Annotated in this window: 55 protein-coding genes and 2 pseudogenes (2 of these 57 running past the window's edge); 23 read left to right on the forward strand and 34 right to left on the reverse strand. The window is 42.8% G+C overall.

Annotated elements, in window-relative coordinates; all coding sequences use genetic code 11:
• The 4 genes in view from VTAP4600_RS20935 to VTAP4600_RS20950 are tightly spaced (at most 4 nt apart) and all read left to right on the forward strand, a layout consistent with a single transcriptional unit that may run on beyond the window.
• On the forward strand, window positions 1-254 hold the 3' portion of the coding sequence (locus VTAP4600_RS20935; RefSeq protein ID WP_102524696.1) for a PTS sugar transporter subunit IIB. It extends 70 nt beyond the left edge of the window; 254 of the gene's 324 nt are visible here — the last part of the coding sequence; the start codon falls outside the window, past its left edge; its stop codon occupies window positions 252-254.
• A 4-nt stretch (window positions 255-258) separates the two neighbouring features.
• Window positions 259-1,605: a PTS sugar transporter subunit IIC gene (locus tag VTAP4600_RS20940; protein WP_102524697.1), complete on the forward strand. Its 1,347-nt coding sequence runs from the start codon at window positions 259-261 to the stop codon at window positions 1,603-1,605.
• Window positions 1,589-1,951: a PTS lactose/cellobiose transporter subunit IIA gene (locus tag VTAP4600_RS20945; RefSeq protein ID WP_102524698.1), complete on the forward strand. Its 363-nt coding sequence runs from the start codon at window positions 1,589-1,591 to the stop codon at window positions 1,949-1,951. Before VTAP4600_RS20940 ends, VTAP4600_RS20945 begins: the two co-directional genes overlap by 17 nt.
• Window positions 1,932-2,813: a DUF7916 family protein gene (locus VTAP4600_RS20950; protein ID WP_102524699.1), complete on the forward strand. Its 882-nt coding sequence runs from the start codon at window positions 1,932-1,934 to the stop codon at window positions 2,811-2,813. Before VTAP4600_RS20945 ends, VTAP4600_RS20950 begins: the two co-directional genes overlap by 20 nt.
• 104 nt (window positions 2,814-2,917) lie before the next feature.
• Here VTAP4600_RS20950 and VTAP4600_RS20955 read toward each other — a convergent pair whose 3' ends face one another.
• Both VTAP4600_RS20955 and VTAP4600_RS20960 read right to left on the reverse strand, forming a co-directional pair.
• Window positions 2,918-3,385, reverse strand: a complete 468-nt coding sequence (locus VTAP4600_RS20955) for a GNAT family N-acetyltransferase (RefSeq protein ID WP_102524700.1) — start codon at window positions 3,383-3,385, stop codon at window positions 2,918-2,920.
• A gap of 45 nt (window positions 3,386-3,430) precedes the next feature.
• On the reverse strand, window positions 3,431-3,904 hold the full coding sequence (locus tag VTAP4600_RS20960; RefSeq protein WP_102524701.1) for a peptide-methionine (S)-S-oxide reductase: 474 nt from the start codon (window positions 3,902-3,904) through the stop codon (window positions 3,431-3,433).
• 216 nt (window positions 3,905-4,120) lie between these two features.
• Here VTAP4600_RS20960 and VTAP4600_RS20965 point away from each other — a divergent pair, with 216 nt between their 5' ends.
• Window positions 4,121-5,080: a transposase gene (locus VTAP4600_RS20965; protein WP_172443195.1), complete on the forward strand. Its 960-nt coding sequence runs from the start codon at window positions 4,121-4,123 to the stop codon at window positions 5,078-5,080.
• Window positions 5,081-5,349: 269 nt separating this feature from the next.
• Here VTAP4600_RS20965 and VTAP4600_RS20970 read toward each other — a convergent pair whose 3' ends face one another.
• A complete protein-coding gene (locus tag VTAP4600_RS20970; protein WP_102524702.1) occupies window positions 5,350-5,727 on the reverse strand; it encodes a DUF2061 domain-containing protein in 378 nt (125 codons plus the stop codon).
• Between the two features lie 231 nt (window positions 5,728-5,958).
• On the opposite strand from VTAP4600_RS20970, the gene VTAP4600_RS20975 reads away from it, so the two are divergent.
• Window positions 5,959-6,255, forward strand: a complete 297-nt coding sequence (locus VTAP4600_RS20975) for a hypothetical protein (protein ID WP_102524703.1) — start codon at window positions 5,959-5,961, stop codon at window positions 6,253-6,255.
• Window positions 6,256-6,380: 125 nt separating this feature from the next.
• Here VTAP4600_RS20975 and VTAP4600_RS20980 read toward each other — a convergent pair whose 3' ends face one another.
• The 4 genes from VTAP4600_RS20980 to VTAP4600_RS20995 form a co-directional block, all read right to left on the reverse strand.
• Entirely contained in the window at window positions 6,381-6,893 is a 513-nt protein-coding gene (locus VTAP4600_RS20980) for a peptidylprolyl isomerase (RefSeq protein WP_102524704.1), read from the reverse strand.
• A gap of 147 nt (window positions 6,894-7,040) precedes the next feature.
• Window positions 7,041-7,460: an MAPEG family protein gene (locus VTAP4600_RS20985; protein ID WP_102524705.1), complete on the reverse strand. Its 420-nt coding sequence runs from the start codon at window positions 7,458-7,460 to the stop codon at window positions 7,041-7,043.
• 93 nt (window positions 7,461-7,553) lie between these two features.
• The gene (locus tag VTAP4600_RS20990; protein ID WP_102524706.1) at window positions 7,554-8,273 is read right to left on the reverse strand and encodes a hypothetical protein; all 720 of its coding nucleotides are present in this window, start codon (window positions 8,271-8,273) and stop codon (window positions 7,554-7,556) included.
• Between the two features lie 78 nt (window positions 8,274-8,351).
• Window positions 8,352-8,555, reverse strand: coding sequence for a hypothetical protein (locus tag VTAP4600_RS20995; RefSeq protein WP_102524707.1), 204 nt, complete (start codon window positions 8,553-8,555; stop codon window positions 8,352-8,354).
• A gap of 210 nt (window positions 8,556-8,765) precedes the next feature.
• Here VTAP4600_RS20995 and VTAP4600_RS21000 point away from each other — a divergent pair, with 210 nt between their 5' ends.
• The 3 genes and pseudogenes from VTAP4600_RS21000 (at window position 8,766) to ppnP (ending at window position 10,973) form a co-directional block, all read left to right on the forward strand.
• Window positions 8,766-9,272, forward strand: coding sequence for a GNAT family N-acetyltransferase (locus tag VTAP4600_RS21000; RefSeq protein WP_102524708.1), 507 nt, complete (start codon window positions 8,766-8,768; stop codon window positions 9,270-9,272).
• Window positions 9,273-9,327: 55 nt separating this feature from the next.
• Window positions 9,328-10,569 (forward strand): DEAD/DEAH box helicase, encoded by a 1,242-nt coding sequence (locus tag VTAP4600_RS21005; protein WP_102525477.1) that lies wholly within the window; start codon window positions 9,328-9,330, stop codon window positions 10,567-10,569.
• A gap of 123 nt (window positions 10,570-10,692) precedes the next feature.
• Window positions 10,693-10,973 (forward strand): annotated as a pseudogene (ppnP, locus tag VTAP4600_RS21010) (pyrimidine/purine nucleoside phosphorylase).
• Window positions 10,974-11,064: 91 nt separating this feature from the next.
• Here the strand turns inward: ppnP and VTAP4600_RS21015 are convergent.
• Window positions 11,065-11,931: a pirin family protein gene (locus VTAP4600_RS21015; RefSeq protein WP_102524709.1), complete on the reverse strand. Its 867-nt coding sequence runs from the start codon at window positions 11,929-11,931 to the stop codon at window positions 11,065-11,067.
• Window positions 11,932-12,143: 212 nt separating this feature from the next.
• Window positions 12,144-13,316 (reverse strand): GGDEF domain-containing protein, encoded by a 1,173-nt coding sequence (locus VTAP4600_RS21020; protein ID WP_102524710.1) that lies wholly within the window; start codon window positions 13,314-13,316, stop codon window positions 12,144-12,146.
• Window positions 13,317-13,572: 256 nt separating this feature from the next.
• Between VTAP4600_RS21020 and VTAP4600_RS21025 the strand changes: the two genes are divergently transcribed.
• Window positions 13,573-15,933, forward strand: coding sequence for a Lon protease family protein (locus VTAP4600_RS21025; RefSeq protein ID WP_102524711.1), 2,361 nt, complete (start codon window positions 13,573-13,575; stop codon window positions 15,931-15,933).
• A gap of 94 nt (window positions 15,934-16,027) precedes the next feature.
• On the opposite strand, the gene VTAP4600_RS21030 is transcribed toward VTAP4600_RS21025, so the two are convergent.
• The 11 genes from VTAP4600_RS21030 to VTAP4600_RS21080 form a co-directional block, all read right to left on the reverse strand.
• Entirely contained in the window at window positions 16,028-17,476 is a 1,449-nt protein-coding gene (locus VTAP4600_RS21030) for a YfcC family protein (protein ID WP_102524712.1), read from the reverse strand.
• A gap of 601 nt (window positions 17,477-18,077) precedes the next feature.
• A complete protein-coding gene (locus VTAP4600_RS21035; protein ID WP_102524713.1) occupies window positions 18,078-18,572 on the reverse strand; it encodes an arginine repressor in 495 nt (164 codons plus the stop codon).
• 301 nt (window positions 18,573-18,873) lie between these two features.
• A complete protein-coding gene (gene pyrI, locus VTAP4600_RS21040) occupies window positions 18,874-19,338 on the reverse strand; it encodes an aspartate carbamoyltransferase regulatory subunit (protein WP_102524714.1) in 465 nt (154 codons plus the stop codon).
• 16 nt (window positions 19,339-19,354) lie between these two features.
• Window positions 19,355-20,284: an aspartate carbamoyltransferase gene (gene pyrB / locus VTAP4600_RS21045; protein WP_102524715.1), complete on the reverse strand. Its 930-nt coding sequence runs from the start codon at window positions 20,282-20,284 to the stop codon at window positions 19,355-19,357.
• 412 nt (window positions 20,285-20,696) lie between these two features.
• On the reverse strand, window positions 20,697-21,707 hold the full coding sequence (locus VTAP4600_RS21050) for an ornithine carbamoyltransferase (RefSeq protein WP_102524716.1): 1,011 nt from the start codon (window positions 21,705-21,707) through the stop codon (window positions 20,697-20,699).
• A gap of 113 nt (window positions 21,708-21,820) precedes the next feature.
• Window positions 21,821-22,732: a carbamate kinase gene (gene arcC / locus VTAP4600_RS21055; protein ID WP_102524717.1), complete on the reverse strand. Its 912-nt coding sequence runs from the start codon at window positions 22,730-22,732 to the stop codon at window positions 21,821-21,823.
• 70 nt (window positions 22,733-22,802) lie between these two features.
• Window positions 22,803-24,026, reverse strand: coding sequence for an arginine deiminase (gene arcA / locus VTAP4600_RS21060; protein ID WP_102524718.1), 1,224 nt, complete (start codon window positions 24,024-24,026; stop codon window positions 22,803-22,805).
• Between the two features lie 676 nt (window positions 24,027-24,702).
• Window positions 24,703-25,551: a DUF6279 family lipoprotein gene (locus VTAP4600_RS21065; protein WP_102524719.1), complete on the reverse strand. Its 849-nt coding sequence runs from the start codon at window positions 25,549-25,551 to the stop codon at window positions 24,703-24,705.
• A 486-nt stretch (window positions 25,552-26,037) separates the two neighbouring features.
• On the reverse strand, window positions 26,038-27,174 hold the full coding sequence (locus VTAP4600_RS21070) for a M20 family metallopeptidase (RefSeq protein ID WP_102524720.1): 1,137 nt from the start codon (window positions 27,172-27,174) through the stop codon (window positions 26,038-26,040).
• Window positions 27,175-27,184: 10 nt separating this feature from the next.
• Window positions 27,185-27,652 carry a YjiG family protein gene (locus VTAP4600_RS21075; protein ID WP_102524721.1) on the reverse strand — a complete coding sequence of 156 codons (468 nt, stop codon included), beginning with the start codon at window positions 27,650-27,652 and terminating at the stop codon, window positions 27,185-27,187.
• Entirely contained in the window at window positions 27,652-28,386 is a 735-nt protein-coding gene (locus VTAP4600_RS21080; RefSeq protein WP_102524722.1) for a nucleoside recognition domain-containing protein, read from the reverse strand. The genes VTAP4600_RS21075 and VTAP4600_RS21080 overlap by 1 nt, the downstream gene beginning before the upstream one ends.
• 307 nt (window positions 28,387-28,693) lie before the next feature.
• Between VTAP4600_RS21080 and VTAP4600_RS21085 the strand changes: the two genes are divergently transcribed.
• Window positions 28,694-28,990 (forward strand): ArsR/SmtB family transcription factor, encoded by a 297-nt coding sequence (locus VTAP4600_RS21085; RefSeq protein ID WP_269459959.1) that lies wholly within the window; start codon window positions 28,694-28,696, stop codon window positions 28,988-28,990.
• Between the two features lie 89 nt (window positions 28,991-29,079).
• Here VTAP4600_RS21085 and VTAP4600_RS21090 read toward each other — a convergent pair whose 3' ends face one another.
• On the reverse strand, window positions 29,080-30,597 hold the full coding sequence (locus VTAP4600_RS21090; protein ID WP_102524724.1) for an HD domain-containing phosphohydrolase: 1,518 nt from the start codon (window positions 30,595-30,597) through the stop codon (window positions 29,080-29,082).
• Window positions 30,598-30,882: 285 nt separating this feature from the next.
• Between VTAP4600_RS21090 and VTAP4600_RS21095 the strand changes: the two genes are divergently transcribed.
• Window positions 30,883-32,883, forward strand: a complete 2,001-nt coding sequence (locus VTAP4600_RS21095; protein ID WP_102524725.1) for a sensor histidine kinase — start codon at window positions 30,883-30,885, stop codon at window positions 32,881-32,883.
• 87 nt (window positions 32,884-32,970) lie between these two features.
• On the opposite strand, the gene glpD is transcribed toward VTAP4600_RS21095, so the two are convergent.
• From glpD to VTAP4600_RS21110, 3 genes are all read right to left on the reverse strand, one after another.
• Window positions 32,971-34,470: a glycerol-3-phosphate dehydrogenase gene (gene glpD, locus VTAP4600_RS21100; protein ID WP_102524726.1), complete on the reverse strand. Its 1,500-nt coding sequence runs from the start codon at window positions 34,468-34,470 to the stop codon at window positions 32,971-32,973.
• A 143-nt stretch (window positions 34,471-34,613) separates the two neighbouring features.
• Complete coding sequence (locus tag VTAP4600_RS21105) at window positions 34,614-35,033, reverse strand: GNAT family N-acetyltransferase (RefSeq protein WP_102524727.1); 420 nt, start codon at window positions 35,031-35,033, stop codon at window positions 34,614-34,616.
• Between the two features lie 169 nt (window positions 35,034-35,202).
• Window positions 35,203-36,573 carry a YjiH family protein gene (locus VTAP4600_RS21110; protein ID WP_102524728.1) on the reverse strand — a complete coding sequence of 457 codons (1,371 nt, stop codon included), beginning with the start codon at window positions 36,571-36,573 and terminating at the stop codon, window positions 35,203-35,205.
• 346 nt (window positions 36,574-36,919) lie between these two features.
• Here VTAP4600_RS21110 and VTAP4600_RS21115 point away from each other — a divergent pair, with 346 nt between their 5' ends.
• Window positions 36,920-38,875, forward strand: a complete 1,956-nt coding sequence (locus VTAP4600_RS21115) for an alkyl/aryl-sulfatase (protein WP_102524729.1) — start codon at window positions 36,920-36,922, stop codon at window positions 38,873-38,875.
• 8 nt (window positions 38,876-38,883) lie between these two features.
• Window positions 38,884-39,345: a hypothetical protein gene (locus tag VTAP4600_RS21120; protein ID WP_102524730.1), complete on the forward strand. Its 462-nt coding sequence runs from the start codon at window positions 38,884-38,886 to the stop codon at window positions 39,343-39,345.
• Window positions 39,346-39,393: 48 nt separating this feature from the next.
• On the opposite strand, the gene VTAP4600_RS21125 is transcribed toward VTAP4600_RS21120, so the two are convergent.
• Entirely contained in the window at window positions 39,394-40,071 is a 678-nt protein-coding gene (locus VTAP4600_RS21125; RefSeq protein ID WP_102524731.1) for a YoaK family protein, read from the reverse strand.
• 686 nt (window positions 40,072-40,757) lie between these two features.
• Between VTAP4600_RS21125 and VTAP4600_RS21130 the strand changes: the two genes are divergently transcribed.
• Window positions 40,758-41,108, forward strand: a complete 351-nt coding sequence (locus tag VTAP4600_RS21130; protein WP_102524732.1) for a hypothetical protein — start codon at window positions 40,758-40,760, stop codon at window positions 41,106-41,108.
• Window positions 41,109-41,270: 162 nt separating this feature from the next.
• On the opposite strand, the gene VTAP4600_RS21135 is transcribed toward VTAP4600_RS21130, so the two are convergent.
• Complete coding sequence (locus VTAP4600_RS21135; protein WP_102524733.1) at window positions 41,271-42,137, reverse strand: patatin-like phospholipase family protein; 867 nt, start codon at window positions 42,135-42,137, stop codon at window positions 41,271-41,273.
• Window positions 42,138-42,399: 262 nt separating this feature from the next.
• Here VTAP4600_RS21135 and VTAP4600_RS26025 point away from each other — a divergent pair, with 262 nt between their 5' ends.
• On the forward strand, window positions 42,400-42,543 hold the full coding sequence (locus tag VTAP4600_RS26025) for a hypothetical protein (protein WP_172443196.1): 144 nt from the start codon (window positions 42,400-42,402) through the stop codon (window positions 42,541-42,543).
• Window positions 42,544-42,639: 96 nt separating this feature from the next.
• On the opposite strand, the gene VTAP4600_RS21140 is transcribed toward VTAP4600_RS26025, so the two are convergent.
• A complete protein-coding gene (locus tag VTAP4600_RS21140; protein WP_102524734.1) occupies window positions 42,640-43,257 on the reverse strand; it encodes a glutaredoxin domain-containing protein in 618 nt (205 codons plus the stop codon).
• 43 nt (window positions 43,258-43,300) lie between these two features.
• Window positions 43,301-44,197: a DMT family transporter gene (locus VTAP4600_RS21145; protein WP_102524735.1), complete on the reverse strand. Its 897-nt coding sequence runs from the start codon at window positions 44,195-44,197 to the stop codon at window positions 43,301-43,303.
• A gap of 341 nt (window positions 44,198-44,538) precedes the next feature.
• Here VTAP4600_RS21145 and yfcC point away from each other — a divergent pair, with 341 nt between their 5' ends.
• The 3 genes and pseudogenes from yfcC (at window position 44,539) to cspE (ending at window position 47,766) form a co-directional block, all read left to right on the forward strand.
• A complete protein-coding gene (gene yfcC, locus VTAP4600_RS21150) occupies window positions 44,539-46,014 on the forward strand; it encodes a putative basic amino acid antiporter YfcC (protein WP_231897999.1) in 1,476 nt (491 codons plus the stop codon).
• A 163-nt stretch (window positions 46,015-46,177) separates the two neighbouring features.
• Window positions 46,178-47,186: pseudogene (locus VTAP4600_RS21155) on the forward strand (succinylglutamate desuccinylase/aspartoacylase family protein).
• 370 nt (window positions 47,187-47,556) lie between these two features.
• On the forward strand, window positions 47,557-47,766 hold the full coding sequence (gene cspE / locus VTAP4600_RS21160; protein WP_102524737.1) for a transcription antiterminator/RNA stability regulator CspE: 210 nt from the start codon (window positions 47,557-47,559) through the stop codon (window positions 47,764-47,766).
• A 154-nt stretch (window positions 47,767-47,920) separates the two neighbouring features.
• On the opposite strand, the gene VTAP4600_RS21165 is transcribed toward cspE, so the two are convergent.
• Both VTAP4600_RS21165 and VTAP4600_RS21170 read right to left on the reverse strand, forming a co-directional pair.
• On the reverse strand, window positions 47,921-48,664 hold the full coding sequence (locus VTAP4600_RS21165) for a flagellar brake protein (RefSeq protein ID WP_102524738.1): 744 nt from the start codon (window positions 48,662-48,664) through the stop codon (window positions 47,921-47,923).
• A 287-nt stretch (window positions 48,665-48,951) separates the two neighbouring features.
• Window positions 48,952-49,686, reverse strand: coding sequence for a PilZ domain-containing protein (locus tag VTAP4600_RS21170; RefSeq protein WP_102524739.1), 735 nt, complete (start codon window positions 49,684-49,686; stop codon window positions 48,952-48,954).
• A gap of 189 nt (window positions 49,687-49,875) precedes the next feature.
• Between VTAP4600_RS21170 and VTAP4600_RS21175 the strand changes: the two genes are divergently transcribed.
• Entirely contained in the window at window positions 49,876-50,835 is a 960-nt protein-coding gene (locus VTAP4600_RS21175; protein WP_102524740.1) for a phosphotransferase, read from the forward strand.
• Between the two features lie 39 nt (window positions 50,836-50,874).
• Here the strand turns inward: VTAP4600_RS21175 and VTAP4600_RS21180 are convergent, their stop codons facing one another.
• From VTAP4600_RS21180 to VTAP4600_RS21195, 4 genes are all read right to left on the reverse strand, one after another.
• Window positions 50,875-51,897 carry a methyl-accepting chemotaxis protein gene (locus tag VTAP4600_RS21180; RefSeq protein WP_172443197.1) on the reverse strand — a complete coding sequence of 341 codons (1,023 nt, stop codon included), beginning with the start codon at window positions 51,895-51,897 and terminating at the stop codon, window positions 50,875-50,877.
• A gap of 23 nt (window positions 51,898-51,920) precedes the next feature.
• Entirely contained in the window at window positions 51,921-52,493 is a 573-nt protein-coding gene (locus VTAP4600_RS21185) for an MCP four helix bundle domain-containing protein (RefSeq protein WP_172443198.1), read from the reverse strand.
• A 320-nt stretch (window positions 52,494-52,813) separates the two neighbouring features.
• Window positions 52,814-53,791 (reverse strand): endonuclease/exonuclease/phosphatase family protein, encoded by a 978-nt coding sequence (locus VTAP4600_RS21190; RefSeq protein WP_102524743.1) that lies wholly within the window; start codon window positions 53,789-53,791, stop codon window positions 52,814-52,816.
• Between the two features lie 143 nt (window positions 53,792-53,934).
• A complete protein-coding gene (locus tag VTAP4600_RS21195; protein WP_102524744.1) occupies window positions 53,935-54,834 on the reverse strand; it encodes an ROK family protein in 900 nt (299 codons plus the stop codon).
• Window positions 54,835-55,013: 179 nt separating this feature from the next.
• On the opposite strand from VTAP4600_RS21195, the gene VTAP4600_RS21200 reads away from it, so the two are divergent.
• From VTAP4600_RS21200 to VTAP4600_RS21210, 3 genes are all read left to right on the forward strand, one after another.
• Window positions 55,014-55,370, forward strand: a complete 357-nt coding sequence (locus tag VTAP4600_RS21200) for a YibL family ribosome-associated protein (protein WP_102524745.1) — start codon at window positions 55,014-55,016, stop codon at window positions 55,368-55,370.
• 232 nt (window positions 55,371-55,602) lie between these two features.
• Entirely contained in the window at window positions 55,603-56,520 is a 918-nt protein-coding gene (locus tag VTAP4600_RS21205) for a cation efflux transmembrane domain-containing protein (protein WP_102524746.1), read from the forward strand.
• Between the two features lie 365 nt (window positions 56,521-56,885).
• Window positions 56,886-57,671 carry the 5' portion of an ABC transporter substrate-binding protein gene (locus VTAP4600_RS21210; protein WP_102524747.1) on the forward strand. 204 nt of this gene lie beyond the right edge of the window, so the window shows 786 of its 990 coding nt (coding positions 1-786); the start codon lies at window positions 56,886-56,888; its stop codon lies off the right edge, out of view.

Below are 57,671 nucleotides of genomic sequence, written 5' to 3' on the forward strand. Positions count from 1 at the left end.
CGAAGGAAAAAGGAGTGAGTTGTGAAATTTCAGCTCATTCAATTGCTGAATTTGATGAGTGCATTCAGTGGAGCGATGTCTGCTTAGTGGCGCCACAGGTTAAATTCAAATATGAAGAATTCAAGAAAACCGCAACACAATTAGGTAAAGGGTGCGGGCTGATCAACATGATGGATTACGGGCTATTAAAAGGTGACGCAGTCTTGGCGCAAGCAATGGAATTGTACCCAGCACAGACAACAGTGGAGAGTTAGTACAATGGCTATTTTTGATAAGGTATTAAGTTTTGTAGAAAATGTCGTGGCTCCCGTTGCAGGTAAAATCTCGGCGCAGAAACATGTCAATGCGATTAAAGATGGATTTGTATCAACGATGCCATTTTTGATTGTTGGTTCTATGCTGCTAGTGCTGGCGTTCCCACCTTCTGAAGGCAATTTCTTTTTCGACGGCTGGCATGGGTTGATTGCAGCAATCGGCCACGACAATATTATGACCCCATTCCAACTGAGCATGGGTATATTCGCCTTGTACGCGTCGTTCGGTATTGGTTTTAGTTTGGCTGAAGCGTACAAACTGCGCCCGATGAACACCGGGATGCTGTCGATGTTTGCATTTTTACTTGCAGCGGCACCCATGGTGAACGTCGATATCGGAGGCGTATTACCCGGTGCATTCCTAGGGGGTACGGGAGCGTTTACTGCGATTATTTGTGGTTTATTTGTCCCAGAAATGCAGCGTTTACTCATTAAATACAACATTCGAATCAAAATGCCAGCCGCTGTACCACCAAAAATTTCGGCTTCTTTCGACTTGTTAATTCCTATCGTGGTCATTTCCATCATTGTGATGTCTATGAACGTGTATCTTGAGCAATATGGGATGAAAATTCCGTCGGCTATCATGCAGTTGTTCCAGCCACTTGTTCTTGCTTCTGACAGTTTCATTGCGTGTTTGATTGCGGTTCTCTTGGTTCAAATGCTTTGGTTTAGTGGTATTCACGGTGGTTCAGTTGTGGGCGGTATTATTGGTCCAATGCTATTGATCAACCTTGGTCTTAACCAAGATGCGTTAGCTGCAGGCGAGCCGCTTCCGGCTATCTTTATTAACCCAGTGATGGACTTCTTCATCTTCGTTGGTGGGGCGGGTGGTACGTGGGGCTTAGTTGTCTTAATGATACGTTCTAAAGCCACTCAACTTAGAACCATTGGTAAAATGTCGATTGTTCCTGGTACGTTTAATATCAACGAGCCTGTGATTTTCGGTACGCCAATTGTCATGAACCCTATCTACTTCATTCCATGGATGCTCGCTCCAACCTTGAATACCGCTATTGTGTGGATGGCATTCAAAACAGGCTTCCTCGCTAAGATCATCGCGATTCCACCTTGGACGATGCCAGCGCCAATTGGTGCCATCATCGCGACCAACTCAGGCACAGCAGCACTGGTTGTTTTAAGCAGCATCATTGTGAGTTCCATTGTTTTCTATCCTTTCCTTAAAGTACATGAAAGGCAGCTACTAGCTGAGGAGAAAGCGATGGAAGAGAAAGCACCAAGCACGACTACCACGGTTAACGGAGGCGACTTAGATGCAGTTCGAAATTAACAGCGAATCAGACATATCTGAAGAATTCTTGATGACGTTACTGTGTCAGGTTGGTGAGGCTCGTTCTGCTTTTATGGAAGCAATGCGAGTAGCAAGAAAAGGCAAATTCACCGAAGCGGAGGCTCTGCTTAAATCAGGAGATGCTGCGCTGGTTCAAGTACATAAATCGCAAACCTCATTGATCGGGTTTGATGAAGGGGCAGGTAAGGTCACCATGACGTTAATCCTGACTCATATTCAAGATCATATTATGACAACGATGTTGTGTCGTGAGTTAGCAGAAGAAATTGTTGCTATTCATTATCAGTTGCAAAGGAGCAAGGCCCATGAAGAAGCGCATATTTGATTACACGTCGGAAGACGTTCGCGTTGCGTCACGAGAGCAAATAGTAACGAGCATTCGTAACTCTGAAGGCCGTACCATTATGGTCGAAAATGTGGTGTCAATTACACCACCAATCGACCTTGTTTCTGGTCCTGAAATTGCGGCCGCTTTCGGTGCAGATATGATCACACTCAATTGCTTGGATGTAATGAATCCACAAATCAAAGTGTTGTCAGAAATTTCCGACGAATACCTGTCTATTGAAGAGGTTAAAAAGTTAACAGGCCGATTAATCGGATGCAACTTAGAGCCAATTCCAACGGGTGTTGGCAACGTGGATATCGGCAGAACCGTAACTAAAGAAACGGTTGAAAAGGCGGTAGAACTTGGGCTTGATTACGTCATGCTAACAGGAAATCCGGGTAACTGTGTAACCCAAGAGACGATTCTTGATGCCATTGGCTTAGTTCGAAGCGTGTCAAAAGACATCATCGTAGTCGCCGGGAAAATGCATGCCGGTGGCGTCGGTAACGACTATAACCTGAGTATTGTTCCTGGATTTGCTGAAGCGGGCGCAGACATCATGATGTTCCCGGCACCGTATACCACTCCGGGTGTGTGTGCCGATACCGCGAAAGAAATGATGTCGGCAGTGCACGCGAGTGGCATGCTGGGCATGCTAGCGATTGGTACATCTCAAGAAGGGGCGACGGAGTCTTACATTGAACAAGTGGCAATGGCGTCTAAAGCCGCCGGGGCCGATATTGTGCATATCGGTGATGGCGGTTACAGCGGCATCGCGCCACCAGAAAACATCATGCGATTAGGGGTGACCCTACGTGGCCGTCGTCACCAATTCAAACGTATGATCAACCGTAGATAATGTAAAGCCTGCTCAATAAGATCAAGCCAGCCCATTCCCCCTATGGCTGGCTTTTCTGCATGTGTCACCTTTCATGCCTCTAATGATAGGACGCTTAGGGGCTGTTAAATCGTCCACTGCAATTCAATTTCGCCGTCAAGCCTACGCCCTGTGGGCTGGAAGCCATGGGACAGGTAAAACTCCAGAGCGTTGCCTTTTTCAGTATCCATGGTTGTTAAGGTGACGCCGTTTAGGCCCAACAATTGCGCCATTTCTTTACAAAAGTTAAGTGCTTGAATACCAAAGCTTCCACCTTGATGGTGTTGATCGATCATCAGTCGCCATACGTAGAGGCAATTCGGTTGAAAGTGATCCGTGTCTTGTTGAGTTGTGCGCGGATCGAGAAGAGTGACCAGTCCAACGGCTGTTTGCTGGTGGTAGATACCGAATGTTAGGCTCTCACTATGGATAAGCGTTTGAACTAGCCACTTTTCGTTGTTTGTAATCAAGTGTTGCTGTGAATCCTTGACTCGTAATGACATCAGTTCATCAACAGAGCTAGGGTTTGCTTTAATAAAAGACAGGCGGGTCATGTTAGTAATTCCTTTACGTTAGTAGCAGTGGTAGTTATCTAATGGTTATTGCTTGTATTTATGTAGGACACTTTGCGGAATATGGCAGTAATCATCTGGGCAGCGGGTTAGCCTGTCTTGGTGCTCGTCGTCGCTTGGTACATAGTTGGATAACGGAAGCACTTCGACCATGATCTTTTCGGCATCATCCCTGCCTTGAATAAAACGGTTGGCAATAGCCAAATGGTTTTCATGCTCGCTATAGACACCTGTGCGGTACTTAGTGCCGACATCGTCCCCTTGTTTGTTTTTACTGTATGGGTCGATAATCTCAAATAAGAACTCAAGCAGTTGCTCTACAGATACCAGTGCAGGATCAAAACGGGTACGCACACACTCTGTGTATCCATCGTATTGGCACTGCGTCGTTTGCTCGGTGCCATTCGCACGGCCTGCTTCTGTAGAGCTAACCCCCGGAAGATGACGTAGATACTCTTGCACCCCCCAAAGACACCCGCCAGCCAAGTAGATTTCTTGCATTATTTTCCAAATGATTAAACGTGTTAATACACGAATATTATCAGTTACCAAGTATATTGGTAGTGCAACGTCCCTCAACTCCCTCTACTCGGGACACACACCAAATAGTATGACCAAACGACTGACGTTACGTTAGCAAAACCTCAATTCCAGCCATCCCACTTTTCCTGCTGATCACAACTGCTATCTTATACAAAACATTCATTGGATACCTTTATGGCCACGGCAAGAAAACAGCTCATCTCCGTCGATGCGACTCCTTATTATCACTGTGTCTCAAGATGCGTGAGGCAAAGCTTCTTATGCGGTGAAGACAGGTCAACGAATAAAAGTTACGAGCACCGTCGAGACTGGATTGAGCATAAAATTCAATCTCTCACTCGTACTTATTGTGTCGATGTTTGCGCTTATGCGGTGATGAGTAACCATTATCATTTGGTGCTGCACATCAATCGCGATAAGGCCCTAGAGTTATCTGCGTCCGAGGTGGTTGAGCGTTGGAGTCATGAACATAAATTGCCCGTATTGATTCAGCGTTGGTTGAGTCAGGAGCTAAAGACACAAGCTGAGGAAGATAAGTGCATGGAAATCATTGAAGTTTGGCGAGAGAGGTTGTGGTCATTAAGTTGGTTCATGAAAGAGTTGAACTACGATATAGCCTGCCGCGCCAATCAGGAAGATGAGTGTACGGGGCATTTTTGGGAAAGCCGATTTAAAAGCCAGGCATTGCTTGATGAAAAAGCGCTAGCCGCTGCGATGGCATACGTCGATCTAAACCCCGTACGTGCTGGCGTGGCTCCATGCCCGGAAAAATCAGATTTTACCTCCATACAAGCCAGACTAAAGGCACTTGATGATAATCAGGAAACAGCCACTTGTTTGCATCCATTCATCGGTAATTCAGCCCAAAATCAGAGTGCTGGAATACCTTTTCGATTAATCGACTACATCGAATTAGTAGAATGGACCGCAAGGCAATTTCGAGTGGATAAGGCATCAATGGCAGACGATTTCCCACCGATTCTAGAACGACTTAACTTCAATCAACAGAGTTGGTTAGATGTGTGTACGACTCTTGAAAGAAAACGATCCACCGCAATTGGGTCGCCCATTGGCCTTGAGCAAGCAAAAAAAGCCTTAGGTAAATCCAGAATTCACTATTACCCGCTTGAATAGGCAAATGACGCTTGAGTTACTCATTTAAAACATAACGCCAGCGACAAGTTGGCCATCTGCGTTTGTTCTGAGCCTAATTCTATGTTGAATTTTAGGTAAAATAACGTATTCAGCCTTCTTTTTCTGTCCAAACCATACCTAATTGAACCATCGATGATGAATTACAGACGGCTATAGCATGAACTTCATGTTTAGGTGTGTGTCCAGTGTCTTTGTATCTTTTATGCGTTTTTCAAGGCGTTAGGTGTATGTCCGAAGTTCTAAAGTTTTTATGCGGCTATTGGGGGGTGGGTTTGGCGTAGCCACACTTTCTCGTGGTAGAAGTAAGCGATGGAGTTGATGGTTGGTTCTATGGTTGCCATTAAGCCGCCGATGAATGCGTCACCGGTTAATGTGTACGTTACGCTAAAGGCGACACCAAAATGAATGACGGCGAAGCTAGCGGTTTTTAGTTGGGTCATGGATTCGCGACGCTTTAAGAAGCCGACTTTTTGCCAGACTTTTTCATGCAAGTAGAACGCACCGGTATTGACGGAAGGCTCAATCATGGCGATTAAGCTACCCAAAAGGAAGTCGTCCGTTAAGGTAAATGCGACCAAGGTTGCAATGGTGAAGTGGATTGCTGCAAAAGTGGCTGTCTTGATCATCGTATTATCCTAACGCGGTTCATCTGGGTGATGTGGTTATTATCGATAATTATTCTTATTTGTGAAAATGGGTTAATGCTATTTCATTGATAGGTATTGGCTATCAAAATAGAGGCGCTTTACTGAAGGTTTGTTGGTGTGAGTTTGAACTCTTTCGCAATTTTCGTCACTGCGGCAGTGAGCGACGTAATGAAACGTATAGAATAACCGCTTACCGTGACTGGAGGGGTAATGAAAAAGATACACTTTGTTGATAACAAACCGTATTATTTTGACTTGAGTACGTCTTCATTGATCGGTGGCGCGATAGCGTTAGTCGCTTTTCTGGTCTCTTTTTCAAATGATCATGTCTACCTAACATATGCCACCATAGTGTTCGGGTTAGTATTTCAACATTTGTCTCCCAAAAAACCGAAAAAAAGCCACTTAGCAACCGACGGCGACGAAATCTACCTACACGGAATTCCTGCGGCGTTAAGAAAAAAACGCCGATATTTAGTCAGCCTTGTATCCGTATTACGTCCTTAACCGCCAATAATGGATACTATCGCATTCGAGTCTACAAAAATTGGGTGACCGAGGATGACTGGCAACTCATGCTGAAGGAATGTAGCTAGAGCATTCGTTGCTAGTTAGCAGGTTTTGGCTAAAGGCTACTTCATTGTTACTTTTTCAATGATTACATCAGAGACCGGCATGTCTTCATGCCCAAATCGGGTGCAGGTTGCAATCTTCCCAATCTGATTAACTACATCCATTCCCAGCGTAACTTTACCAAACACCGCATAACCCCAACCGTAGTTTGTTTTGCCCGTGTGATCGAGGAAATCATTATCAGCAAGGTTAATGAAAAATTGCGCTGTAGCAGAGTGAGGCGCGTCGGTTCTCGCCATTGCTAAAGAGCCCACCACGTTTTTTAAACCGTTGAAGGCTTCATTAGAAACTGGAGCACGGCATTTCTTTTCTGCCATATTCATCGCAAAGCCATCGTCCCGAATTTCATAGCCACCACCTTGGATCATAAAGCCATCTATGATGCGGTGAAACAAAGTGTTGTTGTAAAAGCCATCATTGCAATAACGTACAAAGTTGGCGCAAGTTTCAGGCGCACTTTTATGGTCAAGTTCGATCTCAATGTCGCCATGATTAGTCGTGATAGTGATCATAATGGGTAATGGTTCTTAGATTGATGCGTTAATGAGTGGAGTATAAAGAATTAGGAATAAGATGCCATTGGAAATAAAAAAGCCGCAAGCTTAGGGGAGCGTGCGGCAAAGAAGTTCTCTCTTTTAGATCTAGCTTAATCGAGGTAACTAACTCATCATCGCAGTGGCAACGAATCCGACCAGAACGAGGTTGGCAATGTATGCAATCATATAAAAATAGCTACGAGGGCTTGGGTTGGTTTCCGTTGCTATTAGGTAATACAGCACCATATGAGCAAGCCTTGCAACAGCGTATACCCAAACGATAGCGGCTAACCATGTCGCGTCTGCCCCAACATAAATGGCTAATGCGGTAGGAACCAGCATCTGAATGATGTTTTCAAGTGAGTTCTGGTGAGTACGATGGCTGCGGAACACGAATGAATCGTGGCCTAGTTTGTCATCTAACACGCCTGGTATCATGTTGGTTTGTTTTCGATGAGCGAGTGTTGCGATAAACCCTTGCACGATGATCATCGTGATAATAAACCAAACACCCCATAGTGTCGCGTCGTACTCTGCAAACATGTCACTTTACCTTGTTAACTATTAAGTTGTGCGCAAACTATAATTCAAGCCAGATTATATTGCAAATATATTGCGCACAATTTAAATGATTGCCTATTTAGTGATTAGCGAGTAATCAGCCATTTCCATTCGTGTCATGGAATGAACATCGTCGAATGGAGCCGCATGAATGGTGTAAAAATAGAAATCAGGACCGATCTCCTTGCCCAGCATTTTAGTGAAATAGGCGACTTGGTCATGATGGGCGTCATCATTTCTTGGTAGTTTGTCTGCGGTAGTACCCTGTGAGCAACACCAAGAGTGAACGCCTAAAATGCCGTTACCTTTCACTTGCCTGTTAACGCCCGCGGCGAATAAGTCGACGCCTCCAGAGTACGCGTAACCGTTATTGGGTATTGTTGTATTCAAACCTGAATTTCGTAGCAAGTTGCCAGTGTGCATATTGATCTCATCGTTGAGCGAACCGTTCACTGCTTTGATCACTATGGTGTCGACATTCGGGTTGCGCTCTACCAGGTTTGATAGTTGAACATAGGTATTCGTCCCTAACTCACTGGTTAGAATTGCCCTGTTTTCTTCAATACTAAATTGACTCGTACCTCCGGAAATGAGCGCCTCATTGATACTCATTTCAAAGTCGGTTTCAGTGCCTTTTTGATTCACTAGCTTGCCATGGTAAACAATATTTTCTTGCTCGGTGATGGAAACATTACTCGACTTCCAAATCGTTGTTGAACTGAGCATCGCTTGTTTGAAATCGCGCTCAGATTCAAAACTTTCGGCATGGTTGAAGCGTCCCTCATAAATCGTCACATTGGTGCCAGGCTCGGGATCTTCAAAGCTAAATGGAATCGTTACTAAGCCATTAGCATAGCTAACAACCAGCTGTTGTTAGCCGATTGTTTGGATTGTAAGGGGAAAGCGCTCACCTTGAATTCGTATCCAGAGTTGCTGTTTTTGCTCTTTGAAGTCAGCAATGTACTGTGCTAGCTGATCACTTGGAACTGCATTTAGCTCAAGTGGTTGAACGGAGCTCCAAGAGAAAGAGGAAGCCATGAGTAATGAGGTGAGGCAAAGTAGATTAAAAGGTTTCATTGAAGGCACTCAGTTTATTATGGGCGTGCATTATCGTAAGTCAGTCAAGGTGTTTGATCTATCGTGCAAGTGTCGTTTTAATGTCGTGATATTGTCATATCCTTAAACTTTATAATGACATTTTGATACAATTTATTGAATGAAAATTGACATAGCGCTATGTAGGAGTAGCTATACTAAATAAGTTGAATATAAAATAAGAAGCGCAAAATGATTGAAACAGCTCGCTTGATGTTACGTCCGACAAATCCGGATGATTTGGAGCTCTATTGTGCACTGCTGACCGATGATGAAGTAACCCAGTTCCTACCATTTGGCCAACCTTATCGAGACGAAGTGATCCGAAAGGAACTGATGAATCGCATTGCTCATTGGCAACAGTACGAGTTTGGCACGTTCACTATTATCCGAAAATCTGATGGTAAAAAGTTAGGTTACGTTGGAGTAGAAGAAACCAACTCTCCGACTTGTTTTGATATTCGGTTTGCAGTAGTGCCTCAAGAACAAGACAAAGGCGTTGCCTTTGAAGCGGCGTTTGCGTGTTTAGACTTTACATTTAAGCAAGGTCGTATGGAACGTATCTATGGAGTAGCGATACCGCAAAACAATCGCTCAGTCCATCTACTTGAGAAGTTGAACATGCATCCTCATTTAGGCATCGATTTTTATAGTGATGACAGTTTCAGTTATTTTTCTGCTACAAACCCACATTTATAAGGAAATTGGGTATAGAATCTAGCGCTTGATGTTTATTAATGCCAAAGCGAACTTGATGACTTTTTCCGATTTTAACCTGTCCTCTGCCATAACTGACGCTATTTCTACGCAGTTTCAAACCCCGACTGAAATCCAGAAGTTGGCTATTCCCGCAGCTACAGCAGGCAAAGATTTACTCGCTTTAGCACAAACGGGCAGTGGTAAAACGTTAGCGTTTGGGCTGCCAACGTTACAATGTGTTGATAGCTCTAGTGAGAAAATACAGTCAGTCATTGTGGTGCCCACTCGTGAACTTGCAATCCAAGTCAGCGCTAATTTACACGCTATTGCAGTAACCATTGGTGTTCGGATAGTGACACTATGTGGTGGTGTGGACCAAACCGTGCAATTGAATGAGTTAAATAAAGCGCCGCACATCGTGATAGCCACTCCCGGTAGATTATTGGATTTTCTTAACCAAGACGTCGTGATACTAAACGATGTTAAGCAGTTGGTGTTAGATGAAGCCGATCGTCTATTAGATATGGGGTTTTGGCCTGATTTACAGAAAATACTGCGCTTTTTTCTAAGCCAATATCAAACAATGTGTTTTTCTGCCACCATGCCAGACAACTTAAAAACGGTGCTTTCGGCAATCCTAAATGATCCGATCAGGATAGAAGCTCAGGCTGTTAATACGGTGGTAGAAACCATTAATGAACATTTGTATTTGGTCAATAAAGGCAGCAAAGCACAAGCGTTAATTGCTCAGATAAAAGCGAATGACTGGCAACAGATTTTGGTGTTTATTAGTGCGCGTGATAATGCCGACGCATTAGCGAAGAAAGTGGCTAAAGCGGGTATAACCGTGGCAGCATTACATGGCGATAAAGACCAAAGTACACGTGAGCAAACGTTAGAACAGTTTAAAACGAACCAAGTTCAAGTGTTAATAGCAACAGACATTCTAGCGCGAGGCATTCATATTGATGCGCTTCCAGTTGTCGTTAATTTTGACTTACCTCTTAGTGCACCAGTCTATGTTCATAGAGTTGGAAGAACCGCTCGTGCTGGCCAAAGTGGTATCGCTATTTCATTGGTATGCCATGGTGAAGCAAATGCACTGAAGGCAATAAGAGAGCTGACAGGCCGATCACTGACTTTGAATGAGCTTGAAGGCTTTCCTGTAACCGATAAACCGGCATTAGAAAGTGACGATACGAGCATGCCAAAGCGTGCTAAACGGGATAAGCAAGCAAACCGTCGCAGTGCTAAAAAGCGCAGTAGTAGCCAGTTTAAGAAGAAAACGACCAGGTAGGGCGTTGTCGAGATATTTGTTCGATATTCTGACCAAGAATTGCGTAGAGATTCCAATACAAGTTTGCAAGTAATCAAAATAAAAGGTAAAAATGGAAAACAACATAAACACAAGGATGAAGTTTTGATTACAGAAAATACGTACTTTGAAGGAAGCGTAAAGTCGCTGGCTTTCACGCAAGCAGAAGATAACAAAAGCGTTGGCGTTATGGCCGTTGGAGAATACACTTTTGGTACAGAAGCCGCTGAAAAATGACGGTTATTACAGGCGACCTAACCATTCGTTTGGCGGGCAGCGATCAATGGGTAACGTACACATCAGGTGAGGCGTTTAACGTAGTAAGTAATTCGTCATTTGATGTCAAGGTAGAGCAGCCGACTGCTTACCTATGTGAATACCTATAAGTAGCGCAGGCGTCTATTAGATTCGATATGTATAAATACCGCCATATCTCTGTTGGCGGTATTTTTATAGGAGCGGTATCTCGATGGAAAATCAGTAGGTATCAAATAAGCCCGACTGATAGTCCAAAATAGTTTGTTCAATTTCTTGCTGGGTATTCATGACAAATGGCCCGTAGTGGACAATAGGCTCATCTATTGGTTGGCCGACAAAAATCAGTACCCCAGCCTCTTCGTGTGCCAATAAGCTAATAAGCATAGCGTGATCAAGCAAAGCTAATTGGCCTTGTTTTAGGTCAACATTGCCTACCCTTACTTTTCCCTTGTATACGTAAACAAACGCATTGTATTCCTCGATTGTTGATACGCTTATTGTATCGTGAGCGCTCGCAACCCAATCGGAAACAGAAAGCGGTACGCCTGTTGTTTGCAGTGGACCGCCAAGCATATCTGGTTTCTGAGCGGTACTTGACGTAACCGATAGGTCTCCCGCAATTACGCGCAATAGACCCTGATTTTCTTTATTCCATTGTGTTATCACATCGGCTTGAAAATCGTGGTATTGAGCTGGCTGCATTTTGTTCTTAGCTGGCTGATTGATCCAAATTTGGAACCCGTGCAGTCCACCTTCTTCCATCATTGGCATTTCGCTATGAATTACCCCGCGTCCTGCTGCCATCCATTGTGCGCCACCACTTTTAAGTTGACCTACGTTACCCATATGGTCGCGGTGCTGGAAATGACCTTGGCGCATATAGGTGAGAGTTTCTATACCACGGTGTGGGTGAGGTGGAAAGCCGCCAATGTAGTCCTTGCTGTCATCGGACTTTAGCTCGTCGATCATTAAAAACGGAGAGTAGCGAGCATCATTGAAACCCGTGACGCGTTGAATACGAACGCCGTCACCGTCAGAAGTAGGGTGAGAGGCGATAACTTTTTGAACTTGTCTGCTTGAATTCATGGTGCACTCCGAACGAATGTTATTGGAGCCAGTATAAGCAATACATAATAAAGAGAGATCGGGAAAACTAGAGGCAGTTGTTCTAATAAATTGAATGACATTGATATTTTGGGGGCATAAGGCATAAGGCATAAGGCATAAGGCATAAGGCATAAGGCATAAGGCATAGAGCGGTAGGGGCGGAGAAGGTGGGGCTAACAAAAGAACGACGGCTATTTGCGCTTTCTAAATGGAGTCACGTTGTGTTGGTTAGACGTTTCTAGAGACGTTGAACTGATTTTCGCGTCGGGGTGTGAGTTATGGTAATACTCATAGTTATTTTTACCTGCACATTTGGCGCTGTACATCGCCTTATCAGCGCAGCGTAGTAGTTCTGATAAATCATCGGCATCTTGCTTGTATATGGATACACCGATACTTAATGAAATATGATTCACCTCTTCGCCTACCTTGTACCCGTCTTTAAACAGCGACAAAATCCGGCTCATGATGTTATCTAGGGCAACCGTATTGGGTACGTCATATAAAAATATAACGAACTCATCGCCTGCATATCGAGCGATAGAAAACTCGTCCCTGTTGTCTTTTCTGTTTTTGGTTCGAAGCTGATTTGCCAACCTTTTTCCGAAGCTTTGTAACAACTTGTCGCCGGTGGAATGCCCATAAATATCATTGATTTGTTTAAAATTATCAATGAACACCACTGCGGTGATATTGCGATTGTCGTTTAAGTCTACCAACTTCCTTGTACACCAGCGTTCAAAACTCCAGCGATTAGCAAGGCCTGTTAAGTTATCGCGATAGGCCAAATCTTCAATGCCTTCTTGGTAAAGCGCTAACACATAGCGATGCGTTTTTGCGTGTTGATAAGAGAAGAAATGACAGATGACTAAAAATGCGCCTAAGCTTGCGAGGAAACGAGTATTCGAAAATTCGCTATAGTCGGCATAAAGGTAAGGGAAATTGGGCATGTTCAGTACGACAGTGCAAAACAGCATAAAACAAGCGGTGATGCCCATGCCCGTTCTTTGATTGCTGACAAAAATGATGGTGGCGAGAATGGGATAAATCCAATGTAATGATGTAGAGGTAGTGCCACCTGTAAGAATGAGTACGACAGCATGCGTAAACAAGACAATGCACAATACGTGCGAGGCAATGCCATATTTACTTATGGCTAAGAAGGCAATGAGATTCCCCGTCACGATGGTTGCACATGAGAAATGAATCAATGCTTGGGCGGAGTCTCCAGTACGTAAGTTGATGGTGCCAAATAGAATCAATAACACAAACACGATCACTGAGAGAGCGATCATGGTTCGCTTTTTACGCAAGAGTCGCACATCTGCCATTTCACCAAGCCGCCGTCCAGCCAAAGGTTGCATTCAACCTCCTTATTAGATTTTTATATGCGCTAAGTGTAGTACAAGATTCAGCTAACGCTAATTTAGGGCAAACCCTTCATTTCGAGTAGTAAAAGTCGATAATCGTATGAATGTTAACCACTTGGTTACGATTAAAGGGTAAGTCACTTAAAATTAAATCATTTCTAGCTACACTGAAGATATGGTGTTGCACTAAAACGGGTAATTACTCCTTTTTAGGATGCAGAAAGAAGAATGAACTGACAAGGAGGTGGCTATGACAATTCAATCATTATCATCAAACGAATTGTACAACACGGCTGAACTCGCGAACTTACCATGTAAATCGACGAAAGATCTGCCCCCGATAGACGAAATTGTAGGGCAAGAACGTGCACAAAAAGCCGTTGAATTTGCGATGTCTATTAAAGAGAAAGGCTATAACATTTATGCGATAGGGCGTAATGGACTAGGCAAGCGCACGATGATATTGCGTTACCTAAATCGTCACAGTCAATCAACGGAAGCACTGTATGATTGGTGCTATGTTGCAAACTTTGAAGAAATCCGCACCCCTAAAATACTGAAATTGCCAGCAGGGCTGGGCGGAAAGTTCGCTAAAGATATTGAAAAGCTAATGACCAAGCTGGTCAAAGCGATGCCGTTAGCATTTGATAATGAGCTGTATTTTGCACGAGCTGATAAGCTAAAGAATCAATTGGCTCAAAAGCAGCAAGTCGAACTCGATAGAATTAGCAAGGATGCCAAAGAGAAAGGGGTGAACCTCACCATAACCAATCAGGGTGATTATCAATTTGTCGCAATGGACGGTGAAGAGCTTCATACTGAAGAAAGCTTTGAGGCTCTTTCTCGCAAAGAACAAGAGGATTTTGATAAAACCATTGATGAATTGGAAGTTGATCTTCGGACAATGGTGCGTAAATTAACGGAGTGGGAAGAAGGCTTTTCTGAAAAAATCCAAAAGCTTAATAACGAGGTGACCTTAGATGTCATTGCTCACTTTATCAAAGCTCTGAAAAAGGATTATTCGGATTATCCAGAGGTGAAGAAACACCTGAGTGATATGCAAAAAGACATTGTTGAAAATGTCGAGATCTTCCTCGAAGAGGGAGGAGAACAGGCTGAAATTTCTTCCGCATCACTCGAGAACAAGCTTCCGCGTCGCTATAAAATTAATGTGTTGGTCAATCAAAAATCTGAAAGCCTTCCTATCATCGTGGAAGAAAATCCAAATTATCATTCTTTGTTTGGATACACCGAAACCGCGACCTTTAAAGGCACAGTGTTTACCGATTTCTCTTTAATTCGTCCGGGCAGTTTGCATAAAGCCAATGGCGGCGTGTTACTGATGGACGCAATTAAAGTGCTAGAGCAGCCTTACGTATGGGATGGGTTAAAAAGAGCCTTACGGGCGCGCCAACTAAGTTTAACATCACTTGAAAAAGAACTGACGCTAACCGGAGCTGTATCGCTTGATCCAGAGCCGATCCCTCTCGATGTGAAAATCATCCTATTTGGTGATTATCGTACCTACCAATTGTTGCAACACTACGATGCTGAATTTGCAGAACTTTTTAGAGTGACTGCGGATTTTGAAGATGAAATGCCAAGAACGGAAGAAGCTGAGCTTCATTATGCACGCTTTATTTCTAGCATTGTTCACGATAACGGCATGTTGCATTGTGATAAAAAAGCCATTGCTCGAATTATTGAGCATAGCTCCAGGCAAGCAGGGGATCGCAATAAGCTCTCTTTGCATTCCGCGCACATAGCTAATTTACTACGAGAATCAAACTATGTAGCGAAAGCTGCCAACTCAAATTTGATTCGAGTTGGGCATGTTGATCAAGCGTTGGCGAGCCAAATGATGCGAGTCGGGCGGTTAAAAGACAGCGTGATGGAAAGCTTTACCAATGGCACGACATTAATTAAAACCGAGGGTGCAGCAATCGGTCAGATTAATGCCTTGTCGGTATTGAGTACCTCTGATCTCATGTTTGGAGCCCCTAACCGAATTACGGCAACCACGGCCTATGGTGAGGGAGAAGTCATCGATATCGAGCGCAACGTTGATTTAGGCGGCAGCATTCACTCTAAAGGTGTGTTGATTTTATCCGCTTATTTGGCATCTGTGTTTGGTAAAACAGCGAAGGTTCCGCTATCGACTCATATTACTTTTGAACAATCTTACGGTGGTGTTGATGGCGACAGTGCCAGTATGGCTGAAGTGTGTGCCATTGTATCGGCTTACTCAAAACAAGCTAACCGCCAAGACATCGCGATAACGGGGTCAATGAATCAATTTGGTGAGTCACAACCCATCGGCGGCGTGAACGAGAAAATTGAAGGATTTTTTGATGTGTGCTGCATTAAAGGCAGGAACAACAATCAAGGCGTGATCATTCCTAGATCCAATGCCCATAATTTGATGCTAAGACAAGACATCGTGCAGGCGGTTGAGAAAGGTGAGTTCAATATTTGGGCCATAGAACACGTCACAGAAGCCATTGAGATATTTACTGGTAAATGTGCGGGTGAAATGGGTGAAGAAGGGACGTATCCAATAGACAGCATTTACGGAATTGCACAGGCAAAATTGAATGCGCTGAGAAAATAGAACCGCTAGTTTGATACTTGAATAGAGCCATACTAGAAAGTCGTACTAATCGGCTTTGTGTATGGCTCTTATTTTAGTGTGTCGCTTAAAGTCCTTAGATGATGGCGGCAACGCTTAAGATGGCGACGCAAAATAAGGTCAAAATACCTAACAGAGGTGCAACCCATTTTACATAGCGAATATAGGGAACACGAGCAATCGCCAAACCTCCCATCACGACCGCGGAAGTAGGTGTCACTAAGTTGACTAAGCCAGAAGCCGATTGATATGCGGTAACAACTAAGTCACGCCCCACACCTGCAAAATCAGCTAATGGCGCCATGATCGGCATTGTTAGTACAGCAAGGCCCGAAGTGGAGGGAACCAAAAAGGAAAGCAGTACCTCAAGGAAGAACATGACATTGATGAAGACAACCGAAGATAGACCCGTGATGATTTGCTCTGCAGAGAAAAGAATCGTATCGGTGATCATTCCTCGATCCATTACGACGACAATACCTCGAGCGATACCCACGATTAAAGCAACGCCTAATAGATCGCGAGCCCCATCAATGAAACTACTTGTGAACTCCTCTTCGTTCATTTTAGCGACCAAACCAATGACGATGGTTGAGGCTAAGAACATGGCAGAAATTTCAGCCATCCACCAACCTGCAATAGAGACACCGTAAATCATGAAAACAAAGGATGCACCGAAAATGGTTAAGATCAGTTTTCTAGTGGTAGTAAACTCAATCGCTTCACCATTTTGATTGCCAAGGAAATGCGCTTTATCAGCGTCGCTTTGATCATAGACGACGGAAGTGGATGGGTCGCTGCGAACCATGCGGGCATAACGCATGACATAGGCAACACAAATTAACCAACCAATAACTAAAATAGCAACGCGAAGTACGATACCGTCTGTAAAAGGGATCCCTGCCGCATTGGCCGCAATAACCGTAGCAAATGGGTTAATGATCGATCCGAGAGTACCGATGCCAGCTCCGAGTAGCACTGTTGCTGCAGCCGTTAACGGATCGAAACGCGCGGCCATCATGACTGGTACTAATAACGTATAGAATGGTAAGGATTCTTCGGCCATACCATACACGGTGCCCCCAGTTGCAAATAGAGCCATGAGAATAGGGATCATAAGCTCCTCTCGCCCTTTTAACCGGGCGGTTACACGCTCTATTCCTGCATCGATGGCCCCCGTTTTTGTGACTAAACCAAGAAATCCACCAATGATCAAAATGAAAAGAGAAACATCAATAGCGGCAGCTTGGTAGGAGTTGTGATCGTAAAAACCGTCAATTGGCGCGAGTAAAATATCGAACACTCCTTGAGGGTTACCTTCAACGGATTTGTAAGTACCTGAAATAGGTACTTCCCGACCTAGGTTTTGGTTCATTTCTCGGTCATATTGACCGGCTGGCACTATCCAAGTCATTAGAGCAACTAGTGCGATTAATACAAATAAAATTGTATAAGCCGATGGAAATTTAAAGTTGGCAAAAAAGCCGCTTTTCTTTTCATGGGTTGGTGCAGTTTCGGTTGTCATGGCTATCTCCTTACTTTTACTTATCTATGAGAAATAAAAGTGAATCAGCGACTATGGATTGTATAAATAGCTTATAAATAGGCTATAAATCTGATTGTTTAGATTAATTGGAACTGTGGAACAGTTCGGTTGATATACTTTATAAGTAAGAGGGAAGAGTAACTTTGGCGGCCTTCACAAAAATATAGCACTGTTTTTACCAAGATTTATTTACTTAAAAGATCCTTGGTTATTTTTGTGTTTTAAGAGGATTAATATTCGATGTTTATTTTTTTTGGTTAGGCTGAACGCTTTTTGTATAGGTTTCTATATATTTAAAAGGAATTTTATTCATCTTATTTGATGAGTGATGTAAATTGTTTATTAGATGATTTATTGATTAAGGTCAATATAGATGTGTGATTTGGAACTCTCTTGTTAAATCGAGTTTTAATTTATTTGTATAGATAAGTTTTTATTTATTTTGAATAAAAATCCGAGTACAAACTGTACTCGGATTTAATGAGTTTAATTTAATGAATTTAAATAGCTATTTTTATTATATTTATCATAAATACAAGGTCAATAGATAGATTGACCTCCTATTTGTATACATGATTATTTATGGATAGGGCACGCCTAAGCGAGCTCTAACTATACGTTCGCAACTGTCAATGTTGTTAACGTCCTTTGGTATGATAAGAACCGTATCGTTACCGCCAACCGTACCTAAAATTTCAGTATGAGGGTCAATATCTACTAAGCGAGCGATGAGTTGAGCGCTTCCTGGGTGAGTTTTTATTATAACGAGATCTCGATTGTGGGTAACAAATTCTATTTGAGATGAAATTGAAGACGTGACGCGCACAGGAGCGGTTTCTACTGTTACACAGTATACTTTTTTACCACAGGCATTCTGTACTTTGACAACCCCAAGCTGGGAGAGTAATCGAGAGACGGTTGATTGGCTGATGCCTTTAAAACCGATATCTATTAACGCTTCACGCAACTCGTTTTGAGTACCGAAGCTTTGTTGCTGTAGCAGTTGTTTACAAGCGATAGTAAGCGTTTTGTCTTCACTGTAGTCGATAGTGGCAAGCTTTTGAGTTTCGCTCATGGGATCCCTCAATAATGTGACGTAGTAACTAATTAAATCGTCCTTGTAGCCTTAGCACTGTACTCCTTGTCGGTGCTTTATAATTATGACCGTTCGCTTCTATGGCGACGTTGTCAATTTATTCAGGGGCAGCTTAACACCAAAAATACGGGTGCTCTGTGAAGTGCTTCCCAAATAAAAAACCACTTGATGTACTTTTTATATTGCTAATATTATGAATTTAAAGGATATTTATCCAGAAATTAGAATAAATATCCATAAGTTAGGTGAGTAAGTCTGCTGCAGACTAGCGAGGGTATCGTTAGCGAACTTCTGACATGATTTCGCGTGAGAATACTTTTTCACAGTAGTGGCATTTTAGGTGTATCTTTTCTTGTTTTTTCTGAACACGAAAGCTACTTTCTACGGGTTCGCCGTGCGAGATACAGTTGCTATTTGGGCATTCAAAAACACTTTCAATACTATTTGGTAACGTTAGATTGAGTTTACTTACAACCTTGTAATCTTCTATTTGATTAACGGTAGCCATCGGTGCGTACAAAGCTAACTGGCTGGCTTGTTTTCCTGTTAAGTATACATTTTCAATCTTAATAAGGTCTTTAGCACCAAGGGCTGATGACGGTAGGTTTAGCCCGATGGTGATGGGTTCGCTACTCTTGTGCATACTAAATAGCTTTAGAACTTTGATGCCAAGATTTGCTGGAATATGGTCGATAACGCTGCCGTTTCGGATCGCTTCTACTTGCAGTTTTGTCTTTTTCACGATGTTGTCCTTCTTGCTATTAAATAGTGTCGTTTAGAACTAATGCTAATAAGGCTTCACGAGCGTAAACGCCATTTTTTGCTTGTTCGAAGTAGTATGCGTGTTTTGTTTTATCTACATCCGTGGTGATTTCATCAACGCGGGGAAGTGGGTGAAGAACTTTTAGATTTTCACGTGCGCCTTGTAAAGAATCGGCGGTTAGGACAAAGGCTGATTTGATATGCGCATATTCAGACTCATCGAATCGTTCTTTCTGTACGCGCGTCATGTATAAGATGTCAAGTTCAGGTATCACCTCGTCAATGTTGCTGTGCATACTGAACTTAATGTCAGACTTCTCTAATTCCTCACAAATGTAATCAGGCATCAAGAGCGCTTCTGGTGCGATAAAGAAAAAGTGCACATTGTCGAATTTTGCCAATGCTTGGGTTAATGAATGAACAGTACGCCCATACTTTAGATCCCCTACGAATGCCACATTGAGGTTATCGAGTGTGCCCTGAGTTTCGTGAATAGAAAAAAGGTCGAGCAGGGTTTGAGTTGGGTGCTGGTTTGCTCCGTCGCCTCCGTTAATGATAGGGACACCGTTAGAAAACTCAGAAGCTAAACGTGCTGCGCCTTCTTGCGGGTGGCGCATGACAAATGCATCGACATAAGATGAGATCACTTGGACTGAATCTGCAAGTATTTCGCCTTTTTTTGCCAGTGATGTGTTACCCCCATTGTCGAAGCCGATCACGGTTCCACCTAAACGTTGAACTGCTGTTTCAAAGGATAGGCGAGTCCGTGTTGAAGGCTCAAAAAAACAACTTGCAACCACTTTGTTTTTTAAAAGCTCAGGGTTGGGGTCTGCCTTTAATTTAGTGGCCTTATCGACGACTAACTCAAGCTCCTCTCTACTGAGTTCAGGAATGGATATAATGTGTTTACTAAATAATGAATGTGCCATAACAGGGTTACCTAGTCATAATTACAGAAAAAAAAGTCCCCTAAAATAGGAGGCTTACAATAGAATGAATAAAAAGAAACAGATAGCAGCCCTATTTCAGGGTGCGTTTTAAAACAACAGTATGTCGTTAAATACTGAGACATTTTATACTCCAAAGATAAATTGCAGAGGATTATACGGACAGAAATATAGCTTGCAAGCGTTAGAAAAAAGTATCCAGGAATTGGATTTTTATGCCAATAAGACCTGTTTTTTCTTATTCATGTTAGCCGTTATAAAATATGCTCTAAAGGTACTTTAAGTGCTATTTGGTATTTAAATGTGTGGATAAAAATGCGAGCTATATTCAGGGGAAACGGCTGCATGGTTGTGTCTTCCCCTGTTCATTTATAGGTTGGTAACGGGACGGTTATCAATCGCCCAGAGTTGCCACCATGACGGCTTTGATTGTATGCATGCGGTTTTCAGCTTCATCGAAGACGATAGAATGTTTAGATTCAATCACTTCATCTGTTACTTCTACCCCATTTTTTAGCTGCGGATACTCTGCCGCTAATTGCTTGCCAATTGTCGTGTCTTCACCGTGGAATGCCGGTAAGCAGTGCATGAATTTAACGTGTGGGTTACCGGTTGCTTTTAGCATCTCCATGTTGACTTGGTATGGCATCATTAGGTTAATTCGTTCAGCCCATGCTTCTTTTGCTTCGCCCATAGATACCCAGACATCAGTGTATAAAAAATCGCACCCTTGAATGCCTTCTTGCACGTCATCAGTTACTGTAATTTTAGCCCCTGTTTCCTCCGCTATTTCACGACACTGCGCGACTAATGTTTCTTCGGGCCAAAAGGCTTTTGGGGCAACTAGACGAATATCAACGCCCATTTTCGCGGCGCCCACCATTAGTGAGTTACCCATGTTGTTTCGAGCGTCTCCTAGATACGCAAACTTTATTTCGTGAAGTTGTTTTCCCCTGCCATGCTCCATCATGGTGAGGAAGTCCGCTAGGATCTGAGTCGGGTGGAATTCATCGGTTAGCCCGTTCCATACAGGAACGCCGGCATAGGCGCCGAGCTCTTCTACAATACTTTGACCGAAACCTCGGTATTCAATGCCGTCATACATGCGACCGAGAACACGAGCTGTATCTTTCATTGACTCTTTGTGGCCGATTTGTGAGCCTGTTGGGCCGAGATAAGAAACTCGAGCTCCTTGATCAAATGCGGCAACCTCAAAAGCACAACGAGTGCGAGTCGACGTTTTCTCGAAAATTAACGCTATGTTTTTATTCTTTAATCGAGGTTGCTCGTAACCATTATATTTTGCTTTTTTAAGGTCGGCGGATAACTCCAACATGTGCTGGATTTCACATGGAGAAAAATCTAATAATTTTAGGAAATTGCGATTACGTAAATTGAAAGCCATGATATTTTCCTCGGTTGTTTGCGCCTGTTTAATTTTTCGAATCGACAAAAGCGCAATAAATTGAATGTAATTGTCTATTTAGATTTCGTCATATCTGATAAGTGACTGGCGATTTAATCTCTAATTATGTTTGTACCAGCAACACCTTGTAGGATACGCACACCATCTTCCAAGGAGCCAATGCCCACCAGTTTTCCGCCTTGTTTAATAAATTCACAGGATGCTTGAATTTTGGGCCCCATTGAACCGGCTTCAAATTCATATTTGGATAGCTCGCTTGGGCTTGTGCAGCGTAGAGCATTCTGTGTTGGCTTGCCCCAGTCTAAATAAACAGCGTCGGCATCCGTTAAAATAAGCAATGCTTCGGCGTTTATTTGCTTTGCTAGGAAGGCTGCAGACATATCTTTGTCGATAACAGCCTCAACACCCACTAACTTGCCACTCTCTCGTTTTACTGGGATACCACCACCGCCAGTACAAATCACCAAATGACTTTCATCGATTAGTTTAGTGATGGCATCATTTTCTATGATTCCTGTCGGTTGTGGGCTAGGAACAACGCGGCGAAAATGTTGGCCATCGGGTTTCATTGTCCATTGATATTTTTCGGCCATTTCGCGAGCTTCAGCTTCGTCATATATTGGCCCAATAGGCTTAGTGGGATCTGCAAATGCGGGATCACTAGGGTCAACGGTCATCTGAGTGAGCATGCAAGTGACATTGGTATCAGGCATTTGATTCTTAAACTCTTGCATTAACATATACCCGATCATGCCTTGCGTCTCACTGCCTAAGACATCAAGCGGATAGGGGGATACTTTTTTGTATTCTAAACCTTGTAAAGCGAGTAAGCCGACTTGTGGGCCATTTCCATGCACCAAAACGACGTTATACTCTTGAGCGATTTGGGATATTGTATTGACAGCTATTTCGATATTATGGCGCTGAACCGATGCCTCTAGAGGCTCTCCACGACGAAGTAGAGCATTTCCGCCCAAGGCGACAACTACTGTTTGTTTGGTCATTGTTTTAATCTCTTAGCAAGAGTAGGAGGGGTCTCTTAAATAGGAACACTCCCACCCATATTCATTGAAGTTAAATTCCATCGCGTTCAATAGGACAGCTCATGCAACGAGCACCGCCGCGCCCGCGCCCCAGCTCATCTCCAGGTATTGGTAGAACGGTGATACCGGCTTTGTCGTATTTTTCATTGGTGTATGTGTTGCCTTCGTAACCAACGACTACGCCAGGCTTAACGGTAAGCACGTTGTTTGCGTCGTTCCATTGCTCTCGTTCAGCATTAAAATTGTCGCCGCCTGTCGTGATTAGGTTTAGCTTATCTACCCCTAGTGCTTTTTCTATGGCTGTAACGAAATAGCCTTCTTCTTTTACGTTAACGGCACCATATTGATTGCCTGTAAGGCTCCAGCACTTTACGTCCTGTCGAATGACTTCAGGGTAGACAGAGAAAGTATCTTCACTCATGTGGGTCATGACGGTATCTAAGTGCATGCAAGAACGGTGTTTAGGTAGCTCGATCGCAATAACTTGTTTAGCTTGCCCACTTTTAAATAGACCTGATGCCAAATGTTCTACTCCTTGTGCTGTTGTTCGTTCTGACAGTCCAATGAGCACGGCACCTTTACCTAGGACCAAAACGTCACCACCCTCGATGGTTGAATGGTCGTAATTTGTTTGTTCTTGGTCGCCAAAGTACTTAACAAAATCTTGGCCTGAGAACGTTGGGTGCCAACGATAAATCGCACGTAGATGGTTTGTTTCACGTTGGCGAGCTGTTTTGGCCATTGGGTTGATGGAAACACCACCGTATACCCAGCAAGACGTATCTCGAGTAAATAGATGGTTAGGTAAGGGATTAATAATGAAGTCCGTTGGTGCGTGAAGTCTTTGCATCATAGACGAAGATGTCATCGGCATTTCAGCGTAAGACAAACCACCGGTTAAGATTTTTGATAACTCTAGATTTGGCAGGTCTCCTAGATAACAACGAACGTCATTAGCAAAAGTTTTACCTAAGCGGTAATCAGAAACTTGGCGGTTCAACAGCCAGTCTTTTGCTTCGGGAACGTGCAAGGTATCTGCTAAGAGATCGGTAAGCAGCAATACTTCTACGCCTTGGTCTCTTAAGGTTTTGGTGAAAAAGTCGTGTTCTTCACCTGCTCGCTCTACTGCTAATACATCATCGAACAAGAGGTCATGGCAGTTAGAAGGCGTCAAGTGTGTGAAAGCGCGTCTAGGACGATGCACAAGAACTCGACGCAGTTGTCCAATTTCGGAACCTACATATAACGTACTCATTGTTGTATCTCTCTATATTTATTTAGTCACTATTCAGTGGCTAATTAATTTTTAGGTATGTGATAATGAATTCAATATTAACGTCCTTATTTCTGAAGTTGATAGTACGCTCGTTTATATAATATTCTAAGAGATGGCTCACAAATTAATTTCAATCATTCCCTACCCTTAATTTACGATATTTAACAATATCTATTCAATACGTGTTTTTTTCTGCTTGTTATAAGTAGTTATCAATGTGGGAAGTTTATGCATATGATGTTGGATAAATGTCAGTAATTAGACTGGGTTAGGGAAAGGTATGCACCTAATTATCATGAATAGGTCTTTGGTAAGTGTTAAAGTATGCACTGGTTTTTTCTATTTAATTAGTTTTTTGGTCAGAGAAGGCCTTGTTGTAACAAAAGATTTAGTAATAAGTAATACATTGGTCACATGTTCACGGAGAGCATGTGTCATTAAAATTGTACTGTGTTGGGACTATAAATGTATGTCTAAAGCTTAATAACTAATAAATACAGGCGTTACCTTTCTGATTAATCGTACGGTCTTGGGATTAATATACAGAAACGATAATATAATTATGCATCTATTTTTATTCGGTTATTGTTATCGATTTAAAGAGAAAGAACGCTCCTCTCTTTGTAGAGTCAGTGTCGGACTAGAATGCTTGCGTTCAATTATCTACTTGTGACAAATCAACCGCAATTTCACGCCACTCTTGTAATTCCGCCAGTAAGTGTTGGTACTGCTTATCGGTCAGCCCTTGAGATAGATCAGCAATGAACTGAAAAGTTAAAGGACGGTTACGTTCCATTTTCTGATTTAGGCTGGAGGTATAAAACGACTCAGGATCATTGAGTAAGCGATCGTAGGTTGCTTGAAAGTAGCTGCTGTCTTCTCGTTTGGCAAACAGGGTTTCAAATTCTACAAACATCTTTTGGTTTTGAGCAATTCTGTCTTGTGCTGTGATTTCTACCGACTGAGACCAATCAACTATCTGCGCTTTTTGCTTGTCGGTCATGTCTCCCACCCAGCGTTCGAATGCATCTTCCATTCGTTCTTGATAGATCTCGCGGATCTCAGACTCTTCTGATGTGGTGTATTTTTCTTCGTATTCTCGATGTTTTTCGGCCACATTATCTAATAGCTCAGTGACTTGTTTGTCACTGAGTTGCATCAGTAAGGCGTATAAAGATGGGCCAGCTTGCTTGCCAATACCACGGGAGAATGAACGCATTCTGTCTGACTGCTGCTTAACCCATTTTGCATCGATGTCTTCCAGTGGCTTAGCGCTGAGTTCATCAATATAAGCGATGTATTTGGGTAGCTCGTATTCTTTGTGCCAACTTGCCAGTTGTTTGATACTGAATTCAACCAATCGTTCTTGTTCGTCATTCAAAGAGACGTACTCATCAATGTAAGTCATGACAAACCAATCAATATTACGATAAAGAAACTTGGTGGTGCAGCCTAAAATAACGAAAGACAACAGTAAGACAACGTAATTTCGTAATGACTTCATTTAGGTTCTCACGGTTAGACAAGCGAATTGTACCCTTTATTCAGGTTAGCAGAAAATCTATTGCTAGTCTTATCAATGAAGCAGTGAAACTGGTTTTATAGTGCAACGAATTGCAAAATGGGAATTGCATATTGCAAAGAAATTGGATTGAACGGCATTTTTTGGTCATTAAAGCGGCTAAAAGCATCAGAAAAAGTTGGCACACTATCTGCAATAATATAAGTGACCCTTTTTAAAGCCGAGGGTCACCTAGCCAACTGACGTTGTTAGTGAACCTTATATTGTTCACCAAAATATTTAACCACCCGCGATTTGCGTGTGGTTTTTTTTGCCTATTTATTAGTAAATACCACGCTACTTAGGCGTGTGGGGTAGGAGAGTAACCTTCAGCATTACTATTGGGGAAGAGATAAAAAATCCCAGCGTAATCGCTGGGATTGTATGACTATTTGTTCTAATTGACGGGTAAACGATGCCGAATAAACGTTACTTGGCCAGTTTGTTAATCACTGACATTAGTAACTTAATGCGCGGTTCAATCGAGGCCAATAGTAGATATTCAGCATCGCTGTGAAAACCTGCGCCGATAGGGCCAAGACCATCAAGAGTTGGTACACCTAATATAGCGGTGTTGTTTGCATCGGAGCCACCGCCGGCTTCTTTCCAATTGATGTCGATGTTCAGTTCGTCTGCTGACGCTTCAACCATCGCCATCAGTGCTTTTGTTGCATCAGATGGCACCATTGACGGCTTGTAAGCTTCACGTTCAACTTCAATGGCTACATCGTCTACAAATGGCGACGTGGTCATTTGAGTAAGTTGGGTATCGATTTGATCGTATGCTTGGTTATCCCAAAAACGAACGTCGACAATCGCTTCGGCCTGTTCCGGTACGATGTTCGCGCCATTACCACCGGTGACTATACCAACATTAAGGGTGGTGCCCGTTTCAAAGTTGGTCATCTGGTTGATTGCAAGTACCCAATTAGCTAGCTCAGTAACGGCACTGCGCCCATTTTCAGGTTCATTACCTGCATGAGCAGCGCGGCCATTGAAGGTAATCTTGTAACGGGCCATACCTTTACGAGCTTTCACCAATCCACCATCTGCGCGAGCCGCTTCTGCAACTAAAACAGTGTTGGCATTCTTAGCAACGGATTGGATCCAATCGACCGAGTACAGAGAGCCAGTTTCTTCATCTGGGTTCATGCAAATACAGATCGATAGCTTATCTAATACTGCCGAGTCGAGGTTACGCATTGCATAGACAATATTGAGCAAGCCCGATTTCATATCAGATACGCCAGGGCCGTAGGCTTTTTCGTTATCGACCGTCATTGGGCGATTAGCGGCTGTGCCTTTAGGAAAGACAGTATCCATGTGGCCAATGAGCATAATATCAATATGGTCGCTGTCCGGCTTATTGCGGATCTCTAGGCCAACACCGGCCTTAGCACAGTCGACTTTCTTAACCTCCCAGCCTGCTAAATGATGAAATTTGCTAGCAAACTGGTTGGCAATAAACTCAATGCCATCGAGAGTATAAGTACCGCAATCCACATTGATCAGCGGGCGAAGTTCTTCTAGGTAGTCGTCTAATTTAAATTCTAGATCTAGGTTCATAGTGGCTCCCTTATAATAAAATGTTCATTACGAACATCGCACCAAACGCATTGATGATGGATATGGCGATCATGACCGGTATGTAGCGACCTTCGGTACCAACGGGGCCGAGGATACGGCCTAGATATTGAATTTGAGAACCCATAAGGTAAATCGCAGGCGCAAGAATCGCAATATGATCACCGTTTAAAATACCTTGGTCGAAGAGTGTGATGACCACACCTACGGCGCCGCCCATCGACATCCATGCTCCGATCAGTACAGCAGCAGCTTCACCCGGAAGGCCAAAAACAGCCATAATCGGTGAAAAAACAACACCCATCAGCCCAAGTGCACCAGTAATCTGTAATGCTTTAATGATGACAAACGCCATAAGTACGTTCGGAACCGTAGATGTGGTCGCAATCGTCCAGCCTTTTTTAGCGCCTTCTACGAAGATATCAGTAACCATTGGCTTTTTCGCTTTCACTTCGCTCATTATGCTACTTCCTCGTTTAATTTTTTATTATCTTTGGTCTCGTCGTCAGATTTTCCTTCGGTTACATTTAAGTAAACGCGAAACAAGTTAGCGCCAACAAACTTGAAGACAAACATAACAACGACAGCGAGGCCAATTGACGAAGTGACCGCGTTACTACCGTCGGCATACGTTAGAGTGAATAGGACCGCGCCAGAAGAGAAGAAGTTAACGATGGTTGCACCAGCAGTAAACTGGAACATGGTAAACACGTCGGCTTCGCGCTTGGTCAGTTGACCTTCATCTTTTAATTGGCGAGTCATAGCAGCACCAGCATCGGTACTTTGTAATGACGCAATCAATGCCAAGCTAGAGTTGCCAGGAATGCCTATCAGAGGTTTAAGCATTGGGGTTAGTAACTTACGAGCCGCATCAAGCGCCCCATAATGCTCTAGAACATTGATCATACCTAACGCAAACATCACAGTCGGGATTAAGGTTAAGGCAAATAAGAAGCCATCACGCGCACCGTTACCGCCTTGGCCACGCATGGTTGTGGTTAAGGCTTGAACGCCGTCGGCGGTTTCATTAACACCGTAGGCTACTTGTCCAAATGAACCATTTAACGTCGTAAAATCAAATACACCGTACCATTCGTTTGATTGTAATAAACCGGAAAAAAATACCACGGCGAAAGCCAGGGCAATGTAACTGCCGAACGTGACCTTGTTATCTGTCGTTGTCTTGGAAGACATAGCAACCCCTTTGAATAAAAGTAAAAGAAGGATAGTGATTTACGAATAAATAGTGGACTGATATGCATCAATTTTATATGACTCAGGTCAAGTAGGGTTTCGTATTGCAATTAGCTTTCAATTTAGATGATATGGCTATGTTAAGTGGTATTGGTGCTTAATGTTAGAGGGATGTTTTTGGTTGTCGGTCAATATTCTACCTGTGAATAACCACGATTTTGTGATGGTAAATTTGACACGATTCAGAGAGAGGGCTAGTTTTTACTGTATGAATTTAAATGATAAAACACCGCTCAGTGATATATTCATGGCATTGAGTGACGAAACGCGGCGATCGATGGTGGCTCAAATGTCTCAAGGCGCAGTTGCGGTAAAAGACCTGGTGCTACCGCATCCGATTTCTAAATCTGCGGTGACGAAACATCTCAAGATTTTGGAGCGAGCCGGGTTGCTAAAGCGAGAGGTGATTGGGCGCACTCATATGTGTTCGCTCAACGTCGAGCCTATTAACCAAATCAACCAATGGCTGGCTATGGCTCAACCGGTTTGGGATGATACGGAAGAAGCGCTTCAGTTCTATATGGACGTCCAGTTAACGGAATAGGTAATGGCTAGATGTGAGTCGCTAATGCAAACAATAAAAAAGCACCTTTATTCGGTGCTTTTTGTTTTTTGAAGTTTGTAATCGGTTGTTTAATCTGGGAACGAGCTTCTTATTCCTTGCAGTTCATCAAAATGCTTCAAAAACAAATCGGTTAAATTAGGATCGAATTGTTTACCAGACTCTTCTACAAATAGATCGTAGACATCTTTTGCAGGCCAAGGTTCTTTGTAACAACGGCGTGAAGACAAGGCATCGAATACATCGGCAATAGCGGTGATCCGTGCTTCAATCGGAATGCTTTCTCCTGAAAGTTTGTTAGGGTAGCCAGATCCATCCCATTTTTCGTGGTGGAAAGCAGCAATATTGGCAGCAATATTCAGTATCTCTAAGTTAGAGCCCCGAAGGATCTCTGCACCAACGCTAGCGTGAGACATCATGACTTGCCATTCTTCAGAATCCAGTTTTCCTGGTTTGTTTAAAATGGCGTCTGGGATGGCGATTTTGCCAATATCATGCAGCGGTGATGCTAATTTTATCTTGTGAGATAGCTCATCAGACAGTCCATATTTTTGCGCTAAAAATAAGGAAAGTTCAGCTACACGTTTTACATGACTGCCCGATTCTTTTGATCGTGTTTCTACCACTTCCCCTAATCGGTAAGCGATCTCTTTTTGTGTGTCTCTGACCTCGTTGAGTAAAATGACTTTCTCGTACGCAATCGTAATGTTTCTGATGAACAAATCTAAAATCTCAATGTTCTCTTCAAGACTATGATGAGGACAATGAACAATGAGTAAACCGACACTTTTGTTTACTTTTACCGGGATCAAGAACTCTTCGTCTTTGACTTGAATATAACGTTCTTGGGTATTGGCCACGTCTTCAACTGAACAAGAAATAAACTCATTCAAATCTTTTCCGATCAGCGCTTCTCCGCCTTCAGATGACGCCACAACTTGCCATTTCCCCTTGACTTCTTGGGCCGCAAAATTGAAGGCGTGTACTTCGCCTAGATCGAGTAGCGCGCTTAACTGAGAAAGAATGCCATCTAACCAATGAGTGCCATCACCTTCAACCAAGATCGAAGCTGATGAATTGATAATGGTGTTCAAGCCCTTCTTAGTATTTTCAATCACCATGATATCGCGATAAGAACGAAGAGCCGCACACAAGGTGGTATTCAGTTTGGTGGCAGTGAGCTCGGTTTTATTCTTGTAGTCATTAATTTCATATTTTTTAATGACTTCAGCTTCAGGGGCATCGCCAGGCTGCCCCGTTCTTAAAATGATACGAGCGGTACGGTTACCATATTCAACTCTTAGCCAATCCACGAAATCTAGACCTGCATGATTAGATTCCATGACAACATCTAAAAAGACAACTGAGATATCTTTATTATTGCGGAAGACTTCTTTTGCTTCTTCTGCCGAATAAGCATTTAGAAAATTAAGAGTTTTACCCAAATAGTCAAAATCGCTCAAGACGAATTGAGTGACTTTGTGTATGTCGATATCGTCATCGACGATCAATATGTTCCACTGCTCGCGGTCTTCCTTAACGATTTCATCTTCATGATCTGAAAAAAGAAACTGGTCATCATTTCCCATTACATACCTCTTAAGCAACGGTGTTTCATTGGTATTTTATAAAAGTAATTTAAGTGCAACTTAGCGCCATTTTCACTTCTTATGTAATGATTGTAGTAAAGATTATTCGTCAACAGGATAAATCTGAATAAAATTTTGAGTGAAAGCACAATTATCAATTCAGTCTGCGTATTAGGTGGCTCACAAAAATAACAATTGGCAAGAAAATCTGAATGATAGGTCTATACTAATTTTAGGAAGATTAGCTCAAAGCAGACGGCTCGCGCTATCGTTAAAGGGTTGCAAATGGAAAAACACTTAGATAAAGATGTTCAGGATAACCTCCCTCACGGAGACGCGATTAAGCGTGGCAATAGTATCGGTTTAAGATTGTTTTTTTACACTTTACTATGTGGCTCAATGTTGGCGATTGCCATTGCAAGTATTCAGCTTTATTGGGACTTTAAACGTGAAGAAGGTTTGCTTGCTGCTTCTTTAGAAAGAATTGATACGAGCCTGACTTCGTCTGTTGCCAATAGCTTGTGGAACTTAGATGAAGAACAATTGCAAATTCAAGTCAATGGTATTAAAAATCTCGCGAGCGTAGAGTACGTTGGCGTGTACTCTTACCATAATGGATCGCTACATGTCACCGTTGAAAATGGCCAATCAAGCCGAGACAACGAGCTGAGCAAAAGTGCAGAGCTTTACCACAGTGATGAAAAAATAGGGGCCTTGGTGATTGAAATATCTTATAAGGCGATCTACAACCGGCTAACCGAAAAAGCGACGGTTATTTTGTTGACGCAATTGTTCATCAATTTGATGGTTTCGTTTTGTGTGCTCTTTATCGTTTTTCACGTCATGATTAAACACATTAATCTAATTTCGAAATTCTTCCAGATGCGCAGCGTTGAAGGCAATGGAGTTAATGAGCAGTTAAACCTAGCCCGTAACGTACGCCACGATGAAATCGACTTACTGGTTTCTTCTATTAATAAGTTACATGAAGACATCGACTATCAGCTAGAAAAACGCAAGAAAATGAATGTTCAGTTAGAATTTGAGCGTGACTTTACCGGCGTAATTATCGCTTCATCCCCTTCGCTAATTTGCTCTTTAAACGAAGACTTTGTTATTCAGTTGGCGAACACTGAAGTACAGAATCTGCTATCGATGAATGAAGAGGATCTACTTGGAAAAAACTGGTTCGATTTTTTTGTGAATGAAGACGTGTCAGAAGATAGCCGACGTGATCTGTTGGAAAATATCCCGACTTATGAAATGGTTTTAACCATGAATGATCCCAATGGCGAGGAGCGCTATTTACAATGGCGTTTGGTGCAAAATAGGGAACTGCAACGTGTTATTTGCTTCGGTGTCGATGTAACGGAGTTGACGAATACCGAAAATGCGCTGATTTCTCTGAACCAAAAATTGGAACAAAAAGTACAGGAGCGCACACATTCTTTGGAAGAAACGAACAGTGAACTGTCTTTAACCTTAAGTCAGCTTGAAGATACTCAAGAGTCTTTGATTGAGGCTGAAAAAATGGCGTCATTGGGCGGGTTAGTCGGTGGCGTTGCTCATGAAATTAACACCCCACTTGGCATCAGTGTTACCGCTACTAGCTTTATTGAAGAAAAAGTGAAAGTGTTGAAGGTTGGCTTTGAAACCGGCAATCTTTCGAAAACTCAGTTTTCAGGAGCGCTGTCTTCGCTTGCTGAGTCGACGGAAATCTTGACTGCAAACCTATCCCGAGCAGAGCAATTGGTCTCTAGCTTTAAACAAGTCGCAGTTGATCAAAGTAGTCAGTCTATTTATCGTTTTAATGTAAAAGATAACTTAGATAAAGTGTTGCTTTCTTTGTCCCACGAACTCAAGGTATCTCAAGTACAAACTCATATTAGCTGCCCAGACGATATCAACGTAGACAGCTACCCAAGTGGCTACATCCAGATCTACACCAACCTGATTACTAATAGTATCCGTCATGGCTTCGACGAGTGGGATGGTGATAGAGACATTTTCTTTGATATTTATGCAGAAGGTGATCATCTTGTGATCCATTACCGCGATAGTGGTAAAGGCATTGATGCCGCCGTTGTTAAGAACATCTTCGAACCCTTTACAACCACTAAGCGTGGGCGTGGCGGTAGTGGGTTAGGTGCAAATATTGTTTACAATTTAGTGTCTCAATTATTGCAAGGAAAGATAGAGTGTTTGTCTGGGGTAGATGCGGGAGCTCAATTTAGAATTACGGTTCCTTTGGTCCTTGATATTGATGCTTCCATTGAGATTGGTTAACGGCAATTATTGTTGTTACGTACTGAAAATAAAAGCCACCTCATCACATGGGTGGCTTTTATTTCGTTGGGCGTTCGTTGTTAATAACTAGGCTCGTAGTGCCTGTGAGTCATTGTTTATGTATTGATAAAGCCCTTCGGTTTGTTCCGCATTAAAGGTAAGGCCAAGCTTGGTTCTGCGCCATAAAATATCTTCCACACTTATCGCCCATTCATGCTCAACCAAATAGTCGACTTCTGCTTGATAGAGGCCATGGCCGAAATGCAGGCCTAATTCATTTTCCGTTGTAAGGCCGTCAAGCATCTGATGAGTTCGAGTACCGTAATTGCGAACCCAGCGCTTTATGAGTTTAATATCAATGGTGGGAGCATAACGCGCTATTTTTGCTTCCAGATGATCTCTGGATGGAAAGTCCCCCCCGGGCAGTAATGCATTTTCTGTCCAATCGCCTGACATATCAGGAAAGAATGGTTGAAGTCGCTTCATTGCTGCTTGACCGAGTTTTCGATAGGTCGTTAGCTTACCACCGAATACAGAAAGTAAAGGCGCATTCGGGTTGCTGCCATCTACTTCTATGGTGTAATCACGAGTGACCGCTTGAGCGTCGGAAGACTCATCTTCCATTAGTGGGCGAACTCCTGACCATGTATTGATAACATCACTTGGGCTAATGGGTGATTTAAAATGTTGATTGACGATATCACACAAGTATTCGACTTCATCATCACTGATGGCCACTTTGCTCGGATCGCCTTCGTAATCGACGTCCGTCGTGCCAATCATGGAATAATCTTGTTGGTATGGGATGACAAATACAATACGTTTATCTTCATTTTGAAGAATATAAGCGTGATCATCTTTGTACAGTTTTGGCACCACTATGTGGCTACCTTTTACTAGCCGAATTGAGCGAGGCGCCGGTTTGTCTAACTGCTCCGAGAATAATGATTCAACCCATGGCCCCGCCGCATTAACCAATGCTTTACTTTGAATCTGGTAACTCGATTTGTCGTCTTGAACTGTAACCGTCCAACCATCGTCACCTGCCGTTGCTTGAGTGCAGCGTGTTCGAGTGAGTATGGTTGCCCCTTTCTGTTTGGCGAGTAGAGCATTACAAACAACCAAACGAGCATCATCTACTGCACAATCTGAATATTCGAAACCCGTTACCATATCGGATTTTAGGGGATCATTAGCCGTAAAACGAATCCCTTTACTGGCCGGAAGTGAAACTCGCTTACCGAGGTTGTCGTATAAGAATAACCCTGCGCGGATCATCCAAGCTGGGCGTAAGTGGGGGCGGTGAGGTAAACGAAAACGTAAAGGTGCGACCAAGTGCGGTGCATTTTTGAGTAAAGTTTCTCGTTCTGCCAACGCCTCACCTACAAGACGAAACTCATAATGTTCGAGATAACGTAATCCACCGTGAATCAGTTTACTAGAGGCCGAAGAGGTTGCTGATGCTAAATCGGACATTTCAACCAAGGCAACGTTAAGCCCGCGACCAGCCGCATCAGACGCGATAGCGACACCATTGATACCACCGCCGACAACCAATAAGTCAAAATGTTGTTTTTGTTGAGTCATTATCGTTCCTTTACTTTCGTTATACGTATAATTATGTTCGAATTCGAGCATTGTATAATGAATTTAGAACATGATCGAGCGAAAAGCACACGGAAAATGTTCATTTTGTGTGTGCCTTATGCTTTTCTTTACTAAATAAGAGGTTAAACGAGGGTTTTCTTGTAGAAGATTTTATCGGTACCGGTTTTAGGGAAGTCGACGTAGCGGCCAACTTCGGTAAACCCTTGCTTGAGGTAAAACTGGGGAGCCTGAAAATTATAGGTATCTAGAAAGATATGCTGGGCTTCGTGTTTCCGGGCTTCTTTTTCAGCAAGGGAGAGGATCTTGGCACCCAATCCTTTTCCTCTAATAGAAGAAGAGAGCCACAGCCGCTGTATATGTAAGGAATTGTAGTGTAAGCGGCCGGTTAATCCGCCTTCGACCTGACCGTTAGAGTCTCTAAGAAATAGTGCAATTGGTCGTTCACTTAAGTCGGGGAAGAAGTCTTTATTGAATTCGCTTAAGCCTTTATAAAGTATCTCAATGTCTTTTTTTTCTGGATGGTGCGTGACTTCAATGATCATGATGAGGTCCGTTTCAACTGCTCAATTTGTTGAGTATAAGTTATACAAAATAGGAGTGAAGGAAAAACGGTGACCAACTTATCAAATACAAAAAAAAGCACCTCTACGATAGAGGTGCTTAATGTACAAGAGCGTTAAATAATCAGCGAGACTCTTTAGGTTCTCTATTCTAGAAAATCAGGTGAGCAACACCTGCAATAACAGGAAGTGTGATTATGGTACGTAGAATAAAGATGAAGAACAGCTCAAAAATGTTTACAGGGATCTTACTGCCCAATAGTAGAGCACCAATTTCAGACATGTAAATCAGTTGAGTTACCGACATGGCGGCAATGACAAAACGAGTCAGGTCACTTTCGATAGAAGCTGCAAGGATAGATGGGATAAACATATCCGCAAAGCCAACCACGATGGTTTCAGATGCTTGAACCGCTTCAGGGATCTGTAGCAATTCTAGGAACGGAATAAACGGCTTACCAAGAATGGTAAATACTGAGGTGTATTCTGCGATCACTAGCGCGATTGTACCTAAAGCCATAACAACAGGTAGAACCCCAAACACCATATCTACCGCGTTTTTAATGCCCTCAGTGGCAACCGTTTTTGGTGACTTAACTTGATTCGCTTTGTTTACTGCAAGCTCTAGACCCCAAGAGAAGCTATTGTGACCAGTCGGAATCGCGTTTGCGCCTTTTTCAGGTTTGCTGCCGTCGATGTATAGGTCTTTCTTACGGCTTAATGGTGGAAGGCGAGGAATAATGATTGCCGCGACAATGCCCGCTAAACAGATAGCACCATAAAAAGGTAAGAACAGGTGCTCTAACTCGACTTGAGCGAGTACAACTAAACTGAATGTAATAGATACTGCTGAGAACGTGGTACCAACAACGGCGGCTTCACGCTGGGTGTAAAACTTGCTTTCGTATTGTTTGCTGGTTAGCAGAATACCAACACTGCCGTCACCTAACCAAGAAGCCATACAGTCGATAGCACTACGGCCTGGCAAGTTAAAAACAGGGCGCATGATTTTGCTCAGTAACGTACCAAACAGTTCAAGTAGGCCAAAATTAAGTAATAAAGGAAGTAAAAGGCCTGCAAAAATAAATACAGCGAATAGTGTTGGCAGTAGGCCTTCAAGCACTAAGCCACCCGTATTTTGTTCCCAAATGGCTTCAGGGCCAACTTGGAAAAAAGTCATTATTACCGCAGCACCACCGATTAATCGAACCGCTAACCAAAGTGGCGAAGGGCTCAATAGACCGTTGAGGAATTCGTTATTCGCCACAAATTTGGGCTTGGCAATCATATTAGCAACGGTTGCAACAGACATAAAAGCAATGACAGACGTTACGATTTCAATTAGGTAGCCATCCAGTACGGCTTGCAGTGCTTTAGCTAATACTGCAACGGGAATGGTGATATCACCGTTGTATGTGATTGGCGCCATAAAAAGGAACAGGCCAATTAAAGACGGAATCAAGAAGATCCAGAAATTGTTTTTGCTCTTGGGTGTGGTGCTAGTTTGTGTCGTGTTGTCCATCGTCTCTACTCTTGTTACGGCTAATGCATTATGTTTCGCATAATAATGCAATAAACATTGGTATTTACTCACTGACCGCAAGAATAACTACTTTTTATGTTAATTGAAATACTATGCATTAAAAAAAACTAATTATGCAGTTTTATTCTAGGTTAACTGGTCAAAATTTAGTTAATTGTAACGTAGATGTTATCGGGATGTCTGCGTAAAATTCGTCAATTTTTCAGCATCGGAGATTTAACCGGTATCACAATCCTAAATAAAGAATTTCTGCGACTTTGTAATCTGTAAATTACTGACCTATTTTCATTATGTGATACTTTTTTCATACTAGAGGGAATGGTTAATGAAGCGTTATGTAATTTCAGCTTTAGTTATTGGCTTTTCAGTCAATAGCTTAGCGTCAGAGTCAATGCCCGCCACTTCAGCCACTATTGAGGCGAATCAAAAGGTTTACAAAAGCCTCCCATTTAATGACAAAAAGGATTTTGAGAACGCGCAAAAAGGCTTTATTGCTAAACAAGATGTGGTCACCATCAAAAACGCTAACGGAGATGTTGTTTGGGATTTAGAAGAATACAAAAAATTCATCACTCTCGATGCGAAATCACCGGATAGTGTAAATCCTAGCTTATGGCGTAATGCTCAGCTCAATGTGATTAATGGCTTATTTAAGGTTAGCGATGGCATCTATCAAGTTCGTGGATATGACTTAACGAACATTACCTTTGTTGAAGGTAAGAGAGGGTGGATCGTTTTTGATCCATTAATCTCTCAAGAAACGGCGAAAGCAGCACTGGATTTTATTAATGGTGAGTTGGGCGAACGACCTGTTACCGCTGTCATTTATAGCCACAGCCACATTGACCATTTCGGTGGTGTCCGAGGGATCGTTGATGAAGCCGACGTAAAATCTGGCAAGGTTGAAATTATTGCCTCACATGGTTTTGTTGAGCACGCAGTTTCCGAGAACGTTATCGCTGGTAATGCGATGGGACGTCGTGCCATTTATATGTATGGGGCATTACTACCTAGAAATGAACGTGGCGGTGTGAATGGAGGTTTAGGGCAAACAACCTCTACCGGCCTTGCTACCTTGATCGCACCAACCTTGATTATCGAAAAAACAGGTGAAGAGCATACTGTTGATGGTGTTCGCATGGTTTTCCAGTACACACCTGGCTCTGAAGCACCAACAGAAATTAATACATGGTTCCCTGATAAAAAAGCGTTATGGATGGCCGAAAACAGTACCAATACCATGCATAACATTTTGACATTACGTGGGGCGCCAGTTCGTGATGCATTGAAGTGGTCTTACTATTTGAATGAAACTATTGAAATGTGGGGCAGTGACGTAGAGGTGAAATTCCAAAGCCACCACTGGCCAATGTGGGGGCAAAAAGACATTGTTGAGTACTTCAAGCGTCAGCGCGATATGTATAAATACACACACGACCAAACCGTTCGTCTGATGAATCAAGGTTATATAGGAGAAGAGATTTCAGAGATTATTCAGTTCCCTGAAGAAATCGATAAAAACTGGAGTACTCGAGGTTATTACGGCACCTTGCGTCACAATAGCCGGGCTGTGTATCAAAGATATATGGGCTGGTACTCTGGCAACCCGTCGGATCTAAATAATCTTCCGCCAACAAATGCTGCGGTGAAATACGTAGAATACATGGGTGGAGAAAGTGCGACGATTGATAAGGCTCAAGCGGATTTCGATAAAGGAAATTATCGTTGGGTTGCAGAAGTCATGAAACACGTAGTTTTCGCGAATCCGCAAAGTAAACGAAGCAAAGCTTTATTGGCAAATGCTTACGAACAGCTTGGCTATCAGGCAGAGTCTGGGCCGTGGCGTTCAGTTTATTTACAAGGTGCTTATGAACTAAGAAATGGAACCCCAAGTGCTGGTGGTACTACAACGGCGTCGCCAGATATCATCAAAAATATGCCACCAGAGATGCTATTCGATTACCTAGCCGTACGTATCCTACCAGACAAAGCAGAGGGTAAAGACTATACCATTAACATTGATTTCACTGATTTGGACGAACAGTACACGCTATATATTGAAAACTCGGTACTTAACCATACTCGTAAAATCAGCGATGAGCCCGACGTATCCTTAGTGCTAACGAAAGAAACGTTAGACAATGTTCAACTCGGCGCAGTGACATTAGAAAAAGCAATCATGGATGGAGACATTAAACTTAAAGGCGAGAAACAGGTCTTTAAAGACTTTGTTGGCATGCTGGATACGTTTAACTTCTGGTTTAACATCGTTACCCCATAGGAGCTGCCATGTCACCTGTATCAAACTGGGTATTATTGATATTGGTTTCAACGGCGACAAGCCTGCCCGCGCGGGCTTGTTCCTATGAAGGACAATTTAATAATCCGTTTACTGAGAGCTTTCCCGGTTCATTAGATGTCGCAATTGCAACGCAACAAGCAATAGAAGACGGCTTAACCCCCGCCCCCTCTTTACAAGGACAACAAGGGTTAAGTCAGGCAAGTTGGTGGTTAAAATTGCTGGCAAAACAATGGAAATCTGAATTAGGAAGTGAAACATTTGTGTATCTCGTCGATAGCCATCTTTGGTCAGAGTATAAAGCTGACTACGGAATGACGGTGCATACCCAAGCTGCTAATACCGATCAGAAAGTATTGCTGATAAGTGAAGCTGCGTTGTATCACCTAGTCGCAAAGGAGTTAAGTTTTACACGAGCCCAACAGCTAGGTATCGCTCAATTTTCAATCTAATTATTTTTTAGTTATGCAATAGAACAGGCTGACATCGGTGATGCTGGCCTAGTCTATTGACCTAGCGATCGTATCTAAGCGATGAAGATAGACCCAATAACTCATAGCAACAATAAAGGCGAGGCCTGCTGGGATTAATAATGCTGAAAACTGCAAGTGAGCATAGAGAATTGCCCCTCCGAACCCTCCGAATAGGAAGCCAAGGAAAATAAGGCTAAATAGCCACGCTTTTCGTTTATCCCATTCTTCTCCTCTAATACGAGCACCAAGCATCAGCCCCAAATCGGTGATGATCCCCGTCATGTGAGTCGTGCGGATAACAGCACCGCTGTAGGTTGAGATCATGGCATTTTGTAAGCCACAGGCGGCAGAGGCTAAGTAATGGCCGCCCCCATAGCCTTGAGTCAAAGCGACCGTGGCTGCTACCAGTAAAGCGCTTTCTACTAGTAAAGCGACGCCGTATCTTCTGCCAAGTTTTAGTGCTGTGCGTTCTATTAAGACACCACTGAACGTTGCGCCTGCAAGAAAACTGATAATAATCATCAGTAAATGAAAAGACTGATCATCAAAGGGAAGCAGCTGTGTTCCCAGTAAAGTAACGGTGCCAGACAAGTGAGACACAGACTGATGCTGAAATCCGAGTAGGCCAACGGCATTGATGGTGCCAGCAATCATAGCCAGTAGAAAAGCGCCGGATTCTACCCAGCGAGGTAGTTTGGTTATCATATTGGTGAACAGGGCAGTGATGGAATCGCGGAGTATACTCTCTTTATTTAAGGCGAACAGTACTTAAACTGAGCGGTGACTAATTGTTGGTTTTATAAATAAGCATCAAATTGAGAAGTGAGCTGTAAGAGATCTCTTACATATGATGTGAGATATAAACAGATTTTTCTATAAGAATAAAACGCAACCTCCATAAGTTGTTGTTTAAATTTGAATTTTATTCAGTGAAACGTGTTGTTTAATAAATGTTCAATAAAATAGGGTCACAAACAGGGACGAAAACTGTAATCTTATTGTTGTCAGCAGGGAGCAGACAGAAGGAACTCACAGGAAGTGAGGGAATAATCAAGGCAGATTATTCAGATGGACGACACAAGGATGCACGGAAGAATCAGGACACGCTCAATGGATTGAGTTTTGTATACTAGGATGTATGCAAACAAGGATGCTAAAGGACACCGCTTAGGAAGGCGCGAAAGGAATACGCTAAGGATAAGGCGAGCTCAAACGGATTATTAACGAGCGCAGTTAGTAGCATGAATAAGCTATCGAAATATTTTTATACCCCAATACGTATGTATTGGGGTTTTTCTTTTTGTGCAGCTGAAAAATCTATGTGCAGAAACAATTTTGATCTTTTTCCAATATCGCTACAATGGCGGCATTAGCATAAAAGGTAGGCCAAAATGCAACAGAATGAATTTGAAACGCTTGTTAATGCGTTAGTTGAACTAGAAAATTTACCCGCAGCCTTAGAGTTTTTGAAAAATTGCGAAGAAGCGGAAGTCGCAGAAGCCGCTGAGTCGCTTGTCGGGCAGTTTGCTTTAGCAGAAATGAATGGTGAAAAACGCGTTTACCATGTTTCGTTACTGGAAAACGAACAGGGTGAACAAGAAGAGTTTGTTGAGCACGTGATGAATGAAGGTGATGACCTAATTAAGTTTGCTGCTTGGTTCTTTTACACCATGTTTGAAATTAAAGACAAAGAAACCTATCAAGCTGCTGGTCGCACATTTACCCAATCAAAGCGCAGCTAACTCTTTACTCGTTATCCAATAGTTTACGCTAGAAGGCAAGCTATTGACGATAGGAAACAAAGCGCCCTCGCTGCTGGCTTATTCTGAATAAGTGAGAAGTGAGGGCATTTTTTGTTTTTAATCATTGTGCATTCTCTTTATGAATGCGAGCTTATTATTATATCAACAGAGCTTATTTTTAAAATACAGTTCCGCTTTTGTCCTGCCAAGGGCAATCATTTCGGCTGCTTTGTCGAATTCCAGCGTTCCACATGCATTCCGCGCTATTTCAATCGTGACATCTGCCGGGTAGGCCGCTAATTTTTGGCGGGCAATGGTGCTTTGCATCGCGTCGAATGCTTGGTTCGCAATTTCATAGCCTTCAATATTAAAGTCGAAGCTCTTTTTAACCGAATTGTGCAGCTTGTCGATATAAGAGCTGACCTTGGCATGCAGTTTTGAATCACGGGTGATCACAGGTGCTGTGATGATTTGTTCTTCCATTGGCCCGCCAAGGTTCACCGCTAACGTTAAATCGGTTTTGTCACCAAATGTTGGGGCGATTGGAACAGGGTTTAACACTCCTCCGTCAATCAGTGCTACGCCATCAATGACGAATGGGGTGAAGAACAAGGGGAGGGAGATAGAAGCGCGAATGGCATCAAATAAACGGCCTGAATTTAGCCAAACCTCTTTCTCTTCTGCTACATCGGCCGCAACGGCAGTATAAGGTATCGGAAGATCTTCAATCGAAATATCGCCAATCAAATCAACCAAAGTATTGATAATTTTATCGCCTTTAAATATACCACTGGACTGCCAAGAGATATCTAGAAGCAAAGCCATGTCGACGCTATCGATACTTGAGATCCACTCTTCAAACTGATCTAGTTTTCCTGCAGCATATATACCACCAATTAAAGCGCCAATGGAACAACCTGAAATCGAAGCGATGTGGTAATTGTTCTCTTCTAACCAACGAATTATGCCTATGTGGGCAAGACCACGGGCGCCACCGCTCCCAAGAACTAAGGACACACTTTTTTTCATTACGGCTCTCCCGACGTTACCAGAAAATGGGGGGATTTGGCTAGAGAATGGAGCCAATGCCCACTTTAACTAACTGAAATTGTTTATATGTTTTTTATATCGAGTAACAAAAATAAGATAACGTGTAATGAATTTAGGATCAATTCGTATACTTGCTCGGCAGTAATTGTGTAATTAAGTTACAAATAAGTGTGATTTAAGTCTTGTTTTTGGTCGGTTATGGCGTATCATTATTGTAACTTAATTACAAAAAGAGGCGAATATGAATTTAGACCTAGGCACAATCTATGTTGCGAACCACATGGCAAAGAAAATGATTGATGAGCAATTATACGGAAAGCAACAACCACGCGTTCGTCGCATCTCAGTACTTAGCCGAGTATTTAAGAAACTGAAAAACCGCTAAGAGATCAAATTATGCTCAACGGAATGAAAAAATAACCCAAATTGACGACAATTTGGGTTTTTACTTTTTAGGAGGTAAAGAATAGCAATTTACTGGCTAACCGGTAGATTTCGCATCCATTTCGATGACGTTATCAGGTGGCGGAGTAATACCCCCTTCCGCAATATGTTGCTCTAAGCTATCAAAACCACCAATATAATGGCCGTCTAACCAGATCTGCGGAACGGTTACCGGTGTCTTCTCGCCAATATTCGCTTTTACTTCAGGGATCATCCGATACAGCGCGGCGCTATCTTTAACCACATCAAGATATTGATATTGAACTCCGAGTTCGTCTAGCTTTGCCTTCGCTTTTACGCAATACGGACAGGTTGCCTTACCAAATATAATATTGCCCTTGAGGTTGTCGCGTTTCGCCCACTCCTGAATGACTGTTTGTACTAGTACGCCTCGGTTAAGTGCTTCACCTTGGCTGATGACTTTTCCTTCCAATACAATGATCGGTGCGTGCCAAGAGCCAAGTTTTAACGGTTCCCACCAATTGGATAACCAGTCTTTGATTTCAATCTCGACAGGGATACCCGCTAACTCATTTTGGAGCGTATCTTGTAAAATGTCTTTTGTTAACGTGCACTCTCCACAAGGGATATTGACTTTGAACGGCCCCCAAGAGCCTGCCCAGCGGTAAAGTGTAATTTTCATAGGCTTGGTCATTCATCACCTCGTGTTTTGTTCGCCTTTACTTAATAGAGCGGTGTTAGGCTGATTTACTTTCACTATAGTTAACTTTTTTTCGTTCCCATTGTGTGATGAAGGCAACGGAAAGAATAATAATCGTGGCACCTACCCATAATCGTCCTGGCGGAACCCAACCAAAAATCAGCCAACCCGCAGCCACATTGAACGGCAATTTTGCATGATCAAAGGGTTGAACAAATGACGCATCGGCTGCAGCATAGGCTTTTACTATTGCCCATTGAGCTACAGCTGTCAGTACTCCGGCCGCAATTAGAATCATCCAAGATGTTGTACCTGAAGGCGTTTCCCAGTTAGGAAGTGCTAACAATAAATTGAACGGTGTAATGAATAATAGAAGATAGACAACCATTGTCGTTGGTGAGTCTTTAGCTGAGAGTTTTTTAACCATGAGAGAGTAACAGGCCCAAAAGAAAGCGGCGCCTACGGGTAAAAGTGTTGCCCAAGTAAAGGTATCTGACCATGGTTCTAAAATGATCATTGCTCCGATAAAACCGGCCAACGTCGCGCCCCAGCGCGCGGCACCTACTTTTTCTTTTAAGAATATTCCAGATCCTAGGGTTGCAAACAAAGGAGAGGTCATTAATAGCGCGATGCCTTGCCATATCGGTACGGGATAAGCCAATGCCCATAGCCAAAGTTGTATGCCAATCACAGACAAAAACACTCTGAGTAAGTGCCAGCCAATTTGATGCGTGGTCAGGGCGCTTCTAAAGCCCAAAGTTTGCAAGTAAGGTAAAATCGCAACTAAAGCAATACCGTATTGTATGAGTGCGACCGTAGTTGAATTAACCCCAAAATTGATGCTGATATATTGAGCCAGGCTATTGACGACGGCAAAGGCTAGCCCTGCACAAAGCATCCAACTTGCGCCTTGAAGTGGTGAATGGTTAGACATGGTTTATTTATATTCCGTTATGAGTATAAAACTCTTTATTGAGACAAACTTTGCAAGGATATGAAGAGGATAGTCTCACAGGATCTGATTGCTGTTAATACGAAATATGATTTAAAGACCAATTGAAGCAAATCTGTATGCAAATATGTAAAATAGAATGAATATAAATAATGGTTATAGGTTTATTTATTGGTGTTTGGTGCTATTAATTTGGTTTGAATTGACTTTTTATGCTGATTGAGTGATATTTCGTGCACTTTTAAACTACGTAGTATTTAGTTATGAGCCAAGCTGTTCCCCAGTCTCACACTACGCCAGGTGTGTCGAATAAAACCTGGCAGATGCCAGATACGTTAATTCTCATTTTCATTGTTGGTATCCTTGCCGCCGCGATTACCTATATTGTTCCTGCCGGCCATTTCGATAGCCAGCAAGTGACGTATGTCGTCGATGGTGCAGAAAAAACCAGAACGGTTATCGATCCAGCCTCTTTTCAATATGCGACAGATACAAGCGGCGAGCTGATATATAAAACGGTTGGCTTATTTGCCAGTGGCGGTGACATTGGCCTAATGAACTTAACCTTTGAAGGCCTAACTTCGGGTTCTAAGTGGGGCAGCGCGATTGGCGTAATCATGTTTATGCTAGTGATTGGCGGCGCATTCGGTGTCGTGATGAGAACTGGCACGATTGATAACGGCATACTGCGTTTGATCGACAAAACGAAAGGCAGCGAAGCACTCTTCATTCCCGTTTTATTCTTGTTATTTTCTCTGGGTGGCGCTGTTTTTGGTATGGGTGAAGAAGCGATTGCTTTTGCTATCATCATTGCCCCATTAATGGTTCGGTTGGGCTATGACGGCATCACGACTGCTATGGTCACGTATGGCGCAACTCAAATTGGGTTTGCAACCTCGTGGATGAACCCATTTTCGGTTGCTATCGCTCAAGGCATTTCCGGTATTCCGGTTTTGTCGGGTATGTATGTTCGAATGGGATTGTGGGTAGTCTATACCGCGATCGGTATTGCTTTTGTTATGTATTATGCAAAGGGAATAAAAGCCGACCCTAGCCGTTCGTATAGTTTTGAATCTGACGAACACTTTCGCGGTCAGGCTGTATCGGAGCAAGAGTCTCGTTGGACGCTTGGTGACACATTAGTGATCTTAACGGTTATTGCCTCTACCGTTTGGGTTGTCTGGGGCGTTGTTGTTCATGCTTGGTATATCCCTGAAATTGCGTCGCAATTTTTTACCATGGGTATTACTGCTGGGTTAATAGCGGTTGTCTTTAAACTCAATAACATGACACTCAATGACATTGCTGCTTCGTTTAAAGAGGGCGCTTCCTTGATGCTTGCCCCTGCTTTGCTGGTGGGTTGCGCACAAGGGGTCTTGTTAATTCTGGGTGGTGGCACAACAGACGAACCGAGTGTGCTTAACTCGATTTTAAATAGCGCAGGCAACGTGATTAGCGGGCTACCAGGTGTACTGGCGGCGTGGCTAATGTATGCGTTTCAGTCAATATTTAACTTCTTCGTGACTTCCGGCTCTGGTCAAGCGGCCTTAACCATGCCGTTGCTCGCTCCACTGGCAGATATCGCGGGCGTTACTCGTCAAGTGGCCGTATTAGCGTTCCAATTAGGTGATGGCTTTACGAACTTGATTGTTCCCACGTCTGCGGCATTGATGGCTACCTTAGGAGTCTGCCGTATCGAGTGGGGTGACTGGGCTCGCTTTATTTGGCGGTTTGTGCTGTTCCTTTTTGTACTCTCTAGCGGTGTTGTCATGGGCTCCCATGTGTTAGGTTTTGCTTAACACTGGAACGAAGCTAAAAAACACCAATAGTAATCGAATCAAAAGGCGAGCATATCTCGCCTTTTTTATATATGTAATATCGTTAATGTAAAGGGGCGAAGCGTTAAGGCTACGACAGTACTGCATCTTATGCTTCTCTTACCCGAAAACCTGAGATCCCAATATGAAAACAGTCAAAACCCAAGATACATTGCAAGGCCGCAGTGTGATTAGCCGACTTTTTGTCGATGACTTACCTATCGGCGAGCATCAATTTTGGTTTCAAGTCGCCACCTCGGCGCTTGCGCAGTCGCAACTTATTCCAGTAACCGTGTATAAAGCGACGCAAGATGGCCCTAAAGCGATGGTGACGGCTGGAGTGCATGGCGATGAACTCAATGGGATTCTGACCGCACAGCAAGTCTCTCGTGATTTAGCTGGGAAGATCACTTCAGGTAGCCTGATTGTGATCCCAACAATCAATCTATCGGGCATCAATGCTGGCACTCGAGATTTTGTGAGCGCCGATCCTGACGCGTCACCGTGCAACTTAAATCGTTTTTTTCCAGGTAAAGAGGATGGTGATGCGGCCAATCGTTATTTGCACTGTCTATGGCATCACTTACTCAAAGATAACGCTGACTTTACTGTTGATTTGCATACGCAAACTCGTGGCGCAACTTACCCTTTGTATGTATTTTCAGATTTTAGATTACAACCGACGTTAGATATGGCTCGTATGATGGACCCTGATTGCATTCTCAATGATCCTGGTGATGAGGGTGTTTTAGAGACGGTATGGAATCAGCACGGTGTGCCGTGTATTACCGTTGAGGTAGGGACAGGCAAAGTAACTGAGAAAAATTACATCGAAAGGGCGGTGCGAGGCATTAAGAACATCCTTACGTTCAACAAGATGCTAGACGACTCAATAACAGCACCTAAATATGAAAGAACAGTGCATTGAAGGGCAAAGTGTGACTTCGATTCGCGCGACAAAAGGCGGCTTCTGCATTGCACTCGTTCAATTACTTCAAAAGGTTGAGCAAGGTGAGGTCGTGGCGATCCAATATGATTCTTTTGGCGATGAGATAGAACGATACTATGCTCCGCAGTCGGGCACCGTGCTCAGCCATAATTCTGAATCGCTACGCGAAGCAGGGGCTCTGCTGGTTAGGTTGATCCACCGATAAATTTTGTCACTATCATGTATTAAAGTGGCGCTGTTTTTGCTTGTTCTTGTAGCACGTCACTTAATCCGTAATTGATAGAAAAATAATTGATGCATTGAAACCGTGCACACATCATAAAAGCACCCATTTATTGCATTTTTGAGGCAAAAAGATATATACAACAAAGTCAATTTAGCGTAACTTAACTCTCGGCCTAAACAGAGACTGACTTGTTTGAGACCTGCCTCATGAAATCTTCAAACCTGCTATTGCAGTATGTTTCGAAGCGCATTATTTCAGTGGTTAAGCTCATTCTGAGTAACTTTGTGATTATGGCTAAAACCAAATGCGCATTTTGCGCTTGAATAAAGATTTAATTTAGGAAATACCCATGTCTAAGACAACTGGCACAGTTAAGTGGTTTAACGAAGAAAAAGGCTTTGGCTTTATCACTCAAGAAAATGGCGGCGCTGACGTATTCGTTCACTTCCGTGCAATCACAGGTGAAGGCTTCAAAACTCTTGCTGAAGGCCAAAAAGTTGCGTTTGAAGTAGAGCAAGGCCAAAAAGGCCCTCAAGCTGCAAACGTAGAAGTACTATAATTTTATAGTTACTTAGATAATTTATCGCCCTGCATACTGTAAAGTGTGCGGGGCGATCGTCGTTTAGGGCCTAAGAAAATGAGGTAATGGAAGGGCGAAACTCAACAACTAGAGTTTACCCTGTTTGTCTACATCAGTTTGTTTACATTCATCGTTATGCTTTTAATGCTAACTTAGAGCCATCAAATTTTAAGCACGCTAGCAGCTTTTTAACGCCTTCCTTTCCTGGATCATCAAATACCAATCCATACTTGGCGTTGTGTTTCGAACGCTGTAAGTTACAAATCTTCCCTGTGAGCACTGGAAGAGATACATTGGTTTTAGTACGGACGACCAGTTCAACTCTAATGGTGTCATTTACCTGAAATGTCCGGACTAACGGGCTTGTTTCTACCCGGCATCCGCCTTTAGATAAATCTCTGACCTCTGCTTCAACTTTATGCTCATTACAGTATATGACCGCAGATAAGGCCACGTCGTAACGAGGCTCTTTTCGAAGTTGTAGTACTTTTATTGTACTTGGGATAGAGATCAGCATCATTTGAACCGGTGTTTCAATGATGTGGAGAATTTGACTACGGAAATACAATAAAGCACCTTCACCTCTAGGTGAAATGGCGCGAATATTCATCCAAAAGCCTTCTTGAAGAAAGTACTCGTGGTCTTCGTCTGACATCTCTGGCATCTCTAATAAGATATAGTCGCTGCCATGTGTCCCGATGAAAGATGTGGTGCCTTGGTATTTGATACCGACAGGCGTAGTGATGTTAATGGTTAAATCACTGCTGTGAGAAACCATGGCTAATGCTTCACTGCTCTTCATGATAGTTTCAGTGCCTTTTAGGTCACTGTTATCAATTTTGTCTTTTAATGCGTCCGCTGCACTACTTTTAGCCATTTTTACCTCAGAATCATCATTCGTAACATACTGTCAAAGCGGTTCACCTGTTCAAGCTTTTGTTTAGTGTCGCTTTTATATCAGAGCTTTTTACATATAAATGTATTGTTTAGAGGTGCACTCGTGTTACGTTATTTTATAGTTATTTTATAGTTATTTTATAGTTATTTTATAGTTATTTTATTTATCTCTACCGTCGCTCTATATGGAGAGCGATTCATATAAGTGTAATATGGTTGAGATAAATTATAGTATAGATATGAATTATACTAATAAAAGGTGCGCTGTCATTGAGTGATAGTGAGTTTGTTACCATCGAATGTTAACAATGAGAGAATGATCTTCGCATTCTCTTGGCTTTGAGTATCAAACTCAACACCATACCGAATTCCAGAGAAGCCGCGTTCTGCACTTCTTATTGTGCAGTATAGATCATCCATTCCACAGAATTGGCTGGATAACCGCGGGAAGGAAATATGAAACTTATTTCCAACGGGTTGCATCTTGGAAAGCAAGGATGTTTCAATTAAACAGCCGTGCTTAGATATGTCTCTCAACTTTGCTTCTATGTTCAACTCATCACGTTGTACGGTGCAAGGAAGGTCAACCTCGAACCGTGGTGCGCGTCGGATTTGTTGCTGTTGCATTGAAGTGGGAACGGACAACGCTATCAAAGGTAATGGAGAGGTGATCACGTGTGAAATCTGACAGCGAAAACTGAGTACAGAACCATTCCCTCTGCCTGTAAACACTTTCATTTTTGCCCAAAAACCTTCACGCATGAATTCGTGCATTTCCCTTTTCTTTAGCTCTGGCACTTCAACAAGTAATAAGCGACCCGAGTGAAAACCAATGGTTTTGCATTTCGTGGAAAGCTGGCCGCCAACAGGAAGTGTGATCGAAATACTGGCAGAGCACGTACTCGACATCAAATTTATGGCATCGCTTGTCTTTATTTCATGCGCAGCAGAAGGCGATACTTTTGTGATGGAGCGTTGTGGTGGGGTAACGATGTCGTTCATACTTGTGCCTTAATATGCGGTTCGCCGTCGTTTCGGAAATCACGCTATCTTGATAAAATAAACAACGTTGCTTTGGCAAGTGGTTGTAACTACATTTTATGTCAAATGTGATGTTCTAAATTAGTCACAGCTTAGGTTGACTAAAATTACAAGCTAACTGAAAAAAGAGAAAAGGTACTTGGGTGGCGAATGGACAATTATGACCTCAAAGAGCTAAAGGGTAAAGTGGTAAAAGAGGAAATCATTCAACGTGTTTGGGGTAACTATGGCACAGTGGTTAGGCAATGGTTAGATAACGGAACTCACTCAAGCGTCATCAATAAGCGCATTCGTTTACCTGAAAAAAAGCAGCACCCAAGAGGGTGGAATACCTCGGTGTCGGAGCAAAGAAAATTGGCATCTTTTGGTGTGGAAGTTAATTGGTACCGAGATTTTTCTGCTGAGTTTGATCCTCGTTGTTTGTCGCCAATAGGCTTAGCGGCCGAACACACAGAGGGACAAATTGATTTAGTGATGACCGATCTTAGATCCATAGGCTTGACGGAAGTGATTACCAAGGCGTCTCCTGGTCACTGGAAGTTGGTTCTGACATGGCTAGCTAATTTTCATGCGAAGCACTTAAACGCGCCAGCACACGGTCTTTGGCCCATAGGTTCTTATTGGCATTTGGCAACAAGGCAAGAAGAGTATCAGGTGATGGTTCAGAGTGACTTGAAGCTTAATGCAGAGGCCATCGATCAAGTCCTTAATCAAACAAACTATCAAACCATCATTCACGGCGATGCCAAACTCGCGAATTTTTGTTTTTCGGCTGAGGGCGATCGAGTCGGTGCTGTCGATTTCCAATATGTGGGTAAGGGCTGTGGTATCAAGGATGTGATGTTATTCATCAGTAGTTGTGTGCCACTGGATCAGGCCACAACGAACGAAGATAAGCTACTGTCGTGGTATTTTGATGCGCTGAAGTCTGCGCTGAAAGATTACCAACCAACGTTGGATACACACGGAATAGAAGAGGAATGGCGTGCGCTATACAGCGTGGCATGGGCCGATTTTGTTCGGTTTCTTAAAGGCTGGGCTCCGGAACATTGGAAGATATGCGACTATTCAGAAGCCTTGACGGCCAAAGCATTAAACGATTTATCATAGAGTGGGCGCATTGATAACGTCCACTCTATGATGAGGGGGTTAATGGGTGAAGAAAGTGAGCGTCGATTTTTGATCGTTAGACAATTTGGCTAGCGACTCCGATACGTTGGCACTGGTTTCAATACCAATCACATTTTGAGCAACAAGATCCGATGTTGCCACGATGTTTTCTGCTATTTCTGTGGTTACGCAAGATTGTTGCTCGGATGCACTGGCGACCATGGTATTCATATCCGAAATTTTGCTGACTGAATGAGAGATAGCAGCAAAAGAGTCGGCAACTTGTTGAGTGGTTGTTTGACCTTCTTTAATCATGTTGGCATTCGTACGCATGTGTTCATCGGCTTTTTCTGATTGCGTCTGTAGTTTGGAAATGACGCTTTGAATTTCTACGGTGGATTTTTGTGTGGTCGCCGCTAGAGAACGTACTTCGTCTGCAACCACCGCAAACCCTCTTCCTTGCTCGCCAGCGCGCGCAGCTTCAATCGCGGCGTTGAGGGCCAATAAGTTCGTTTGCTCGGAAACGCTGTTAATCACTTCAATAACTTGACCAATTTCTAACGAGAATTCACGCAGTTGTTCAACAATTTCTACAGTAACATCGGTAGAAGTAATGATTTGCTGTGATATATCGTTGGCTTTGACTAAAGCAAGGTTACCTACCTCAACTTGATGAATGGCAGTATTGGCTTCTTTTTCCGCAGAGGCGGCGTTAATGCTGACTTCTGCCGCCGTGCTTGAAAGCTGGCTTACGGCGGCAGATATTTGCTCCATCTGGGTCATTTCTTGACGAGCATTGGCGTCTGATTGTGTAATGACGCTAGATAATTCTAATGATGTGGATGACACATTCTCAGCAATGCCATTAAGTTGTACTGAAGTCACTTTCAATTGGTCTACGGTTTGGTTTACGTCCTGAGCAAGTAACGATAGCTCACTCTTACCTTTTACTTTAGCTCGAACCGCTAAGTTACCTCTGGCGACATTGTGCATGACATATTTTAGGTTCAATACGGGTAAAGTGATGGCTCTTGTGATGAAATAACCAAGGATCACTGACATTAAGACAGCGAGAGTCATCAGGGCTAATGATACGCGGTTAGTATGATTGAAGGCTTCATTGCCTTGTAGTGATGCTTTTTTTGCTTCGTAGGTATAAAAGTATTGAGGTTGGCCAAGGATTGTGACATCGCTTGATAATAAGTGAGAGAGTCGGTTGCGAACAGCTCTCGAGCGGATTCCGTTTGAAACGCAGTCGACAGTTCGAGCACTTTATGTTGAGTCATCAAATACTGACCAAAGGCCGCTTCAAATTTGTCACATAGCAGCAGTTCTTCTGATTGGTCTGTCACTTTTTCAAATGCATACAGTATGGCCTGTATTTCTTCAAGTATGCCTGTGAGCTTTGCGGTTACTCGCTCTTGTTCATCTATATCATCGGTTAGGATGTGTTGAGCTTCGTATATCCGTACATCAGCAATCATCGTGTTGACGGAATCTACCGCATGAATGGTCGGTAGCCAGGTATCATTTATTTCCGTCGTTCGGCTATTAATATCAGCTGAGGCAAAAAAATTATAAATACCGAGCATAAGAATGAGCATCGTCGTAGAGCCAAAGCCAATAATTAACTGTGTGCGAATTTTAAAAGCATCCATGTCGTATTCCATCCTAGTATTTCATTAATAGTCGACTAAATTCGATCAAATGTTAACGTAATGTATACTATGGATTCAAATGGAATAATGGTTAAATGATGAAACTGTTATCAGCCTCAACATTAACGAATGCATGCAGTAGAATGGCTTATATAAATATCGCTATAGGATTTTGTTGTTTATAAAACTATCAGCGAATAGGGTTCTTGAAGGATTTAGAAAGCATTTGTTATTGTAATGTTACAATTTCTTGCGGGCAGGTCTAATGACGACCTCTACCCAGAGGTCACCGCTTCCCTACTCAGTGTGACGATTGTCGATCAAATGCTGATCACGACAATGCCATGATCTGTCGCGTATCTGTCTCTTGAAAAGATGGGCTCAACTAGATGTTTATCAATAGTTTGGTGTTGGCTGACATGATCAAATTCCTGAGACATCAGAATATAGTCCAGTACCGACCCGGTTTCTCCCCAATAATGGCTAGCCGGGCGTATTGGTGTTGATTTTAAGTCTTGTGCATTGGCCTCGCCCTCGCCCGTGAAGGCATGGAAACTGCGGATGTAGATATCCCAGCTATCTGACAGGAATAGGTCAGTTTTTTGTTTGAGTCGCATTGCATCTGTAGGCATTGGATCAACTAAATCATGTAATGAGTCACTCGTTAATCTTTGATTAAAATCACCAAGAACAATAGCGGGTCTGGCGTTCATTCTTTTATTGGCTCTCATGATTTGCTTTAAGGCGTCGGCTTCTTCATGACGTTGGAAACTAGACAGCCATTGCCCGTATACATGCCTATTCTGTTGGCTATATTGCTCATCATCTTGAGTGTCGGTTGAACGTTGAGATTTTAAATGTACGACATAGAAATCAGTTAAACCAAACTGTGGCATTTGTACTTGAGCATGTAATGGTCGGCGCGAAAACTGAAAGCTCTTTGGCATTTTAGTAGCGTGTTTACTGCTGACTGATTTTGCGTTGGATATAGGCCATTTAGAAGCCAATGCAACGACGGGTTTTGAGTAGACGTAATCGCTTTCTTGTTGGGGGAGGTCACAAACGCTGAAAAAACGGTAGCCAGCGCGCGCGCACAACGCTTGTAATTCTTTAGGGCTGAATACTTCCTGAAAGGCAATAACATCGGCGTTGGCTTCCGTTAATGCGCCTAGCATCCACTGCTCTTTTCCTTGCCACTCTTGCTCGCTGTAAATATTGATGAAGTCGTAATAGGCGTCGGGTGGGGCGATGTAATTAAGTAAGTTAAATGTAGCGATACGAATTGAAGGAGTGGCCAAAGTCGTTTCCAAGCAAGAATGTTTATTGCTTAAGCATAACGCAATTTATACCTAAGGACTGCCAAACTCTACGCTTGGACCAAAATAGGCAGAGACAGGGAAACTGTCTCTGTCATTTGATTTTCATTTCAAAGGCATCAGATTTACTGAGTTTTACCGAGCCACGCAGCGCCACGAATGCCACTGCTATCACCGTACTTGGCTTTTTTGAAGTTTAGGGTTGGGGTTGGAGAAAAAACATAGGGTGCGGTTGCTGCAGGCAAATCTAAGTAAAGAGAGTCAACATTGGATAGCCCGCCACCAAGAACAATGACATCTGGATCTAAGATATTGATGATGGCCGCAAAGCTACGCCCCATTTGATCCAGAAGTTGCTGGTATAACAACGTGGCATCGGCATCACCAGCTTGGTAGCGCTCGATGATTGTTGCTGGTGGCACTTCTGTGTCAAACAATCGTTGATGACTCAACGCAAACCCGCTGCCTGAAATGAAGCGTTCAATGCAGTTTTTACGCCCACAATAACAATCTCTATCTTCGCCATCTTTCGCGACATCATGGCTTGGTAATGGGTTGTGACCCCATTCACCGGCTAATGCGTTCGGTCCACCAATAATCTGTTGATTGACAACAATACCACCGCCACAACCAGTACCAAGGATAGCGCCAAATACAACAGGGGCTCCTGCTCCTGCACCATCAACTGCCTCAGAAAGCGCAAAGCAGTTTGCATCGTTAGCGATAGACACAGGTTGACCGAGTTGACTAGCAAGATCAGCCAGAAGATCTTTACCATTTAAAAAGGTGCAATTGGCATTTTTCATTAGCCCCGTTTGAGGACAAATGGCACCGGGTAGACCAATACCAACCTGACAAGGTACGCCTGCTTCATCGGTTGCTAATTGAACCAGATCAGCGACAGTCGTTAATAGTTTTGGGTAGTTATCTGGTGTAGCGACACGGTGTTTGAATACTTCATTGCCTTGTTCATCTAATAGGCACACTTCAATTTTTGTACCACCGATATCAAATCCGATTAACATGCTTGTAGACCTCGTAGTTGGTTAATCTATTATCTTAGCGTGGTTGCTCACAGGAAACTCATCTGTTGCTTGCAAAATTGTCATTAAAAATGGAAGTTTTTTAACCGTTGTAAGGTGTATAGGCTTGTCTAGGCTCGGATTACTGATATACTCGCCGCCCAACAGATAAAGGTGTCACTATGAGCGTAAAACAAGAACTGCAGCAACTTAACAATCGTCTAGACAAATGTCGTTATAAATTGGCTTCTGCTAAGTCCCGTGGTGATTCTGCTTTAGTGTCTAAATTTACTGATGAAATTGAAGCATTAGGTAAGAAAATCGCACACTTCAAACACCGCCAAGGTAATGAAGTGAACGATCAACGTAAGTCAATCCAAGGACTTGCTTTTAACCGTGCTTTAACGAAGCAAGAACAAGCCGATCAAGGTGCGCTGAAAAAATCGGTACGCGGACTTGTTATCGTTCACCCAATTACAAAACTGGGTAAGCAGCTTGGCATTAAAGAAATGACAGGTTACGCTCCAAAAAAATTCTAAACCTATCCCTTAGGTTTTGACTGCGAAGTTCACGGCACTTATTCCCAAGAACTTCGCACGTTACTCGCTCTCCTCTCAATCTAAGCAACCTCGTTTTATCTCTTTCCGATTATTTTTCCAATCTTTATTGCTCAGTTTATGAATCCTTGCACTGATATAACGATGCTGTCATGCTCGTTTATGATGTAGCTTAACTGTTGCAAGTTATCACTTTAAATTCGGCATGAGATCTATGAAAGAAAAAATCGCATCAATCGAGCGTCAATCTATTTCCGTTGGCATTGTCGCTAACTTCATTATGGCCATTAGTGGCTGGGCAACGTTTTATCTATCGGGCTCTCAAGCATTACTGCTCGACGGCAATATGTCGTTTATTTTGTTTCTCTCATCAATCGTTGCGCTAAAAATATCGACAATAAAAACAATACGGTCAGAGAAATTTCCGTTTGGCCTTTATGTTACTGAAGCTTTGTATTCATTAATGAAGGGGCTACTGCTCCTTGGTGTGATTATTTCAGCGCTTACGTCAAATGGCAGTAAGGTATTTCAATATTTAGAAGGTGAGCAGATTAACCTCATCAAAACGGGGCCTATTGCTTACTATGCTGTGGCTATGGTCGTGATTTGCTTTGGTCTTTCTGCGTTTTATTATTTTCAGAACAAGCGGATTAAAATGGGCAGTTCTATGCTCAAAGTGGATCAAAAAGCCTCACTTATTGATGGTGTCCTGTCGGCATCTACAGGTGCGGTATTGGTTCTGATTGGTTACGTTGAAGCGGGTTCATCGCTTGATTTCTTACTGTATATCGGAGACGCAATATTAGTTTTGATGCTCGCCATTTGTATGATTAGCCAACCTATCGGTATTATTAAAGAGGCATTTGTCGAGCTTGCTGGTGGAAAATTGCAAGATTCAGTGAAGCATAAATCCATTGAAGACAGCGTGAACCAGAAACTAAAACAGCTAGACTTAAGCTCTGAAACGCTCAATATCAGTAAAACTGGTAGCAGTTATTTGGTTATTATTAGCCTATCTTTTGAGAAATTAACGGGTAAAGACAGCGATGCAGTGATGGGGTTAAAGCACGCTTTGATGGCGGAATTAGCGGGTGAATTTACCTTTGTTGACGTCGAGTTAGTACTCGTCTAGTTGATTATTGTTATAGATCAAAACTACAAATAGAGCGTAACAAATGAGAACTTAAATGGCAGGTAATCTGCGGTTTAGGTTCTTTTTTTTGGTTGTTTTTCAGCCATCTTCCGACGTTATTCAAATTAAGTCGAAAAAATGCATAGAGTACTAATCATTTATTAGATAGCGATAAAAGCCATATAACTGATAAAAATAGCACTAATAGCTGCTTTAACGAGCTGTCTGTGGGTTTTTGTCTCGATAACTACCTATTCCGAGATGTTATGGACTGGTGCCAATTCGAATTATTTTGATAAATGATTTGAACATTAACTAATTGTTCGGCTAATCTATAGGGACATTTTGGAGAAAGGAAGCTCAACATGAAATTTAAATTAGGTTCGATCATTTTGTTAATGGCAACCGCCACACAAGCGAATGCAAGTGAATGTGGTGACGTTACTATCGCAGATATGAACTGGAGCTCCGCTAGTCTTATCGCAAATGTCGACCAATTTATTCTGACCCACGGTTATGGATGTGACGCCGAACTGATACCTGGCGATACAATGCCGACCGGTACTTCAATGATTGAAAAAGGCCAACCGGATGTTGCGCCTGAGCTTTGGAGTAACGCTTTGAAAGATGCACTTGATAAAGGTGTGAGTGAAAAACGTCTTCGCTATGCTGGTAAATCACTGGTTGATGGCGGGGAAGAGGGTTTCTGGGTTCCCGGTTACCTAGTAGAGAAATACCCTGAAATCGCAACGATTGAAGGCGTACGTAAACACGCAAAACTATTCAAGCACCCAGAAGATCCTGATACCTCTGCATTCTATAGCTGCCCGGCTGGTTGGAACTGCCAAATCAGTGCCGGTAACCTGTACAAAGCTCTTGAGCTAGAAAGTGCTGGTTTCAGCATTGTTGACCCAGGTTCAAGTGCGGGTCTTTCTGGTTCAATCGCTAAAGCTTATGGTCGTGAGGAAGCATGGTTTGGTTACTACTGGGCTCCTACCGCTGTATTGGGTAAATACAAAATGGTTAAAGTTGATTTTGGTAGTGGTGTAGATACCGAAGAATTCCTTAATTGTACGAGTAAAGAAGATTGTGACTCGCCAAAAGTGACCATGTACCCACCATCACCAGTTCATACTATTACGACTGAGAAA

This window comes from Vibrio tapetis subsp. tapetis (assembly GCF_900233005.1).
Taxonomy (GTDB): domain Bacteria; phylum Pseudomonadota; class Gammaproteobacteria; order Enterobacterales; family Vibrionaceae; genus Vibrio; species Vibrio tapetis.

Coding starts and splice junctions, on each gene's coding strand:
- VTAP4600_RS20955 (WP_102524700.1), bottom strand. CDS start 3,385: ATGACCCGCCTGTCTTTTATTAAAGCAAACCCTAGCTCTGTTGATGAA.
- VTAP4600_RS20975 (WP_102524703.1), top strand. CDS start 5,959: ATGAAAAAGATACACTTTGTTGATAACAAACCGTATTATTTTGACTTG.
- VTAP4600_RS21165 (WP_102524738.1), bottom strand. CDS start 48,664: ATGGCTAAAAGTAGTGCAGCGGACGCATTAAAAGACAAAATTGATAAC.
- pyrB (WP_102524715.1), bottom strand. CDS start 20,284: ATGGCACATTCATTATTTAGTAAACACATTATATCCATTCCTGAACTC.
- VTAP4600_RS20950 (WP_102524699.1), top strand. CDS start 1,932: ATGAAGAAGCGCATATTTGATTACACGTCGGAAGACGTTCGCGTTGCG.
- VTAP4600_RS21130 (WP_102524732.1), top strand. CDS start 40,758: ATGCAACAGAATGAATTTGAAACGCTTGTTAATGCGTTAGTTGAACTA.
- VTAP4600_RS21020 (WP_102524710.1), bottom strand. CDS start 13,316: ATGCAACCTTTGGCTGGACGGCGGCTTGGTGAAATGGCAGATGTGCGA.
- VTAP4600_RS20965 (WP_172443195.1), top strand. CDS start 4,121: ATGGCCACGGCAAGAAAACAGCTCATCTCCGTCGATGCGACTCCTTAT.
- VTAP4600_RS21185 (WP_172443198.1), bottom strand. CDS start 52,493: ATGGATGCTTTTAAAATTCGCACACAGTTAATTATTGGCTTTGGCTCT.
- VTAP4600_RS21120 (WP_102524730.1), top strand. CDS start 38,884: ATGTCACCTGTATCAAACTGGGTATTATTGATATTGGTTTCAACGGCG.
- VTAP4600_RS21000 (WP_102524708.1), top strand. CDS start 8,766: ATGATTGAAACAGCTCGCTTGATGTTACGTCCGACAAATCCGGATGAT.
- VTAP4600_RS20995 (WP_102524707.1), bottom strand. CDS start 8,555: ATGAAACCTTTTAATCTACTTTGCCTCACCTCATTACTCATGGCTTCC.
- VTAP4600_RS21050 (WP_102524716.1), bottom strand. CDS start 21,707: ATGGCTTTCAATTTACGTAATCGCAATTTCCTAAAATTATTAGATTTT.
- VTAP4600_RS21075 (WP_102524721.1), bottom strand. CDS start 27,652: ATGAGCGAAGTGAAAGCGAAAAAGCCAATGGTTACTGATATCTTCGTA.
- VTAP4600_RS20970 (WP_102524702.1), bottom strand. CDS start 5,727: ATGATCAAGACAGCCACTTTTGCAGCAATCCACTTCACCATTGCAACC.
- VTAP4600_RS21145 (WP_102524735.1), bottom strand. CDS start 44,197: ATGTCTAACCATTCACCACTTCAAGGCGCAAGTTGGATGCTTTGTGCA.
- VTAP4600_RS21015 (WP_102524709.1), bottom strand. CDS start 11,931: ATGAATTCAAGCAGACAAGTTCAAAAAGTTATCGCCTCTCACCCTACT.
- VTAP4600_RS21175 (WP_102524740.1), top strand. CDS start 49,876: ATGGACAATTATGACCTCAAAGAGCTAAAGGGTAAAGTGGTAAAAGAG.
- arcC (WP_102524717.1), bottom strand. CDS start 22,732: ATGACCAAACAAACAGTAGTTGTCGCCTTGGGCGGAAATGCTCTACTT.
- VTAP4600_RS21205 (WP_102524746.1), top strand. CDS start 55,603: ATGAAAGAAAAAATCGCATCAATCGAGCGTCAATCTATTTCCGTTGGC.
- VTAP4600_RS20960 (WP_102524701.1), bottom strand. CDS start 3,904: ATGCAAGAAATCTACTTGGCTGGCGGGTGTCTTTGGGGGGTGCAAGAG.
- cspE (WP_102524737.1), top strand. CDS start 47,557: ATGTCTAAGACAACTGGCACAGTTAAGTGGTTTAACGAAGAAAAAGGC.
- glpD (WP_102524726.1), bottom strand. CDS start 34,470: ATGACTCAACAAAAACAACATTTTGACTTATTGGTTGTCGGCGGTGGT.
- yfcC (WP_231897999.1), top strand. CDS start 44,539: ATGCCAGATACGTTAATTCTCATTTTCATTGTTGGTATCCTTGCCGCC.
- VTAP4600_RS21005 (WP_102525477.1), top strand. CDS start 9,328: ATGACTTTTTCCGATTTTAACCTGTCCTCTGCCATAACTGACGCTATT.
- VTAP4600_RS21110 (WP_102524728.1), bottom strand. CDS start 36,573: ATGGACAACACGACACAAACTAGCACCACACCCAAGAGCAAAAACAAT.
- VTAP4600_RS21200 (WP_102524745.1), top strand. CDS start 55,014: ATGAGCGTAAAACAAGAACTGCAGCAACTTAACAATCGTCTAGACAAA.
- VTAP4600_RS21065 (WP_102524719.1), bottom strand. CDS start 25,551: ATGAAGTCATTACGAAATTACGTTGTCTTACTGTTGTCTTTCGTTATT.
- VTAP4600_RS21085 (WP_269459959.1), top strand. CDS start 28,694: ATGGCATTGAGTGACGAAACGCGGCGATCGATGGTGGCTCAAATGTCT.
- VTAP4600_RS21090 (WP_102524724.1), bottom strand. CDS start 30,597: ATGGGAAATGATGACCAGTTTCTTTTTTCAGATCATGAAGATGAAATC.
- VTAP4600_RS21180 (WP_172443197.1), bottom strand. CDS start 51,897: ATGTCAGTGATCCTTGGTTATTTCATCACAAGAGCCATCACTTTACCC.
- VTAP4600_RS26025 (WP_172443196.1), top strand. CDS start 42,400: ATGAATTTAGACCTAGGCACAATCTATGTTGCGAACCACATGGCAAAG.
- VTAP4600_RS20985 (WP_102524705.1), bottom strand. CDS start 7,460: ATGTTTGCAGAGTACGACGCGACACTATGGGGTGTTTGGTTTATTATC.
- VTAP4600_RS21070 (WP_102524720.1), bottom strand. CDS start 27,174: ATGAACCTAGATCTAGAATTTAAATTAGACGACTACCTAGAAGAACTT.
- VTAP4600_RS20940 (WP_102524697.1), top strand. CDS start 259: ATGGCTATTTTTGATAAGGTATTAAGTTTTGTAGAAAATGTCGTGGCT.
- VTAP4600_RS21030 (WP_102524712.1), bottom strand. CDS start 17,476: ATGACAACCGAAACTGCACCAACCCATGAAAAGAAAAGCGGCTTTTTT.
- VTAP4600_RS21170 (WP_102524739.1), bottom strand. CDS start 49,686: ATGAACGACATCGTTACCCCACCACAACGCTCCATCACAAAAGTATCG.
- VTAP4600_RS21105 (WP_102524727.1), bottom strand. CDS start 35,033: ATGATCATTGAAGTCACGCACCATCCAGAAAAAAAAGACATTGAGATA.
- VTAP4600_RS21035 (WP_102524713.1), bottom strand. CDS start 18,572: ATGAGCGAAACTCAAAAGCTTGCCACTATCGACTACAGTGAAGACAAA.
- VTAP4600_RS21115 (WP_102524729.1), top strand. CDS start 36,920: ATGAAGCGTTATGTAATTTCAGCTTTAGTTATTGGCTTTTCAGTCAAT.
- VTAP4600_RS21140 (WP_102524734.1), bottom strand. CDS start 43,257: ATGACCAAGCCTATGAAAATTACACTTTACCGCTGGGCAGGCTCTTGG.
- VTAP4600_RS21095 (WP_102524725.1), top strand. CDS start 30,883: ATGGAAAAACACTTAGATAAAGATGTTCAGGATAACCTCCCTCACGGA.
- VTAP4600_RS21080 (WP_102524722.1), bottom strand. CDS start 28,386: ATGTCTTCCAAGACAACGACAGATAACAAGGTCACGTTCGGCAGTTAC.
- VTAP4600_RS20980 (WP_102524704.1), bottom strand. CDS start 6,893: ATGATCACTATCACGACTAATCATGGCGACATTGAGATCGAACTTGAC.
- VTAP4600_RS21195 (WP_102524744.1), bottom strand. CDS start 54,834: ATGTTAATCGGATTTGATATCGGTGGTACAAAAATTGAAGTGTGCCTA.
- VTAP4600_RS21135 (WP_102524733.1), bottom strand. CDS start 42,137: ATGAAAAAAAGTGTGTCCTTAGTTCTTGGGAGCGGTGGCGCCCGTGGT.
- VTAP4600_RS21125 (WP_102524731.1), bottom strand. CDS start 40,071: ATGATAACCAAACTACCTCGCTGGGTAGAATCCGGCGCTTTTCTACTG.
- arcA (WP_102524718.1), bottom strand. CDS start 24,026: ATGAGTACGTTATATGTAGGTTCCGAAATTGGACAACTGCGTCGAGTT.
- VTAP4600_RS21025 (WP_102524711.1), top strand. CDS start 13,573: ATGACAATTCAATCATTATCATCAAACGAATTGTACAACACGGCTGAA.
- VTAP4600_RS20945 (WP_102524698.1), top strand. CDS start 1,589: ATGCAGTTCGAAATTAACAGCGAATCAGACATATCTGAAGAATTCTTG.